The following is a 53,408-nucleotide window of genomic DNA, read 5'->3' as shown; positions in this document are numbered from 1 at the left end:
ATCCCAATCTGCTCAAACCAGGCCCGTCGCAAGTTGTCGCTACCGGTCCGGAACAGGTTTGGGTGGCCGATATCACTTATCTGTCCACCAAGCGTGACGATCCGGTCTATTTGAGTCTGGTGACGGACGCCTTCTCGAGAAAAATAGTCGGCTATCACGTGCATGGCAGCTTACATGCCGACTCGGTGGCTCAAGCTTTACGCATGGCTTTGAAGACGCGTCGAACATGCCAGAAACTGGTTCATCACTCAGATCGAGGTGTGCAGTACTGCTCGGCGCTTTACCAAAAGCTCCATGCCAAGCATGGCATCACGTGCTCAATGACTGATGGCTATGACTGCTACCAAAACGCCTTGGCAGAGCGGGTCAACGGCATCTTGAAGACAGAGCTCTTGCTCCACCGGCCGACAGACTTGGCGCAAGCGGAGCAAATGGTGCGGGAGGCGATCTTGATCTACAACCGGGAGCGCCCGCACCTGTCCTTGAAATACAAAACGCCCGATGCAGTGCATCGGGCGTTAGGGTGAAACAGGTGTAAACCTATTTCAGGACTAGACACGCGAGTTTACAAGCGGAAGCGACTGACCAGAGTGTTGAACGACGCCGCCAGGTTGGACAGTTCCTGGGTCGAGGCGCTGGTCTGATGCGCGCCTGCCGCCGTCTGGGTGGAGAGATCCTGGATGTTGACCAGATTTCGGTCCACTTCCCGAGCTACGTGTGCCTGTTCTTCCGAGGCTGTGGCGATGACGAGGTTGCGATCATTGATCTGCGAGATGCCGTCGGCAATCAGCTCCAATGCCTGGCCGGTCGCTTGCGCCAGTGACTGGGTTTCGCTGACCAGCGCCTGGCTTTTCCCCATGGCGCCGACGGCTTCGTCTGCACTGTTGCGAACGTCGTTGATCATGCCTTCGATTTCCCCCGTCGAAGCCTGGGTTCTTGCCGCCAGGGCTCGTACCTCGTCGGCGACCACGGCAAAACCTCGACCTTGCTCACCCGCGCGCGCAGCCTCGATGGCGGCGTTAAGCGCCAGCAGATTGGTTTGCTCGGCAATCCCCCGGATCACATCCAGAACCTTGCCGATGTCTCGAACTTTCTCCGCCAGGTCCTTGACCATGGTGGTGGAGGTGGCGATTTCCGTGGTTGCATGGTTGATCGCGGCAACGGCGTTTCGCGCTTGATCGCGTCCATTGCTGGCTTCCCGGCTGGTGGTCTGGGAGGCCTCGGAGGTGGATACCGCATTGCGCGCAACTTCTTCCACGGCGGAGGTCATTTCCGTGACAGCCGTCGCTGCCTGCTGGATCTCGTCGTTCTGACGAATCAGTCCGCGGCTTCCATTGTCTGTGACGGCGGTGAGTTCTTCGGCGGCGGAAGCCAGTTGATCCGCCGCGCTGGCGATCTGCTGAATAGTGCTTTTCAGACTGCCCTGCATCTCGGCCAGGGCTGTGAGCAGCTGGCCGGCCTCGTCGCGACCGGTGCTGACGATGTTTTGAGTCAAGTCGCCCCCAGCGATGCTTCGGGCGCTTTCAACGGCTTTGGAGATGGGGCGGCTGATCAGTCGGCTGATGAACAGGCCGAGCAAAATCGCCGCGATAAAGGCCAGCACGATGCCGATGTACAGCGAGGTCTTGGCGGAGGACTCCGTCAGAACCGATCGCTTTGCGGCTTCGCTGACCTGCATGTCGTTGGAGTTGGTCATGATGGTCAATTCGTCCATGACGACGCGATAGTTTTTCTGCAGGTCGCCGAGCAGCAGTTCGCGGCCATTTTCCAGGTCGCCGGCCTTCATCAGGCCCAGATACCTTTGCACGATCGCTTGGTAAACGGGCCAGGCCTTCTCCATCCGGTCACCGGCTGCACGTTCGTCGTCGGCAAGCTCGGTTTTCCGGTATTCGGCAAAGGCTTTTTCACTCGCCAACTGGTTGGCGCTCATCGAGGCGAGAAATTCGTCTTTGGTGCTCTGGGGCAGGTTGGCGGCAGTGGCGACGTAAAGCCGATACATGTCACGGGTCTGTCCGACAGCCTTGATTTTGGTCTGCGCGATGTTGGCGACGGCGACGAGGTTGTTGCCGAACACCGATCTGAGGCTTGTCGAGAGTTCGGTCACTCCCCGGCTTCCCAGCAGGCCCACCCCCAGGGTGATGAAGGCGCACGCCGCGAAGGCCGTGATCAATTTCGTGGAAAGTCTTGCGTCATTCAACCAACTCATAAGGGGCATCCTGCTGACATGTGGGGGCGGAGCAATATCGAGCGCAGCTCGTACGAAAATGGTTCGTCGTCGTACATCTTTCGGCTGCGGAGTCCACAACTGTAGGGTTACCAGTTGTTTCTTATCTAAATATATTCCGCATTAAACCCCCTTGTAACCAGCGTTTTAGAGCATTCAGCACATACATACAAAAGATGGCACTTGGCCTTTTCTATTTGTTGCCAAGTGTTACATTGTGTGGAATATTCCAATAAATACGTACGACATCGTACCTCTTCGTCCTTTTCGCTCAAGATGACGAGGACGCTGTGTTCGTGATTTCCAGAACCGTGAAAAAAAAGAACGAAGCAGCCTAGGGTAGGACTCATGTCGCGTCGCATTGATAAAGGGAAACGCAGGGGGTACGCCTCTGCCGGATTGGTTACGCTGCTGATCGCCATAGCTGGCACTGCGTACGGCGAGACGCTCGACAGCACGGCCTCGGAGGGCAAGCGTCTGGCGGTAGCGGCTGACTGTGTGGCTTGCCATACGGCGCCAGGCGGCAAGGCTTTTGCGGGCGGCTATCCGCTCGGCTCACCGATGGGCACGATCTACTCGACCAACATCACGCCTTCGAAAACGGCGGGTATCGGCAATTACACGTCTGAGCAATTCGCCCGTGCGGTGCGTGACGGGGTGGCGGCCGATGGCACTCGGCTTTACCCGGCGATGCCCTACACCTCCTATTCGAAGATGACCGACAGCGACATTGCTGCGCTCTACGACTACTTCATGCATGAAGTGGCGCCGGTCGATACGCCGAACCAGAAAACCGCTCTGGATTTCCCGTTCAATATCCGCGCATCGATGATTGGCTGGAACGCGCTGTTCCACAGCACGGCGCGCTTTACGCCGGATCCGGCCAAGTCCGCCGAGGTCAACCGTGGCGACTATCTGGTCAACGGCCTGGCTCACTGCGATACCTGCCACACACCGCGCAATATCCTGATGGCGGCCGACAGCGCAAAACCGTTGGCCGGCGGATCACTGGGCAGTTGGTATGCCCCCAATATCACTTCCGACAAAGTCAGCGGCATCGGTGCCTGGTCGAGCGACGAGATCGTGGCCTATCTGCGTACCGGTCACGTCGAGGGCAAGGCCCAGGCGGCGGGGCCGATGGCCGAGGCGGTGGAGAATAGTCTGCAGCATTTGAGCGATGTGGATCTCAAAGCCATTGCGGCCTATCTGCTGCAGACGGCGCCGATCAACAGTGGGGAAACCAAAGCCCGCCACGAGTACGGTCAGGCCTCGGTCGATGAATTGACGCTGCGCGGAGGCAAACCGGGGGATAACCCGGGTTGGCACATATTCAGTGGCACTTGCGCCAACTGCCATCAGCCGAACGGTCAAGGCACGCGGGAATACCCATCGCTGTTTCACAACACCGCCACCAGTCGCAGCGACAACCTGATCGCGGCCATCGTGTACGGCGTGCATCGTGAAGTCGACGGTGTGGCCATCGACATGCCGGGTTTCGGCCCGGACGCGTTGTTCACCGATCGCCTGAACGACCAGCAGATTGCCGACGTCAGCAACTACGTGCTGTCGCGCTACGGCAATGCCGACACGGTTGTCACCGCCGCCGATGTGGCACAGGTACGCAACGGTGGGCCCCAGGCGCCACTGGCAGTGATGGCGAAGTTTACGACCCCGGTCATCATTCTCGTGTGCGTGTTGATCGGCCTGGGCGCATGGGCCTTGATTGCACGTCGGCGCAAGGAGGCTTGAGCAATGGACACTTCAATGACGCACAAACACGAAAAAACGCAAATCGAAAGCTCGACTGGGCTCACTCGCCGCAATCTGTTGCGCGGTTCCGTGACGCTGGGGCTGGCCGCGATGATCGGCAGTGCGCTGCCCTGGCAGTCGGTGCTGGCAGCCCAGGTATCGAGCGACGATTTCATTGCGCTGTCGCAGTTTCTGGTCAGCCGTGCGGTCAATCCGGTTCTGGCCGGTCGTTATTACGCTGCGCTGGACAAGCGCGCGCCGAATTTTTCGACCAACGTGATTGCCTTGAAGCAATTGATCGGCGCACAGGGTTACAAGCATGTCGATGAATACCTGGCGCAGCCGAATCCGGATCCGTCGCTGCGGGCCACGGCCACCAGCATCATTTCCGCCTGGTATCTGGGCATCGTCGGTGAGCCGGCGGATGCCGAGTTGATCAGCTATTCCCTCGCCATGATGTATCAGCCCACTCACGGCATTCTCATCATTCCAACCTACGGTGGCGGCCCGGATTCATGGGGTCCCAAGCCAGCAGTCAATCAGGACTCGACAGTATGAGCAGCGATCAATTCGATGCCGATGTAGTGATCATCGGTTCCGGTGTCATGGGCGGTCTGATCGCCACGGGCCTGGCCAAAGCGAACAAGTCGGTGATCGTGCTCGAGGCCGGTCCCCGGGTGAATCGCCGTGATGTGGTGGAAACATTCCGCAATGCCCCGGTGAAACTCTCGCTGGCCAACGCCAAGTTGCAGGGCGCCGGGTCGCCTTATCCGAGCCTGCCCCACGCGCCCTCTACCTATGGCGACTATCTGCAGCAGGTAGGGCCGGTGAAATACAACACCTCTTATCTGCGTGTGGTGGGTGGCACCACCTGGCATTTCGGTTCCTCGCTGTGGCGCATGCTGCCCAATGATTTTCGTCTCAAGTCGCTGTATGGCCGTGGTCGTGACTGGCCGATCAGTTATGACGAACTCGAACCGTATTACGCTCGGGCTGAAATCGAACTGGGCGTTTCCGGTGTCGACGGCCAGGACGAAAGCGGGCAGGGCGGAGACGCCTATCCGCCGCGCTCGATTCCCTATCCGATGGAGGGCCTGAAGCCGAGCTACATGTTCAAACGCCTTTCCGAATTGCTCAGCAAGGGCGGGTATAACCCGATCCTCGAGCCGAATGGCCGGGCGACCCGTCCCTATGGCAAACGGCCTCCCTGTGCCGGCAACAACAACTGCAACCCGGTGTGCCCGATTGCCGCCAAGTACGATGGTTCGATGCACATCGATGAAGCCGAGCGCCATGGCGCCAAGGTGCTGGACAACTCTGTCGTCTACAAGATCGAGGCGGGCGACGACGGCAAGATCACCGCGATCTGGTACATGCGCCCCGACAAGTCCAAACACAAACTGACCGCCCGGGCCTTTGTACTGGCGGCATACGGTATCGAGTCGCCGAAGCTGCTGTTGATGTCGACCTCGGAAAAGTACCCGAACGGGATTGCCAACTCCTCGGATCAGGTCGGGCGCAACCTGATGGACCACACCGGCATCAGCATGAACGTCATGACCAAGGAAGACATGTGGCCGGGCGAAGGGCCGACGCAATTGCTGGTCTATCTGAACAGTCGCGATGGCGCGTTTCGCAACGATTACCCGAGCTACAAGATCAAGGTGCGCAACACCGTGCCGACGTCGCAAATCACTTCGAACCTGATTGCCAAAGGCGTGCTGGGCTCGAAGCTCGATGAGCAGATCCGCCTGCAATCGGCGCGCTCCCTGAACTGGGCCGTCGACTTCGAAACCTTGCCGCTGCCGGAAAACCGGGTCACCCCGAGCAAGACCAAGTTCGACGCCATCGGCCTGCCGGTTCCCGAGATCTACTACAGCGTTCCCGACTACTGGCACGCCGGTAAAGAGAAGGCGCTGGAAGACTTCAAGCAGTTTGCAAAACTGCTCGACGCCGACATCCTCAGCACCGACACGGGCTTCCAGAACCGTCAGCACATCATGGGCACCACCATCATGGGCGATGACCCGAAAGACTCGGTGGTGGACCGCGATTGCCGCAGTCACGACCATTCCAACCTGTTCATCGCAGGCACGAGCGTCATGCCATCGTCCTCCTGCGTGAACCCGACGCTGACAGGTGCGGCGTTGAGTATTCGGATTGCCGATGTGTTGGTGGCGGAGGTCTGAGAAGCGCCCTGAAGTACAAAGCCCCACGCAGAGGTGTCTGGTGGGGCTTTTTTGTGTCTTTCAATCTTGCAGGAGGAAGGGCTAGAAAGTTTCAGCTCCACCCTCTGCTTTTCCAATCGAGGTTGTGACGTTCGTGAAATGTCGGCGGCCGTTGACTGAGAAGCCCCGTTCGGGATCTTGAGACCCGGGCTTGCGCAAAGTCAGCAAGGCGGGCAATCCGTCTTTCTCGCTGTAACTACCAAACCAATTGTTCAGCCTTGCGATGAAGCACTCGTCGTCGATGAAGACTGGCAAGTCCATGACGGTTTCTACTGCGTAGTAACCTGCGCCGTAACTGTAATAGTCATCGTCTCCCGAGCCCGATGCAGGAATGGGGCAGAGGGGGCCTTTGTGTTGGCTGGGTTGTTGAGGTTTACCTGCACCCGATTGGGTCAGGGCTTTCATTAGAGTCTTTCGCAAGACTGGGTCCAGTACGTAGCTGGTACTGCTTTGCTCGGAGTATTGATTACTCGGCACGATCAACTTGTAGTCATACCGAACCGTTACTGTTGGTATTTGGCTGTTGATCTTCAGGGGATTGAGCAGGTAGACCTGATCGACACCGTATGACCCGTTGCGATAGGCGAGATACATCCTTCCATGAGATTTGATCCAGGCTGCCGATTGGTTGGCGCCTCGATCACTGGTGGAGAACAACGAGCTCCCGGCGCTGGCGTCCGGATCATAGGGAGCCAGCCTTCTGGTGAACCGTTCTCCATCGCGATGGAAGGTTTCATAGAAGCTGAAGAGGCCTGTACCACCGGTGTAGGTTGAAACGATCAGATCCCGTTGACCGTCGCCGTCCAGGTCTATCAATGAGTAATTCGCCTGGCCCTGCTCGGCATCAGCGTCAAGGCCGGAAGCATTAAGCGCCTTCCATTCATTATGGGTTACACCCTTGGGAATGCTTTTGGGAAACAAGGTCTGATCGTAAGTGTTGTCGTCACTGGGATCGCCGGAGAATGAAGTTTCGCCGTTGTCGGTCGAGAGAGAATCCAGCGCCCGCTCCAGCGCAAACTCCGGACTCTCCTTGCTCATCTCCCGAACCCGCTGCTGCAGATCCTCCATGACCTGTTTATCGATCTCGTCCGGTTTGTAGGCCACCGCGTCGATCCACTGCGCGTGCAAGACCTGCAAACGATCCTGATAACGCTGGTTCAGACAACCGAACTCCTCGCCACATCGATCACGCTCTTTCAGCCACTGACGCTGAGCCTTTTTCACTTCGGCCTGCTCCGGGGCAGCTTTCATCAACTTCCGGTAAGCCGCCCCCATCTGCACATCCAACTCATATAGCGGCTTGTCCGTGCAAATCGCCTTCTCCACAACACTCGCAGCCTTTGTGCAGTCCATTCCGCTCGCCAGTACCTGCTGAAAAAACAGCAGCGCACAGGCCGATACGATGTAGCGTCCCTTGATGTACACGATGAATCCTTTGCCATTGGAAGGTGAGAACCGCCGCGCAGGGTAATCCTTGCGCAACGAATCTTGAACCCCCGCTTCAAGAGAACCACTGATCCGGCCGATAACCCGTTCGGTGACTACAGAGTCGCGCGAAATCGCTTGATAGCATTTGGCCGGCAGCTATCATCTGCGCGCCTGGAAATGGTCCCATCTTCTTCAATTGCCTGGAAATCCTCGATGCTGTCGTATCACCAAAAGAGTTTTCTGATCGTCGATGATTTCTCGGATTTCCGCAGTTCCGTGCGTTCGATGTTGCGCGAGTTGGGCGTCAAGGACGTGGACACCGCCGACACCGGTGAGCAGGCGCTGAAAATGTGTGCGCAGAAGTCCTACGATTTCATCCTCCAGGACTTCCACCTCGGTGACGGCAAAAAGAACGGTCAGCAGGTGCTGGAAGACCTGATGATGGAGAAGCTGATCAGCCACGAAGCGGTGTTCGTGATGGTCACGGCCGAGACCAGTCAGGCGATGGTACTCAGTGCCCTGGAGCACGAGCCGGACGCGTACCTGACCAAGCCGTTCAACCGTTCCGGCCTGGCTCAGCGCCTGGAGCGTCTGGAGCAGCGCAAGACCCTGCTCAAGCCGATTCTGCAAGCCCTCGACCGTGGCAAACCGATGGAAGTGCTCAACGCCTGCATCGCCCTGTGCAAACAGGACATCCGCTATTCGCCGCTGTGCCTGCGCTATCGCGCCGATGCGTTGCGCGACATGAACCAGAACGAAGCGCTCGAGCGCCTTTACGACGGCATCATCGCTGACCGTCCGTTGCCGTGGGCGTTTGCCGGGTTAGGCAAGTTGCTGTTCAAGCGTGGGCAGGTCAGTCAGGCCAAGGGCGTTTATGAAAAAGCCCTGAAGGTCTTCCCGATGATGCCGGCGCTGTATGACGGCATGGCTGACGTGCTGGTCGCCGAAGGCGATACCAAAGGCGCGCAGCAAGTGCTGGAGGAGGCGATTCGCCTGTCGCCGCTGGCGGTGCGCCGTCAGGCGTTGCTGGGCAAGCTGGCGATGGCCAACGAAGATTTCGACACCGCTTCCCGGGCTTATCGCCAGGCGGTGAATCAGGGCGCGCAATCGCGGTTCAAGGATCCGGAAAGCAATCTGGGCCTGGCCCATGCTTTGATCAGCAAGGGCAGCGAGCGCGGGCTCGACACCCGTACGCGTCTGGAGATCAACACCACCCTCAGCGCCGTGGCCAAGGAAAACCCGACCGATCCGGGCCTGCAGATTCGTGCGCGGCTGATGAAGGCCACGAGCCTGTTGCTCAACGATGCCGAGACCGCCGAAAAACTCACCGAACAAGCGCTGATGCGCCTCGACGGCATGGAGCAGTTCATGAGCCCCGAGGCCGCGTTGCTGGTGGCCAAGCAATTGCAGATGCTCGGCCAGACCGAGGCGGGCACCTCGATGCTCAAGAGCTGCGCGGAAATCTACGGCGATGACCCGACGGTGATGAAAGACATCGCCAAGCTCACTGACGATCCGACTATTCTCAGCTCCAGCAACGCGGCCGCCGACCTCAACCGGCAGGGCGTGCGCGTGTACAAGACCGGCAACCTGGTGGAGGCCCGCGAGGTGTTCCGCAAGGCGCTGAAGATGCAACCGAAGAACATCAGTATTGCGCTGAACATGGCCCAGTCGCTGCTGCACGGCACCGACACCAATGTGCCGTCGGCGGAGCTGGAAGAATGTCGGGCCTGCCTGAAACTGGTGGGCATGATGCCCGATACCGACGCGCGTTATCCGCGTTATCAGAAGCTGAAAAGCAAGGCGTTTGGCGAATGAACCAAGACGAGCAGGCACTGGATTTTTCCACGGTGATCGCCTCCACCGTGCACGACATGAAAAACTCTCTGGCGATGCTGATGCAGGCCCACAGCCAATGGCTGGCACGCTTGCCTGAAGCGCAGCGCCAGGGGCCGGAGCAGGGCGTGATCGACTTCGAGTTCGCCCACCTCAACGGCATGCTGGTGCAGTTGCTCGGGCTGTACAAGCTCGGGGTCAATCAGATGCCGTTGCAGCCGGCTTATCACGAGCTGGACGACTTCATCGAGGCGCAACTGGCGGCGCATCAGGAAGTGTTCGCCAGTCGTGGAATCCTCGCCACTTACGAAGTCGATCCGCTCAGTCCCCTGGGCTTCTTCGATCGTGAGCTGATCGCCTCGGTGCTGGGCAACTGCATCAACAATGCGATCCGTTACGCCCGCGAATCGCTGCTGATCACCGTCAGCGACGAAGCCGGGCAACTGGTGCTGAGCATCAACGATGACGGCGACGGTTACCCGGCCGAAATGCTTGAGCGTCAGGCCGATTATGTGCAGGGCATCAACCACAGCAGTGGCAGTACCGGCCTGGGTCTGTACTTCGCCGGACGCATCGCCGCGCTGCATCAGCGCAACGGTGTTGGCGGCCGGACCGAGATCCGCAATGGCGGCCCGTTGGGCGGCGGCGTGTTCAGTATTTACCTGCCCTGAATCACCGATTCATCGACCGGAATTCTTTTTGTTGGCTGCTGCTTGATATTCCGAACAGCCGAAGCCTATTTTGTCCGGGTCGCCGTTCGCGGCTCGCACAATAACAAGGATTGCGTCATGACAACCGATGGCCAGCGTTCTCTCGCGCAGCGATTGACGGGCATTGATGAGATTGAATGTGTCACGCCGGATTTGAACGGTGTGCCACGGGGCAAGGTAATGACCGCCGAGGGCTTCCTCGAAGGGCGGCGTTTGCAGTTGGCCCGAGGGGTGCTGCTGCAATGCATCATGGGCGGCTATCCCGCCGCCAAATTCTATGGCAGCGATGACGGCGATCTGGCGCTGGTGGCCGATCCTGCGCAGATTCACCCATTGCCATGGAGCCAGGAACCGCGCGCGCTGGCCATCTGTGATGCCGACGAACTGACCGGCGAAAGCTCCAACCTGTCGACCCGTGGTCAGCTCAAGAAGGTCATTGCCCGCTACGCAGCCCTCGGTCTGGCGCCAGTGGTGGCGACCGAACTCGAATTTTTTGTGTTCGCCCCGAACACCGACCCGACCCAACCGTTCCAGCCGCCAGTCGGTCTCGACGGTCGTCGCGAGGACGGTCATTCGGCGTTCAGCGTCAGCTCCAACAACGGTCTGCGACCGTTCTTCAGTGAAGTCTATAAATGCATGGCCGCTCTGGGCCTGCCACGCGACACCTTCATGCACGAAATGGGCGTCAGCCAGTTCGAGATCAACCTGCTGCACGGCGATCCGCTGCTGCTGGCCGACCAGACCTTTCTGTTCAAGCATCTGCTCAAGGAAGTCGCGCTCAAGCACGGCCTGACCGTGGTGTGCATGGCCAAGCCGCTGGCGCACACGCCGGGCAGTTCGATGCACATTCACCAGAGCATCGTCGAAATCGGCAGCGGCAAGAACGTGTTCAGTGACGCGGACGGTCAGCCGACTGCAATGTTCCGCCACTTCATTGGCGGGCAGCAGGCGGGCATGGCTGATTTCACCGCGCTGTTTGCGCCGAACGTCAATTCGTATCAACGGCTGTGCCATCCGTTTGCCTCGCCGAACAACGCCTGCTGGTCCCACGACAACCGCGCTGCCGGCCTGCGCATTCCGGCCAGTTCGCCGGTCGCGCGTCGGGTCGAGAACCGTTTGCCGGGGGCCGATGCCAACCCGTACCTGGCGATTGCCGCGAGCCTGGCCGCCGGCTTGTACGGCATCGAGCATGAACTCGAACCAAGCGAAGCGATTCAGGGCGAGTTCGACGTGCCGGACAATCTTTCGCTGCCGTGTACCTTGCATGCGGCGCTCGAACGTCTGAAACGCAGCCAGCTTGCAACGGAACTGTTCGGCACGGAGTTCATCGAAGGCTACATCGCTTCGAAGACCATGGAGTTGACCAGTTTCTTTGATGAAATCACTCCCTGGGAACGCCGTGTTCTAGCAGCCCAGGCCTGACGAAATGTCGCCGTCGGGCTATCGTTTGATAGCCCGATACTTACTGCAAGGAGCCGCTCGGAACGCCGATGCGCCAAATCTGGAAATCCTTTCGAGCGCTGTATTTCGCCTCGCTGATGATGTTGATCGGCTCGGGCCTTCTATCTACTTATCTGGCTTTGCGTCTGGCTGCCGACCATGTCGACGGGTTGTGGGTCGGTGCGTTGATGGCGGCCAACTATTTCGGTCTGGTGCTGGGCGGCAAGATCGGTCACCGCCTGATTGCCCGGGTCGGGCATATCCGCGCCTACTCGGCGTGTGCCGGGATTGTTGGCGCGGCGGTGCTCGGTCATGGGCTGGTGGACTGGCTGCCGGCCTGGCTGGTGCTACGGACCATCGTCGGCCTCGGCATGATGTGCCAATACATGGTCATCGAGAGCTGGCTGAACGAGCAGGCCGACGCCAACCAGCGCGGTCTGGTGTTCAGCGGCTACATGATCGCGTCGTACCTGGGGCTGGTGCTCGGTCAGCTGATTCTGGTCATGCACCCGGGCCTTGGCCTGGAACTGCTGATGCTGGTCGCGCTGTGCTTCGCCCTGTGTCTGGTGCCGGTGGCGCTGACTCGACGGATTCACCCGGCGCCGTTGCACCCGGCGCCGATGGAGCCGCGCTTCTTTATCAAGCGCGTGCCGCAGTCGCTGAGCACGGTGCTCGGGGCCGGGCTGATCATCGGTTCGTTCTACGGTCTGGCGCCGCTGTATGCCTCGCAGCAGGGGCTGTCCACCGAACAGGTCGGTCTGTTCATGGGTAGCTGCATTTTTGCCGGGCTGGTGGTGCAGTGGCCGCTGGGCTGGTTGTCCGACCGCTATGACCGGGCGCTGTTGATCCGCTGTTTCGCGCTGTTCCTCGCGGTTGCTTCGTTGCCACTGGCGATCCTGCCGCAGGTGCCGCTGGAGGTGCTGTTCGTGGTCGGCTTCCTCTGTTCGCTGGTGCAGTTCTGCCTGTACCCGTTGGCGGTGGCGTTCTCCAACGACCACGTCGAAGGCGAGCGTCGGGTATCGCTGACGGCGATGCTGCTGGTGACCTACGGCGTGGGCGCCAGTATCGGGCCGCTGGCGGCCGGGGTGCTGATGAAGCTGTTCGGGCCGCAGAGCCTGTACGCGTTCTTCACCTTTTTCGCGCTGGTGCTGGTGTGGCGGATCCGGCCGAAAGCCGTGACCAATCTGCACCAGGTCGACGATGCACCGCTGCATCACGTGGCGATGCCGGACAGCATGTCCAGTTCGCCGTTGGTGGCAGCGCTGGACCCGCGGGTTGACGAGCAGGTGGTGCAGGAGCAGATGCAGAATACGGTCGCTCCGGAGCCTGAACTTGAACCCGAGCCAGAACCTGTCGCGCCAACCGACTCGACAATCGAAGGCGAAGGGCCGGACATCAGCCCCGCCAGGCCGTGATTCAGGCATAAAAAAACGGGCAGTCACCGCAGTGACTGCCCGTTTTTTCATGCCTGCCGATCAGAGGTCGTCTTTATCGAACCGACGCGCTTCGCGTTGCAGTTGATAAACGAAGCGCTCGACGTTGCGCGCCGCCGGGCCGCTGATGTTGTGAAAGCGCAGGCCGGCGAAGGTGATGTTGAGTTTTTCTTCGAAGTGCAGGTAACGCAGCTCGACCGAAGTCGGCTGGTTGCCGAACAGCGGCGCGGCGATCAGGCGATCATAAACCTGGCCCAGTTGCAGGCGGTCGGTGATGTCGCCTTCGAAGCGCAGTTTGCAGCCGGTGGCGGAGATATCCAGCAGTTTGCCGCCGATAGGCGACTTGAGCTTTTCGCCACCCAGTTCGACGCTGACCAGGTCGGTCAGCTTCAAAGCGGCGCGGAACGCATTGCGGCGCTGGTGATAGACCACTTCGGTGGGCAGGTCGCCAGTGTAGAAACGATCGCCACTGGATTCTTCGATGTTCAGCGTGCCGTTGCATTCCCAGGCAATGCGCACGCCGTCATGAAAACCTTCGACCTTGAACGGCTCACCGGCGAGCAGGAAGCGTTCGCCATCGCGCGGGATCATTTCGTCCAGGGCAATCGTGGCGGTTTCCCGGTCAACCTTGATCAGGTAGCTCTGGAAGCGCTGGCTGCGCTCGTGGAAGGTGATGATCAGAGGATCATGGCTTTCTTGCAGCTGGCGCAGGTTGCTGGAGATTTCCAGAGGTGTAGTGAGCACCTTTGGGGGCTGCGGAGCATCATCCGCGCTGAGGACGTTGGACACGTTGAATCAATCTCCAGACAAAATTTGACTACGGCTGGCCAGTATTTTGCCAGCATGTTTCGCACGTTGATAGGGCGCAAGCATAGAAGAAAGCATCACGCCTGGCTGAGCGCGCGCGGTTTCTGCAGTTTGGAGAAGGTGCCACTGGCATCGTAGAGCGCGGGTGGCTCGCCGCCGGTGAGGATTTTCAGCTGATTGGCCGTGGCGGCCTGTTGCATGATGATCGACTGGCCATTCCTGGCATTGGCTGCCTGGCACTGGGCGATCAGATCGGTCAGGACATCGCTCTGGCTGAGCAACTGTTCGCCGATGCTCGACTGGCTGGCCAGTTGTTCCAGGCCGGCGCGGTCGAGCGACAGATTGAGACTGGCGAGGATTTCGCTGCGCTTGCGGCCATGCTGTTCGAGCAGAATGATCAATGCCTGCTTGTTCGCCAGAATTTCTTCCAGCAGAGGCATGTCGCGACCGTGCAAGGCGAGGGACTCGGTTTGCAGTAACTCCAGCAATTGTTGAGCTGGAGCAAAGTCGTCGATGATCAGTTGCAATAAATTAGTGTCGTGCATGGCTGGCCTTGGGTTTTAAGCGTCCAAAAGCCTGGCGCTGACCGAGGCCTAGCGCTGGGCTTCGAAATTGAGCAGTTTGCTGGCTACACGGTTGCTGTCGACCTTGTAGCTGCCATCGGCAATCGCTGCTTTCAACTCGGCCACGCGGGCCTTGTCGACGGCAGGCTGATCACGCAGCTTGTCAGTGACCTTCTGCAACTGTTGAGCCTCATTGCTGAGGTGTACCGATTCCCCGCTTTTTGCGGTACTGGCCTGTTCGGCCGGGGTATTCAGCGGCGCGGAGGTGCCGGTTTCGGCGGTTTCCTTGGCGTTGCTGGTACGTGTACTGCCCGTAAGTGACGAGGAGCTGTTCAAACGGCTGAAATCGATGACCATGTTAAAAACCTCTGGGAATTTGGACGCTTGCCATGTTCTCGGCCATCCCCTGGAAAACTTTAGGCCCATTTAGCAATGAGCTTGCATGCGCCGTTGCAGATCCTGCTGCGGCACAGTTTAGGGAACAGCTCTGGTCAGCGCCAGTTTTCTGCCAAACGCTCAGGGGCTTTTCAAATATCCACTCATCCTGCCGCTCACTCGCCGCTTACATCGCTACTTCCACCTGGCCGGGCGCCACAACCTGCGCCTTGATGACCCGCTGGGAGTTGAGGTTCTTCACTCGAATCTGTTCCTTCAGGCCGCCGTTGGCCAGCGCTTCGCCCGGCATCCGCACGGCGAGGGTGCCGCTGCGGGCGGTGATCACCACTTGATCGCCCTTGCGAACGACTTCCGCCTGTTCCAGATGCACCAGGGTAATGACTTGATCGGCTACCGTTGGTCGGGTCAATTTCTGGCCGATGGCTTCATCCACCGACGTCAGGAAACCCTGATTGATCGTGCTGACGTCGCGCTCGCGCAAGGTCACGTCCTGCGGCTCGATGATGCCAGCGCGCTTGAGTGGCCGCGTAGTGGTGACAATCTCGCGAAACAGGCGGACTTGAGCGGGCACGAACACCGTCCAGGGGGAGGCGCCTTCGCAGCGGACCTTGACCGTGACACGGCCCAGAGGACGTGCCGGACTCTCCAGTGTCGCTGTCAATTCCTTGTCGCACATAGGCATGCGCATGCGTGGATCGAGCTGGTTGACCTCGATTTCATATCGGCCTTCCGTTTGACTGGTGGCCAGATAGTCTTCTACGGTGAATTCAAGAAAGCCCTGAGTGACGCCGATAAGCATGTCAGGCATGGTAACCGCATCAGCAACGGCAGGGCTGCCAGCGAAAGACAGGCAAACGGCGGACATCGCGCAAAGCCCTCTGCGGAGGGGAGATGTCAGGCGTCGGAAAAATGTCGTTTGAGCGTTCATACGAGTTAAAAAGCAAGCGCCGTGCCGTTTAGCAATGAATGTGCGTCGCAACAACACTTGGCGTTGGTGTAGGAGTCTGGGCATGGCTGGTGTAATGGATTCGGTGAACCAGCGCACGCAACTGGTGGGGCAGAATCGCCTGGAGCTGTTGTTGTTCCGTCTCGACGGTCAGCAGCTCTACGGGATCAACGTGTTCAAGGTTCGGGAAGTGCTGCAGTGCCCGCAACTGACGCTGATGCCCAAGTCCAGTCCTGTCGTGTGCGGGGTGGCGAATATCCGGGGGGCGACCATTCCGATCCTTGATCTGGCGATGGCGACCGGCTCCGGTGCGTTGAAAGACAAGAACAGTCCGTTTGTGATCATCACGGAATACAACACCAAGACCCAGGGTTTCCTGGTGCGCTCGGTGGAACGTATCGTGAACATGAACTGGGAAGAGATTCATCCACCGCCCAAGGGCACCGGACGCGATCACTACCTGACCGCTGTGACTCGGGTCGACAATCAGTTAGTCGAAATCATCGACGTCGAGAAGGTGCTGGCGGAAGTTGCGCCGACCCCGGAAGCGATTTCGGTCGGTGTGGTGGATGTCGAGACCCAGAGCAAGGCGTTGTCGCTGCGGGTGCTGACGGTCGATGACTCGTCGGTGGCGCGCAAGCAGGTGACGCGTTGCCTGCAGACAGTCGGTGTCGAAGTGGTGGCATTGAACGACGGCAGGCAGGCGCTGGATTACCTGCGCAAGCTGGTCGACGAGGGCAAGAAGCCGGAAGAAGAGTTCCTAATGATGATCTCCGACATCGAAATGCCGGAGATGGACGGGTACACCCTGACGGCCGAGATCCGCAGCGACCCTCGCATGCAAAAGCTTCATATCATCCTGCATACTTCGTTGTCGGGTGTGTTCAATCAGGCGATGGTCAAGAAAGTCGGTGCCGATGACTTCCTGGCCAAATTCCGCCCTGATGACCTGGCATCCCGGGTAGTCGACCGGATCAAAGCAGCAGATATCAGCTAAGGGCCTTTTGCCCCTGGCGTTCAACACGATTTAAGAGGCGGCATCATTTGTCTACGGGTAATTTGGATTTCGAACAGTTCCGGGTCTTCCTGGAAAAAGCCTGTGGCATTTTGCTCGGTGAAAACAAGCAGTACCTGGTGTCGAGCCGTCTCAACAAACTGATGGAGCAGCAAGGCATCAAGTCCCTGGGTGAGCTGGTTCAGCGCATCCAGACCCAGCCGCGCAGCGGTTTGCGCGAGCAGGTGGTCGATGCCATGACGACCAACGAAACCCTGTGGTTTCGCGACACCTATCCGTTTGAAGTCTTGAAGAACAAGGTGCTGCCCGAGGCGATCAAGGCCGCTCCCAACCAGCGTCTGCGGATCTGGTCGGCGGCCTGCTCGTCGGGTCAGGAACCCTATTCGCTGTCGATGTCGATCGACGAGTTCGAGCGGACGAACATCGGTCAGTTGAAGATGGGCGTGCAGATCGTTGCCACGGATCTGTCCGGCAGCATGCTGACCAACTGCAAGACCGGCGAGTACGACAGCCTGGCGATTGGCCGCGGCTTGTCCGCCGATCGTCTGCAGCGTTACTTCGACCCGAAAGGGCCGGGGCGCTGGGTGATCAAGGCGCCGATCAAGAACCGGGTGGAATTCCGCTCGTTCAACCTGCTCGACAGCTACGCAAGTCTTGGCAAGTTCGACATCGTGTTCTGCCGCAACGTGCTGATCTACTTCTCCGCCGAGGTGAAGAAGGACATCCTGTTGCGCATCCACAGCACGCTGAAGCCGGGCGGTTATCTGTTCCTTGGCGCTTCCGAAGCGCTGAACGGTCTGCCGGATCATTACCAGATGGTTCAGTGCAGCCCGGGGATCATCTACCAGGCGAAGTGAAACACTGGCGACACAAAAAACGGGAGTCCTCAGGGGCTCCCGTTTTTTTATGCCTGAAGGTTTTGCCGGTGGCAGGCGGCAGAAAAGCGGCATCCGGCGGAAACCGGTTGCCGCTTTTCTGGCATTGCCGTGTTGCCGATTGCATGCAAAGCCCCGTAATCCGGGGCTTTCTCAAACTGGCACGCCGCTTGCTATAACCCAGTTACGAAAAATCCGGTCACCTGAAGGTTCCCGACATGAGCATCAGCTTCGATAAAGCGCTCGGCATTCACGAAAAGGCTCTGGGCTTCCGCGCCCAGCGTGCCGAAGTGCTGGCCAACAACATCGCCAACGCCGACACCCCGAACTACAAGGCGCGGGATCTGGAGTTCTCCAAAGTGCTTGAAGCACAGAGCCAGAAGAACGCCAACGGCACCATCGCCCTGAACATGACCAACAGCCGTCACATCGAAGCTGAAGGCCTGGGCAATGGCGACGAGTCGCTGATGTATCGCACGCCGATGCAGCCGTCGATCGACCAGAACACCGTGGACGCCCAACTGGAACAGTCGAACTACGCGGAAAACGCCGTCGGCTTCCAGGCCAGCTTCACCCTGCTCAACAGCAAATTCAAAGGGCTGGTCTCAGCCCTGCGCGGAGAGTAATCCATGTCCCTGTCCAGCGTTTTCAACATTGCCGGCAGCGGCATGAGCGCCCAGACCACCCGTCTCAATACCGTGGCTTCGAACATCGCCAACGCCGAGACCGTCTCGTCGAGCATCGACCAGACTTATCGCGCCCGTCACCCAGTGTTCGCCACCATGTTCCAGGGCGGCCAGAGCGGCGGCAGCAATTCGCTGTTCCAGAACCAGGATGCTGCGGGCCAGGGCGTGCAGGTCATGGGCGTGGTCGAAGACCAGAGCAACCTCGAAGCGCGCTATGAGCCGAACCATCCGGCGGCCGACGCCAAAGGCTACGTCTACTACCCGAACGTCAACGTGGTGGAAGAAATGGCTGACATGATTTCCGCGAGCCGGTCGTTCCAGACCAACGCCGAAATGATGAACACCGCCAAAACCATGATGCAGAAGGTACTGACCCTCGGTCAGTAATAAGGGGCGACTGCCATGAGTGTTACCGATACCACCAGCAGCCTGACGATGAACGACATACTGGCCAACTCTTCGAAGAAGACCAGTAGCACCACCACCGGCGGCATCGCTTCGGCCACCAACAGCTCGACCGGCGGCCAGGCCCTGGGCAAGGACGCGTTCCTGCAACTGCTGGTGACTCAGCTGAAGAACCAGAACCCGCTCGACCCGCAGGACAACAGCGCATTCGTTGCCCAGCTGGCGCAGTTCAGCAGCCTCGAGGGGATCACCACCCTCAACAGCACCGTCAGTTCGCTGGCCGGCAACTACAACTCGTCGCAAGCCCTGCAGGCGTCGTCGCTGGTGGGTCGCAATGTGATTGTGCAGACCAACACGGTTCAGTTGGACGATCCGAGCAAAGGCATGACCGGTTCGGTCACCGTTCCGTCGTCGATTGCCGGCGGTACCGTCACCATCACCGACAGCAGCGGCGCCACCGTTCGCACCATCGATCTGGGCAGTCGCGCCGCAGGCGATGCAAGCTTCACCTGGGACGGCAAGGACAAGGACGGCAACCTGGTGAAAACCGGTACCTACACCGTCAAGGCCAACGCCTCGATCAACGGCACCGCGACCGACCTGGCGACCTATCTGCCAGCCACGGTCACCAGCGTGACGATCAGCCAGACCGGCGGCGAGCTGATGCTCAACCTGTCCGGCAAAGGCACCGTCGCCCTGTCCAAAGTACAAACCATTGGTATATAGAGCCGACTAACCGGCACAAAGGAGTGGAATATGTCTTTCAATATCGGCCTTAGCGGTCTCTATGCAGCCAACAAGCAACTGGACGTGACCGGCAACAACATCGCCAACGTCGCGACCGCCGGTTTCAAATCGTCCCGCGCAGAATTCGAAGACGTCTACTCGGCGACTCGCCTGGGCAGCGGCAGCAAGGTCATTGGTAACGGCGTGCGTCTGGCCAACGTTTCCCAGCAGTTCACCCAAGGCGACATCAACAACACCGGCAACGTGCTGGATATGGGGATCAATGGTTCGGGCTTCTTCACCCTGAGCAACAACGGTTCGATCTCCTACACCCGTGCCGGTACGTTCAAGGTCGACAAGGACGGCTTCATCACCAACACCGACTACACCTCGCGTCTGCAAGGTTACGGTGTGGACTCCAACGGCAAGATCATCAACGGCGTGTTGACCGATCTGAAGATCGACACCTCGAACCTGGCGCCGAAGTCCACCTCGCTGGTGACCTCGACCATCAACCTGAACTCGACGGCTCCGGTGATCGACGACACAGTAGCGGCCGGCAAGTTCGACCCGACCAACCTCGCGACCTACACCAAGTCGTTCAGCACTCCGATCTATGACAGCCAGGGCAACTCCCATGTCATGGATCAGTACATGGTGAAGACCGGCGCCAACACCTGGAAGGTCTACACCCTGGTGGACGGTCGCAACCCGGATGCTACCGGCAGCGACCCGAAAGTCACTGCGCCTGTCGCATCGACCATGACCTTTGACTCCACTGGCAAGCTGACTCAGGTCAGTACTCCGCCTGCCGTGATCAGCAGCGACCTGAAACTCACTGGCTGGGTACCGGGCACTGTCACCAACGGTGTGTGGACGGCCAACGGTGCTTCGGCTAACCCGGCCGGCATTACCATTTCGATGGCCAAGACCACTCAATACAACGCTGACACCGCGCGTTCGATCCCGACTCAGGATGGTTACGCCACTGGCCAGATCACCAACCTGACCATCGACGGTACCGGTACGCTGTTCGCCAACTTCAGCAACAACCAGAGCAAGGCCATCGGCCAGGTTGCGCTGGCGAGCTTCACCAACGAGCAGGGCCTGCAGCCGATCGGTGGTACCAGCTGGAAAGAGACTTTCGCTTCGGGTATTCCGGGCTACGATGCGCCGGAGACCGGTACGCTGGGTTCGGTGGTTTCGAACTCGCTGGAAGAGTCGAACGTTAACCTGACCAATGAGCTGGTTGATCTGATCAAGGGTCAGAGTAACTATCAGGCGAATGCCAAGACCATTTCGACTCAGAGCACTATCATGCAGACCATTATTCAGATGACCTGATTTCTGGGTTTTGGCTGGTTAAGGAGCCCCTCTTTTTGAGGGGCTTTTTTTTGGCTGGGGGTTGGGGTGTTTATCCGTTGCTTCGGGTGCTGCCGCTGGCGGTTTCGCCCTTACGGCGAGTCACTTTTGCAGACGCCCAAAAGTAACCAAAACGCTGGGCCCCGGCGTTCGGCACCTCGCTTTGGCTCGGTGTTCCTTCGTTACGGGATTCATCCGGGGGCATCGCCTACGGTTTGCTTCGCTGCACCTCCTCTCGATGCATGCGGCTGCGCCGCACGGTCGCTGCGCTCCCACCCCCGGATAAATCCCTCCACTCAGCCTTCCGATGGGGCCGGCACGTCAAGAGCGGTACTCGAGCTAACGCTCATCGTGTTGAGTGGTGGAGAGCGGAAGCAGAAGCAGCAGCGGAAGTGGAAGCAGGAGCAGGAGCAGGAGCAGGAGCAGAGAAAGCAGGAGCAGAGAAAGCAGGAGCAGAGAAAGCAGGAACAGAGAAAGCAGGAACAGAGAAAGCAGGGGTTGAGTTGTATGCGTTTCAAAACCCAAGTTCACCTCGGTATTTCACGTCGGCGTATCTCTATAAAACACCTCGGTCAGTCCCCTCTCCCTCCGGGAGAGGGTTAGGGTGAGGGGGGCTTTTGCTTTTGCTTTTTGCGCGGGCAAAAGAAAACCCCCGACAAACCAGAAGTCTGTCGGGGGTTTCTCGGATCAGGCGTTTCGCAACGCCCGATTCAGCTCAGCTTATTGGCAAGCTTCGCAATCCGGCTCGTCGATGGCGCAAGCCTTCGGTACTGGAGCCGGGCCGGCAGGGGCTGCCAGGACCGAGTCGTCGCCGTGGTTGCCGCCGCTGGAAACAGCGTTCAGCTTGCCGGTGTTGATGGTCGACTTCTCGGTGCTGGTCGCGGCCAGGGCACGGAGGTAGTAGGTGGTTTTCAGACCACGGTACCAGGCCATGCGGTAGGTCACGTCCAGCTTCTTGCCCGATGCGCCGGCGATGTACAGGTTCAGCGACTGGGCCTGATCGATCCACTTCTGACGACGGCTGGCGGCGTCAACGATCCACTTGGTGTCCACTTCGAACGCGGTCGCGTAGAGCTCTTTGAGTTCTTGCGGGATGCGCTCGATCTGCTGAACCGAACCGTCGTAGTACTTCAGGTCGTTAATCATGACCGAGTCCCACAGGCCGCGAGCCTTCAGGTCGCGAACCAGGTACGGGTTGATCACGGTGAATTCGCCCGAGAGGTTCGATTTCACATACAGGTTCTGGTAGGTCGGTTCGATCGACTGCGAGACGCCGGTGATGTTGGCGATGGTTGCGGTCGGTGCGATGGCCATGATGTTCGAGTTACGGATGCCTTTCTGCACACGGGCGCGAACCGGTGCCCAGTCCAGGGACTCGGTCAGGTCGACGTCGATGTACTTCTGGCCACGTGCTTCGATCAGGATCTGTTGCGAATCCAGCGGCAGTACGCCTTTGGACCACAGCGAACCCTGGAACGTCTCGTACGAGCCGCGCTCGTCGGCCAGATCGCACGAAGCCTGGATCGCGTAGTAGCTGACCGCTTCCATCGACTTGTCGGCGAACTCGACGGCAGCGTCGGAACCGTAAGGGATGTGCTGCAGGTACAGCGCGTCCTGGAAGCCCATGATGCCCAGGCCGACCGGACGGTGGCGGAAGTTGGAGTTCTTCGCCTGCGGTACCGAGTAGTAGTTGATGTCGATCACGTTGTCGAGCATGCGCACGGCGACGTCGATGGTGCGCTTGAGCTTGGCGGTGTCCAGCTTGCCGTCGACGATGTGGTTCGGCAGGTTGATCGAGCCCAGGTTGCAGACCGCGATCTCGTCCTTGTTGGTGTTCAGGGTGATCTCGGTGCACAGGTTCGAGCTGTGAACCACGCCGACGTGCTGCTGCGGGCTGCGCAGGTTGCACGGGTCCTTGAAAGTCAGCCATGGGTGGCCGGTTTCGAACAGCATCGACAGCATCTTGCGCCACAGGTCTTTGGCCTGGATGGTCTTGAACAGCTTGATCTTGCCCGGGTATTCGGTCAGGGCTTCGTAGTACTCGTAGCGCTCTTCGAAGGCCTTGCCGGTCAGGTCGTGCAGGTCCGGTACTTCGGACGGCGAGAACAGGGTCCACTTGCCGTCATCGAAGACGCGCTTCATGAACAGGTCAGGGATCCAGTTGGCGGTGTTCATGTCGTGGGTACGACGACGGTCATCACCGGTGTTCTTGCGCAGCTCGATGAACTCTTCGATGTCCATGTGCCAGGTTTCCAGGTAGGCACAGACAGCGCCTTTGCGCTTGCCACCCTGGTTAACGGCGACGGCGGTGTCGTTCACCACTTTCAGGAACGGAACCACGCCCTGCGACTTGCCGTTGGTGCCCTTGATGTACGAGCCCAGCGCACGAACCGGGGTCCAGTCGTTGCCCAGGCCGCCGGCGAATTTCGACAGCATGGCGTTGTCGTGGATCGCGTGGTAGATGCCCGACAGGTCATCCGGCACGGTGGTCAGGTAGCAGCTCGACAGCTGTGGACGCAGGGTACCGGCGTTGAACAGGGTCGGGGTCGAAGCCATGTAGTCGAACGAGGACAGCAGGTTGTAGAACTCGATCGCACGGTCTTCTTTCTGCTTCTCTTCGATCGCCAGGCCCATGGCCACGCGCATGAAGAAGATCTGCGGCAGTTCGAAACGCACGCCATCCTTGTGGATGAAGTAACGGTCGTACAGGGTCTGCAGGCCCAGGTAGGTGAATTGCTGGTCGCGCTCGTGGTTGATCGCCTTGCCCAGTTTTTCCAGGTCGAAGGAGGCCAGCACAGGGTTCAGCAGTTCGAACTCGATACCTTTGGCAACGTAGGCCGGCAGTGCCTTGGCGTACAGGTCGGCCATTTCGTGGTGAGTGGCGCTCTCGGCCACGCCCAGGAAGCCCAGACCTTCGGCACGCAGGGTGTCCATCAGCAGGCGGGCGGTCACGAACGAGTAGTTCGGCTCGCGCTCGACCAGGGTACGCGCGGTCATCACCAGCGCGGTGTTGACGTCGTTCAGGGCCACGCCGTCGTACAGGTTCTTCAGGGTTTCGCGCTGGATCAGGTCGCCGTCGACTTCGGCCAGGCCTTCGCAGGCTTCGGTGACGATGGTGTTCAGGCGGCCCATGTCCAGCGGCGCGAGGCTGCCGTCGGCGCGGGTGATGCGGATCGACGGGTGCGCCTGTACCGGTGCTTCGGCGGTGGTGCGGGTGGCGCGTTCCTTGGAACGGGCGTCACGGTAGATCACGTAGTCGCGAGCCACTTTCTGCTCGCCGGCACGCATCAGGGCCAGTTCGACCTGGTCCTGGATTTCTTCGATGTGGATGGTGCCGCCCGACGGCATGCGACGCTTGAAGGTCGCGGTGACCTGTTCGGTCAGGCGGGCAACGGTGTCGTGGATTCGCGACGAAGCGGCAGCGGTGCCGCCCTCAACTGCGAGGAACGCTTTGGTGATAGCGACGGTGATCTTGTCATCGGTGTAAGGAACGACAGTGCCATTACGCTTGATCACGCGCAGTTGACCAGGCGCGGTGGCAGCCAGATCCGAATTCGAATCGGCGGCCTGCGGCAAGGTGCCCTGCGGGTTCTCGCGAGTTGTGTCGGTTTGCATGGGGGGTGATCTCCACATTCTCTATGTTTGTTTGGGCACCATCATGGTGCTCACCGTTCTGGTCCGAAGCACTACAACCGACGGGCGTCGGGCATAACAACTTCGGACCAGTAGGAAAAAGGCTAATGACGCCGCATCCTTGCCGAAGTTTTCGGCCACGAGCCAAGGCTCGAGCCGGATTACTTCCAGGGTGACAGTAATGACTGCAACACCCGTACCGTTCCGGTCGTTGCCAACCTGAAAAACGGTGCCATCCGCAAGTGCGGTTTGGGCTTTGAAAAACTTGCTTGGTTCAACCGGAAACTGGCAATAAAGCACTTGAGTTTCAGGTCCGAAATGTGGTTGGGCTCTGGAATGAAAAAACCCTATATGTAGGGTCTGTCCTCGCGCCGTGCTACAAGATAATGCGTTTCGAGGGGGCTTGCAACGTACGAGCTGTGGATAAACCTGTGCGTAAATTGTGTAAGAAACCAGGAATTCCCGTGTAGGCCGCGAACCTGCTGAGCTAGACCGTCTGTCACTGTTTTTCACCGCAAAAAAATGCCGCGGCGGAATTTTGAGGGCGCGAACCCTATCACAAAAATCCGCCTTGTCCGAACGCATTTACCGACTTGTGTTCTGGTTGTTCGCCGTTTATACAATCGGCCCATGCGCACGCATTCTTATCCTCCTTAAAGATGACAAAAAGACGGGAGGATCCTTCCTTTATAAGCAGCATCGGCAAGCAGAGGTCACTCGTGGAGCAAGAAGCCTGGCAGGTATTGATCGTCGAGGATGACCAGCGTCTGGCCGAACTGACCCGTGAATACCTGCAAGCCAACGGATTGCGCGTGGAGATCGAAGGCAACGGCGCACTGGCGGCGGCGCGGATCATCAAGGAGCAACCGGATCTGGTAATCCTCGACCTGATGCTCCCCGGCGAAGACGGCCTGAGCATCTGCCGCAAGGTCCGTGACCGCTACGACGGGCCGATCCTGATGCTCACCGCGCGCACCGATGACGCCGACCAGATCCTAGGCCTCGACCTCGGCGCCGACGACTACGTCTGCAAACCGGCGCGCCCGCGGCTGTTGCTGGCACGCATCCAGGCATTGTTGCGACGCAGTGACACACCGGAGCCGGCGGCAGGCAATCCGCGTCGGTTGCAATTCGGTCCGCTGGTGGTGGACAACGCGTTGCGCGAAGCCTGGCTCAGCGACAGTGGCATCGAACTGACCAGCGCCGAATTCGATCTGCTCTGGCTGCTGGTGTCCAACGCCGGACGCATCCTGTCCCGAGAAGAAATTTTCACCGCGTTGCGCGGTATCGGCTACGACGGCCAGGACCGTTCGATCGATGTGCGCATTTCGCGCATCCGCCCGAAGATCGGCGACGACCCCGACCATCCGCGCCTGATCAAGACCATCCGCAGCAAAGGCTATCTGTTCGTGCCGGAAGCCTGCGCAGACCTGCCGCTGTGAATTCGATCTTCCTGCGCATCTATGGCGGCATGTGCGCGGCACTGATTCTGGTGGCGGTGCTTGGCGTGCTGGCGCTGCACCTGCTCAATCAGGTGCGCAGCGAGCAGTATCGCGAGCGTCTGGCCCACGGTACGTTTTCGCTGATGGCCGACAACCTGCAACCGATGAACGAAACCGAGCGCCATCGCGCCTTGCTGGTGTGGGAGCGGCTGCTCGGGATTCCGCTGGCGCTGAAAACCTTTGCCCAGACCGACCTCGACCTGACTCAGCGCACCCGGGTGCAGCGCGGCCAGGCGCTGGTCGAACAGACCGGCCCGCACGCGGCCAAGGTCTATCGGCTGGTCAGCGACAAGGATCAACTGGTGCTGGTGGGCGAGGTGCAGCAGATCAGCGAGCAACTGGCCCGGGCGACCATTTACCTGTTGGCCGATGAGCTGGTGCGGGTGCCGGTGGGCGAGCAACCCAAACGACTGGCGCAATTGAAGGAAGAAAAAGGCTTTGGCTTTGATTTGCGGCTGGTCACGGTCAGCGACGCGGACATGGACGAAGACCAGAGCCGTCGGGTGTCCGAAGGCGATACGGTGATGGCGCTGGGCAAGGGTGGCGATTCGATCCGGGTGTTCGCCGGTATGGTCGGCACGCCGTGGGTGCTGGAAATCGGGCCGCTGTATCAGATGAACCCGTACCCGCCGGAATGGCTGGTTTTGATCGCCGCCCTTGGCCTGACTCTGATCGGCCTGATCGTCTATTTATTGGTGCGTCAGCTTGAACGGCGTTTGCGCGGGCTCGAGGCTGCCGCCACGCGCATCGCCAAGGGCAGTCTGGAAACCCGGGTGCCGGCCCGGGGTGCCGACTCGGTGGGCAAACTGGCGGCGGCGTTCAACGGCATGGCCGAGCACTTGCAGCAGTTGCTCGCCATTCAGCGTGAACTGGTGCGCGCGGTGTCTCACGAATTGCGCACGCCGGTGGCGCGCCTGCGTTTCGGTCTGGAGATGATCGGCTCGGCCACCACCCCGCAGGCGCTGGAAAAATACCGCGAGGGCATGGACCACGACATCGAGGACCTCGACAAGCTGGTCGACGAAATGCTCACGTACGCCCGGCTGGAGCAGGGCTCGCCGGCGCTGACCTTCCAGCGCATTGACCTGGATGCGCTGGTCAATCAGGTGATCGAAGAGCTGGCGCCTCTGCGCGCCGAGGTCACGGTGCAGCGCGGTCTGTGCCTGTCAGCAGCGGATTGCGATGACGCCTGGGTCGAGGCCGAGCCGCGTTACCTGCACCGCGCCTTACAGAACCTGGTGAGCAACGCCATGCGCCATGCACGCTCGAAGGTCACGGTCAGTTATCAGGTCGGGCAAATGCGCTGCCGGGTGGATGTCGAGGACGACGGCCCCGGTGTGCCGGAAACCGCCTGGGAGAAAATCTTCACGCCGTTCCTGCGCCTGGACGACAGCCGCACCCGGGCGTCCGGCGGACACGGGCTGGGCCTGTCGATCGTGCGGCGGATCATCCACTGGCACGACGGGCGGGCGTTGATTGGCAAGAGCAAGAGCCTGGGCGGGGCTTGTTTCAGTCTGAGCTGGCCGAGGAATCAGGAGCGGCGCTGAAGCCGCCTACGCCTGGATGCTGACCAGACTCAGCAACTGGCCGTCCTGCACGCCGAATTGCGCATCAAGCTCCGTGCCGCTGCGCCATTCGCCGGACAGGTCCGTCAGCAGCCGCAGCCGCACCTGACCCTGTTCATTCCACTCCAGCACTTCGGCGTGTTCGAAGTAGAAGCGCTGCTGCACGATCGGGTACAGCGCCTTGAACAGGCTTTCTTTCACCGAGAAGGTCAGGGTCACCCATAACGCAATCTGATCTCGGGAGCCGGCGGCCATGCGCTGCATTTCCGGCGGGGTCAGGATCTCTCCGGCCAGTCGTTCGGCGCGTTCGGCGTTGAGCAGGTTTTCCAGGTCCATGCCCAGCCCGCGCCAGTGCTGTTTGTTGGCGACAATCGCCGCCGCACGGCCGGTGCTGTGGGTGATCGAGCCGCAGATGTGCGCCGGCCACACCGGTGCACGGTCCTCGCCGATCGGCGGAACAGTGCTTGAGCCTTCCAATTGCTGCAACGCGGCCCGGGCGCAAATCCGCCCGGCGAGGAATTCCGCCTGCCGCTTGGCCACCGAACGCTGAATGCTCGGCGGCGGCTCGATGGCGCTACGACGAAAGTCATCGCCGAGCAGTTGCGACGGGTCGAAATGGGTGGTCAACAGCACGGTGTCAGGCAATACCTTCGGCAGCGGCCAATGGGCATCGAGCGGAGTGCAGCAGGCGGGGAGGAAAGGGCTGGCATTCATGGCGGGCATTTTGCCGGTAAGCGTCAGGGCTGGGTAGTGGCAAGGTTTAAATCGGCGGCGCGATCATCGCCAGCAGGCTGGCTCCCACAAACGTTCGCCACGCATATGTGGGAGCCAGCCTGCTGGCGATGGCCGCGCCGCGATGTCTCTGCCTAACCAAAGATCTTCTTGAAAAACGCCTGCATGTCCGCCCAGGATTTTTCATCTGCAGCCTTGTTGTAGCCGATATCCGGGCCACCGTGATCGCCGTGGCTCAGGCGATCCGCGTCGGGATTGCTGAAACCGTGCTTGGCGCCGTCGAGGCTGACGAATTGATAGTCGGCGCCGGCCTTGTCCATTTCCGACTTGAACGCCGTGACGTTGTCCGGGGTGACCATACTGTCCAGCGCGCCATGTTCGACGAGGATTTTCGCCTTCACAGTGCCATGCGCAGCCGGGGTCTTGGTGGCCAACGCGCCGTGGAAACTCACCACGCCGGCCAGCGGCACACCCTGACGCGCCGCATTCAGCACCACGCCACCGCCGAAGCAGTAACCGATGGCGGCGATTTTATCCTTGTCGGTCTGCGGCTGTTTCTTCAACAGATCCAGCCCGGCCTGAAAGCGCTTGCTGGCCGCATCGGCGTTTTGCGTGGCGGCTTGCATGAACGCCATCGCGTCTTTCGGGTGCTCGGTGTTCTTGCCTTCACCGTACATGTCGATGGCCAGCGCGCTGTAGCCAAGCCCGGAGAGGTCCCGGGCGCGGCGCTTGGCGTAGTCGTTCAGGCCCCACCATTCATGCACCACCACCACGCCGGGGCGCGGGCCCTTGATCGCGTCGTCGTAGGCGTAGTAACCGATCAGCTTCGTGCCGTCGGCGCTCTGATAGGGGATTTCCTCGGTCTTGATCGCAGCCTGGCTGAGGCTGCTTAAGGCGAGAAGGGCGAGGGTCAATAGCAGGCGCATGATCGGGTCTCCGGACAATAAGGGGTCAAAACAGCCTAGTTCATTTCATTCAGGCGAGGTTCAGAGAGTGTTCAGGGGCGGTACAGGGGAGGCTCAGTAACCTTGCGCCATACCCAAACAGCACTGTGAAAGAGGAAACTCCATGACTCGTTTAAATAAACTGCTGCTGGCTTTTACCGTAATGAGCGCCAGTATCGCGGCCCACGCCGACACCACCAGCAACTTCGCCGGCCTGACCTTTGGCCAGACCAGCGACAAGATCAAGAAATCCAACGCCCTGAACGACAACCTCGGCCACCCGGACGCCACCGCGGCCATCGACGGCAACAACACCTACGGCCTGCGTCTGGGTCAGCAAAACAGCCAGGGTCGCTACTACGCCACCTACGACAACGTGTCGGGCTCGCACAATGGCATTAAACTGCGCCAGGAAAACCTGCTGGGCAGCTACGATCTGTTCTACCCGGTGGGCGGCAGCACCAAGCTGTTCGGCGGTGCCACGGCGGGTCTGACCAAGCTGACCCAGGATTCGCCAGGCTACAGCCGTGACAGCGACATCGGTTACGCCGTCGGCGGTCAGTTCGGTGTGCTGCAGCAAGTCTCGCAGAACACCTCGGTCGAACTCGGTTACCGTTACCTGCGCAGCAACGCCAGCACCGAGATGAAAGAGAGCGGCGGCAGCAAGCAAGGCTCGCTGGACTTGACCAGCAGCGCCCAGACTTACCTGTCGGCCAACTACGCTTTCTAAAGCGCGGCTTGCCCTGGCCCCTGTGGGAGCTAGCCTGCTAGCGATAGCGTCCTGACAGTCGACATCATGGTCGGCTGTCAAATCGCAATCGCTAGCAGGCTAGCTCCCACAATTGGTTGTCTGGAGATTTCGTTTTACCCGGGAGAAGGTTATGAAACTGTTGGTCGTCGAAGATGAAGCGCTGTTGCGCCATCACCTGCAAACCCGCCTGACGGAGAGCGGTCACGTGGTCGAGTCCGTGGCCAACGCCGAAGAGGCGTTGTACCAGACTGGGCAATTCAACTTTGACCTGGCAGTGATCGACCTCGGCCTGCCGGGCATGGGTGGGCTCGACCTGATCCGCCAGTTGCGCTCGGGCGGCAAGACCTTTCCGATCCTGATCCTCACCGCGCGCGGCAACTGGCAGGACAAGGTCGAAGGCCTGGCCGCCGGCGCTGACGATTACGTGGTCAAGCCGTTCCAGTTCGAAGAGCTTGAAGCGCGGCTCAATGCGTTGCTGCGCCGCTCCAGCGGTTTCACCCAGTCGACCATCGTCGCCGGCCCGCTGTTGCTGGATCTGAATCGCAAGCAGGCGAGTCTCGACGAGCAACCGCTGGCGCTGACCGCCTACGAATACCGGATCCTCGAATACCTCATGCGCCATCATCAGCAAGTGGTGCCCAAGGATCGGCTGATGGAGCAGTTGTACCCGGATGACGACGAGCGCGATCCGAACGTGATCGAAGTGCTGGTCGGCCGTCTGCGTCGCAAGCTCGAAGGCCCGGCCGGGTTCAAGCCGATCGACACCGTGCGTGGCCTCGGCTACCTGTTCAATGAGCGCTGCACTTGATCCGTTCCCTTCGCGTCCGGCTGATGCTCGCCGCCACCACCCTGGCGGTGCTGTTCATGCTCGCGTTGCTCCCGGCGATGCAGGGCGCGTTCAGCCTGGCGCTGCAGGACTCGATCGAGCAGCGACTGGCGTCCGACGTCACCACGCTGATCTCCGCCGCGCGGGTTGAAAACAACCACCTGATGATGCCGGCACAGTTGCCCGACGAGCGCTTCAACCTCACGGACAATCGCCTGCTCGGCTACATCTATGACCGCGAAGGGCATCTGGTCTGGCGCTCGAAGGGCACCCAGGAAGAGAAGATCAACTACACGCCGCGCTACGATGGCCTCGGCAACGAGTTCGCACGGATCCGCGAGGCCAACGGTCAGGAATTCTTCGTCTACGACGTCGAAGTCAAACTGCTCGGCGGCAAAAGCGCGGCCTTCAGTATCGTGGCCCTGCAACCGGTGCGCGAATACGAAACCACCCTCGAAGGCCTGCGGGAAAATCTCTACCTCGGTTTTGGCGCGGCATTACTGGTGCTGCTGGCGCTGCTGTGGATCGGCCTGACCTGGGGTCTGAAAGCCTTGCGCCGGCTCAGTCAGGAACTTGACGAAATCGAAGGCGGAACCCTCGAAAGCCTCAGTGAACAACACCCGCGCGAACTGCTGCGCCTGACCGGCTCCCTCAACCGCCTGTTGCACAGCGAACGCCAGCAGCGCAGCCGTTACCGCGACTCCCTCGACGACCTGGCCCACAGCCTGAAAACCCCGCTGGCGGTATTGCAAGGCGTCAGCGAAGACATGGCCCAGCGTCCCGAAGACCGCGATCAGGCGTGGGTGCTGCAAACCCAGATCGAACGCATGAGCCAGCAGATCGGCTACCAGTTGCAACGCGCCAGCCTGCGCAAAAGCGGTCTGGTACGCCATCAGGTGCGCCTGCGCCCGGTGCTGCAAAGCCTGTGCGACACGCTGGACAAGGTCTACCGCGACAAACACGTGCGCGTCGCCTTCGATCTGCCGGAGCACTGTTACGTGCCGATCGAGCAGGGCGCCTTGCTGGAGATGATGGGCAACCTGCTGGAAAACGCCTATCGCCTGTGTTTGAGCGAAGTGCGCATCAGCGTGCGCGAAAGCCATTCCGGAATCGAACTGTGCATCGAAGACGACGGCCCCGGCGTACCACCGGATCAGCGCGCACGGATTCTCGAACGCGGCGAACGCCTCGACCGTCAGCATCCGGGGCAGGGGATCGGGCTGGCAGTGGTCAAGGACATCATCGAGAGCTACAGCGCGAAACTGACCCTGGGTGATTCGCCGATGGGCGGGGCGGCGTTCAGGATTCATTTTCCGGCGGTGTGACCGTTGGTCGCGACTGTCAGATCTGACAGTCGTTGTATTTCTTGTTCCTGACTATCTTGGGGTATCCATGAGATTAGCGAGCCGACCTTTTGGCTTGCCTGCATTACGAACGGATACCACTCACAGGAACAAGGAGTTGGAAATGCTTAAATTTCTTACGGCAAATGAAAGGCAGCAGATTGCTGATATGACCCTGGATGCGCAAATGGATTTGCCGTCCGCGTCCTTTGATGGAGTAGTGGGAGAGCGCATCAGTTTTGATCAGTTGGGCGAGGGATTAACCATTCGTATTCCTCGCTTTGAAGGACAGCGGGTCGGGGCAGATCTGATTGTGACCGTTGAAGGCGATTTTCGCGGAACTTGGTGGACAAAACGCCTGAACTTTGAAAGTGATGACACAGACACGCTTGTCCTGATGCCCGCCGGTGAAACCATTAGATTCAGGGGGCAAAACTTGATACTCGACTACCTTTACGACCTTCAGCACTACGCGCCCGATGCTGAGTATTTTGCGGAAGACGAGATTTACAATCCGGTAGTGGACGAGGCAGTGCAAGGTGTCATCCCTCTGCTCGCGGTCAATGGCGGCATCAATCTTCGCCTGAAAGCTTCAGCCTCTCTTTCGAGCGGGGCGCTGGTATCGGTATATATGCACGGAAGTGACTGTGACGCTTGTCTGGTCAGACATTTTCAGCTTGAGGGGTATGACGACAGCAAGGATGTGGTGTTGAGGATCGAACCGCGCTATTTGCAGCCGAATAAATATGGCACTGTCAGATTCATTTATACGGTGGAGAGAGCAGGTCGCAGATGGATCACGCCTGTTATCGAGCTGAAAGTCGAAGGTGACCTCAAGAGTCCTGAACCTGTTTACATGACTGAAGGGCGAGTCTATCCGGATTATATTAACCATATAGACGAGGACGGACGTATTCCCTTTATCCAAAGCACTGACGGGATGGTTGAGGGTGACACGCTGACTTTTATCTTTGCTGGCAACGTACTCGGTACCTCATTTATCTTGCGCCAAACATTGGCGCCTCATCAGGTCGGTCGGGACCTGAAAATCAATGTGCCATTTATGCATTCGCAATTGGGGTATGGAGGTAAGGTGATGACTATTGTCGAGCGTATAACCGGGGAAACTTTAGGGTCGACATTGCGCAATTTCGAAACTTGGTTCACGCCTTAAGTGCTAGTGTTCTTGCGCTCGATAAGCACCCGGCGTCAGTCCCGTCCATTTCTTGAACGCCCGGTGAAACGCCGACGGCTCGGAAAACCCGAGCTGTTCGGCGATCTGTTGCAACGACAGATCCGCCCGCCCCAGGTGATAAATCGCGATGTCCCGCCGCAACTGATCCTTCAATTCCTGAAAACTGGTGCCTTCCTCCCGCAGATGCCGGCGCAGGGTTTGCGGGCTGATGTGCAGGTGCGCGGCCACGGCTTCCAGATCCGGCCAGCGCGTGCTGTCGTGGCTGAGCAAGCGGCGCAGCCGGCTGCTCAGGCTGTTGCCGTCGTCCGGGCGGGACAGCAGGTCGGCGGGGGAGCGTTCGAGAAAATGCTTGAGGGTGCGTTCGTCCTGCAACAGCGGCATGTGCAGATAGCGGCTGTGAAATACCAGGCTGCTTTGCGTTGCCGAAAATTCCAGCGGGCAGGAAAACAGCAAATCGTATTCCGCCCCGTGCGCCGGTTTCGGGTAGCTGAAGCTCGCCTGTTCGAGGCGAATCCGCTGGCCGATCAGCCAGCTGCCGAGGCGATGCCAGATCACCAGCAGGCTCTCGCTGAGAAAGTGATCCGGGTCCCACAATTGCGCATCGTCGAGACTCAGGCGCACCCATTCGTCTTCATGGGTCAGGGTCAGGCGCGGGGCTTCGGGGAATAGGCTATAAAACAATAAGCCGCGTTGCAGAGCCTTTTCCAGGCTGCGGCAATGAATAATCGCGTGGCACATCATGGCGAAGCTGCCGGGTTTGCTCGGTGCGTTGCCGAAGCCCAGGTATTCGTCGTCCAGGGCCAGCCACAGGTTCTGGATCAGCTGGGTGAATTGCTCCGGGGCGATCCGCGCGCGCGGCTCGTCGAGCAGTTCGGGGCTGATGCCCAGTTGCTGCAGCAGGTCCGAATAGTCGTAACCCGAGCGCCGCGCGCCACCGAGGGCGGCGCGGGCAAAGTGACTGGCGATGGTGCGTTCGCGCATGAGCGGCAGGTCCTTCCTCTGGCGACCGATGGTAGCGGCTGCCTTTGATCGGTAACAAGGCGGATTTCCGCCAAATTGTAGGACGAGGTCGGGCGAGTTGGCGGAAATCCGCCACACTTGAGTCACCGAACGGTGACACAGAAAAACCCGTATCCCCTGATATCAAAAGGCTTGCAGCGATTTGCACCAAAGTGGCACGACGTTTGCGATAAGAGCCACAGAAGCGTGCGCCGAGCCGGTCCGGAAAAGCGCCGTTCGACACAACAAATCCCTCCAGTGCAGGAGGGTTCGCAATTCAGGTTTCGCGTTCAACAGATGGATGTTGCCACGCGGGACTCTTGAGGAACTTTGCAATGACGACTCGTCAGCCACTGTACAAATCCCTGTATTTCCAGGTGATCGTTGCCATCGCCATCGGCATCCTGCTCGGTCACTTCTACCCACAGACCGGTGTGGCGCTCAAGCCACTGGGTGACGGGTTCATCAAACTGATCAAAATGGTCATTGCGCCGATCATCTTCTGTACCGTTGTCAGCGGCATCGCCGGCATGCAGAACATGAAATCCGTGGGCAAGACCGGCGGCTACGCGCTGCTGTACTTCGAAATCGTTTCCACCATTGCCCTGCTGATCGGTCTGGTCGTGGTCAACGTTGTGCAACCGGGCGCCGGCATGCACATCGACGTCACCACCCTGGACGCCTCGAAAATCGCCACTTATGTGACGGCCAGTAAAGACCAGAGCATCGTTGGCTTCCTCCTCAACGTGATCCCGAACACCATCGTCGGCGCATTCGCCACCGGTGACATCCTGCAAGTGTTGATGTTCTCGGTGATCTTTGGCTATGCGCTGCATCGCCTGGGTTCATACGGTCGTCCGCTGCTGGACATGATCGATCGCTTCGCCCACGTGATGTTCAACATCATCAACATGATCATGAAACTGGCGCCACTCGGTGCGCTGGGCGCCATGGCGTTCACCATCGGTGCCTACGGTGTCGGCTCGCTGGTGCAGCTGGGTCAGCTGATGATCTGCTTCTACATCACCTGCGTACTGTTCGTCGTGCTGGTGCTGGGTGCGATCTGCCGGGCTCACGGTTTCAGCGTGTTCAAACTGGTGCGCTACATCCGTGAAGAGCTGTTGATCGTACTGGGTACGTCCTCGTCGGAATCGGCGCTGCCACGCATGCTGATCAAGATGGAACGTCTGGGCGCGAAGAAATCGGTGGTGGGTCTGGTCATCCCGACCGGCTACTCGTTCAACCTCGACGGTACCTCGATCTACCTGACCATGGCGGCCGTGTTCATCGCTCAGGCGACCGACACCCACATGGACATCACCCACCAGATCACCCTGCTGCTGGTACTGCTGCTGTCCTCCAAAGGTGCGGCGGGTGTGACCGGTTCGGGCTTCATCGTGCTGGCCGCAACCCTGTCGGCCGTAGGTCACCTGCCGGTGGCCGGTCTGGCGCTGATCCTCGGTATCGACCGCTTCATGTCCGAAGCCCGCGCCCTGACCAATCTGGTCGGCAACGCCGTAGCCACCATCGTCGTGGCCAAGTGGGTCAAGGAGCTGGACACCGACGTGCTGCAATCCGAGCTGGCCTCGGGCGGTCGCGGTATCTCTGATGAGCGTCAAGAAGACGACCTGGGCGTGGCCGAAGGCCCGACCCCGAGCAATGTGAAGTAAGCATCGCTCGAATGGAAAAACCCGCTTCGGCGGGTTTTTTCTTGTCTGCTGTTTGAGCGCAACGGTCAGCGCAACTGATGCATCCGGTAATTGCCCCATCGCCGATGGCTGCCTAGGCTGCATGCATCGTTGATGGAGAATGCCCATGTCTGCACCGCTGGCCTCACTGAAGATTCTGGATTTCTCGACCCTGTTGCCGGGGCCGTTCGCCTCGCTGCTGCTGGCGGACATGGGCGCCGAGGTGCTTCGCATCGAATCGCCGACCCGCCTCGACCTGGTGCGGGTGTTGCCGCCCCACGATCACGGTGTCTCGGCCAGTCACGCTTATCTCAATCGCAACAAGCGCAGCCTGGCCCTGGACCTCAAGCAGCCCGAGGCGCTGGAGCTGGTGAAGCAGCTGCTGGTGGATTACGACATCGTGCTGGAGCAATTCCGACCCGGAGTGATGGAGCGGCTGGGGCTGGGTTACGAGGCGCTGAAGGCGATCAATCCGAAGCTGATTTATGTGTCGATCACTGGTTACGGCCAGACCGGGCCATACAAGGATCGTGCCGGCCACGACATCAACTATCTGGCGCTGGCGGGGCTCTCCAGTTACACCGGGCGCGCCGACAGCGGGCCCTTGCCGCTGGGCATGCAGGTGGCGGATGTGGCGGGCGGCTCGCTGCACGGGGTGATCGGTCTGCTGGCAGCGGTGATTTCCCGTCAGCAGACCGGGCAGGGCACCCATCTGGACGTGAGCATGACCGACTGCGCGTTCAGCCTGAACGCCATGGCCGGTGCCGGGTATCTGGCCTGCGGCGAAGAGCCGGGCTGGGAGGATCAGATGCTCAATGGCGGCAGTTTCTACGATTACTACCGCTCTCGCGACGGGCGCTGGATGTCGGTGGGCAGTCTGGAACCGGCCTTCATGCAGCAACTGTGTGCGGCGCTGGGCCGGCCGGAACTGGCGGCGCAGGGCTTGTCACCCAAACCCGAACAGCAGCGGGCGCTCAAGGACGCCTTGAAGGTCGAGTTCGAGAAGCACGACTTTGCCGAACTGTGCGAGCTGTTCGCCGGAATCGATGCCTGTGTCGAACCGGTGCTGAATCTGGGCGAGGCGGTGCGGCATCCGCAATTGCAGGCGCGGGAACTGGTGACGCAGGTGCCCCGTGGCGATGGCTCGGCGCAGGCGCAGATCGCTTGCCCGCTGAAGTTCTCCGAGGCATTGCCGGCGCCGCGACATGTCGGGGCGGCGCTGGGGCAGCATACGGATCAGGTGTTGGCGGAGTTGGGGTTGAGCCCGGAGCGGATTGCCGAGCTGCGGCGGGCAAAGGTAGTTCTCTAGTGCCTGTTGCGGCCTCTTCGTCGGATCGCCGCCCGGACCAAGCCCGCTCCCACAGGTTACGTGTCGTACACAGAGGCTGTGAACACACCGGACACTGTGGGAGCGGGCTTGGTCCGGGCGGCGATCCGACGAAGAGGCCCGACCAGACAACACAAAATCCAGGTTATTCGACCCGCATCTCGCCACTGAACACCAGCGTGTTGCGACAGCGCCGGCACAAATAGCGCCGACCTTGCCGGACCAGGCTATGGCGCTGCGCCGAAAACGGAAAATCGCTGTCCGCACACGGGCATTTATAGATGTAGCGGGTCACGCTGCGGCGTTTGACTTCATAGGTATGGCAGCGGTCCGGCGGCAATTCGTAGACGCCGCGCATGATCAGTTGCCACTCCTCGCCGTGGGGCTGGATGCGGTCGCCGAACAGCTGGTGGGCGATCAGGTGTGCGACTTCGTGGGCCACGGTCTGCTTAAGGAAGTGCTCGGTGTTTTCCCGGTACAGCTGCGGATTGAAGCGCAGCAGGTTCTCGTGCAGATGCGCGACCCCGGCTTTTTGCCCGCGCAGCTTGAGGCTCACCACGGGGCGTTTGAAGGGACGTTTGAAAAAGGATTCAGCGAGTTGGAAACAGTCTTCGACGCGGGTATTGAGTTGCTCGGGCATGCTTGATGGATCTCCAGAGGCGTCGAGTATGCCGCAACCCCGGGGCGTTGCGAATCGTCGAACTGCCGAATGGTCGTCGCTCCTTTTCAACCGGCACGAGAAGGCCGCCTTGCGGCGGCCTGTGTTGGCGGATCTTGTTTTTCTCGGGATGAACCGATTGCTAATTGGTGTAGACGGGCCCCACGCCCAGTCCCCAGACAATCACGGTGAACGCCATGATGGCCACCAGCACCACCAGACCCACCGCCAGTACCGAGCTGGAAAACAGGAAACCCTCGTCGGACGGAATATTCATGAAGGTCGGCAGCCCCACATACAACAGATACACCGTGTAGCAGATGGCCGCCGTGCCGACGATCATCCCCAGCCACATGTGCGGGTAGAGCGCCGCCAGTCCGCCGACGAACAGTGGTGTCGCGGTGTAGGTGGCAAATGCCACGCAACGGGCCAGGCTCGGGTTGGCGTCATAGGTGCGGGCCATCCAGTGCACGAAGGCACCCATGACCGCGACCCCGCCGAGCATTGCCAGATAAGACATGATCGTCATCCACAACGCGCTTTCGACGGTGAGCATCACCGGTGCGCGGTTGCCGATCACCCAGCCGACCTGGGTGGTGCCGATAAATGCCGAAACAGCGGGGATCGCCGCCAGAATCAGCGTGTGCGTCAGGTACATGTGGCTGATGCTTTCTTCCTGGTCGCCACGGATTTCCTTCCATTCCTGATCGGGGTGGGTAAAAAGTCCCACTACGTGATGGATCATGCCAGTCACTCCTCTCGTTATTGCCATCGCCCCCCAGCGGAGCGCCTACGGGCCAATGCGGCCGAGCAAATACAGGTCTTCAGATTGTGTGCGACCTTATGTCGCAGTATAGAAAGGTCTTAACCGCACAGGTGATAGGGGCTTAGAGCAAATCGCGCTGTAAAACCTCGGGGTAATCGCGTCGAGGTCTGTGTAGAAGGGCGCTGCGAGCGGCGACAACCTGTGGCCACAAGCCCAGTGTTTTTGCGTAAAATGCCCGCCTTTCGTCACACCTCACGGATTTCGCGTCATGGGCACTCTTACGGTCAACCAGAACAAACTGCAAAAGCGCCTGCGCCGCCTGGCGGGCGAAGCCGTCACCGACTTCAACATGATCGAAGACGGCGACAAGGTCATGGTCTGCCTGTCCGGGGGCAAGGACAGCTACACCATGCTCGACGTGCTGATGCACCTGCAGAAGGTTGCACCGATCAAGTTCGAGATTGTCGCCGTGAACATGGACCAGAAGCAGCCGGGTTTCCCCGAACACGTGCTGCCGGCCTACCTGAAAGAGCTGGGCATCGAGTACCACATCGTCGAGAAGGACACGTACTCGGTGGTCAAGGAACTGATCCCGGAAGGCAAGACCACTTGCTCGCTGTGCTCGCGCCTGCGTCGCGGCACGCTGTACACCTTTGCCGATGAAATCGGCGCGACCAAAATGGCCCTTGGTCATCACCGCGACGACATCGTCGAGACGTTCTTCCTCAACATGTTCTTCAACGGCAGCCTCAAGGCCATGCCGCCGAAGCTGCGCGCCGACGATGGTCGCAATGTGGTGATCCGTCCGCTGGCCTACTGCAACGAGAAAGACATCCAGGCCTACTCGGACTTCAAGCAATTCCCGATCATCCCGTGCAATCTCTGCGGTTCCCAGGAAAACCTGCAGCGTCAGGTGGTCAAGGAAATGCTGGTGGACTGGGAACGCAAGACCCCGGGCCGTACCGAGAGCATTTTCCGCAGCTTGCAGAACGTGATCCCGTCGCAACTGGCCGACCGTAACCTGTTTGACTTCACCAGCCTGAAGATCGACGAGACCGCCGCTTCGCGTTTCGTCAACGTCGTAAACCTGTAAGCCGTACCCATTGTGGGAGCCAGCCTGCTGGCGATTGCGGTGTGCCAGCCCTACATGGGTGACTGACACTGCGCTATCGCCAGCAGGCTGGCTCCCACATTGGTTTTTCGTTTCATTCAAAAGGAGAGGGCATGCGCGACTACAAGTGGCTGCACGAATACTGTCTGAACCGCTTCGGTTCGGCGGCTGAACTGGAAGCCCATCTGCCCGTTCCCAAGACCCCGGCGCAACTGCGCAAGATCAGCGACGACCGTTATCTCTCGACCATGGCCCTGCGGGTATTTCGCGCCGGGCTCAAGCACAGTCTGGTGGACGCCAAGTGGCCAGCCTTCGAAGAAGTGTTCTTCAAGTTCGACCCGGAAAAGGTCGTGCTGATGAGTGCCGAACACCTTGAGCGGCTGATGCAGGATGCGCGGATCATCCGTCACCTGGGCAAGCTGAAAAGCGTGCCGCGCAATGCGCAGTTCATTCTGGACGTCGAGAAAGAGAAGGGCAGTTTCGGTGCGTTACTGGCCGACTGGCCGGTGACCGACATCGTCGGTTTGTGGACCTACCTGAAAAAGCACGGCCATCAATTGGGCGGGCTGTCGGCGCCTCGGTTTTTGCGGATGGTCGGCAAGGATACGTTTGTGCCGAGCTACGACGTGGTCGCGGCGTTGAATGCACAGAAGATCGTCGACAAGGCACCCACCAGCCTGCGGGATCTGGCGACAGTGCAGAACGCGTTCAACCAGTGGCATGAAGAGAGTGGTGGACGGCCGATGAGCCAGATCTCGATGATGCTGGCTTACACCGTCAACCATTGAGCTCAGAGTGATCGTTCCCACGCGGAGCGTGGGAACGATCCCGAAACCGGTGGGAGCTGGCTTGCCAGCGATAGCGATCTGTCAGGCGACGGAGACTTCGCCTTCGCCCGCCAGTTTGCGGTTCAGCTGATACCGCCAGCGCACATACAGCAACGCCGAGCAGAACACCGCCAGACTGGCGATCATCTCCAGCACGCCAAACAGCTGCCGGCTCGGGTCGTATGCGGCCAGCGCGCCCTTGATGAAATACAGGTTCACCACAAAGCACATCCACGAATGCCCGCGCGCGCTGCCCATGATCATGCCCGGTGCGAGCACGATCCACGGGATCAGCTCGATCAGCAGAATCACCCACGGCCGCGCGCCGTGCAGGTCGGCGAACACCAGGTAATACGCGGCGAGCAGTCCGGCCAGGCCGAAAAAGCACAGCAGACTGATCACCCGCATCGCCCGCACCCGTGGCTCCAGCCACTCGACGGCGGGCAGGACTTTCGGCTTTCTGGCCATCTCAGTTCCCCAGTTTCTGGGCGGTCTTGGCCAGACGTGCACCGAGGGCGCGGCACAGCGCCACTTCGTGCTGATCGAGACCACTTTTACCGTCGGCCCCAGCGTGATGGCTGGCGCCGTAAGGCGTGCCGCCGCCCTGGGTTTCCAGCAGCGCCGATTCGCTGTAAGGCAGGCCGGTGATCAGCATGCCGTGGTGCAGCAGCGGCAGCATCATCGACAGCAGGGTGGTTTCCTGACCACCGTGCAGGCTGGCGGTGGAGGTGAACACTCCGGCCGGCTTGCCGACCAGCGCGCCGGTCAGCCACAAATTGCTCGTGCCATCGAGGAAATACTTGAGCGGCGCGGCCATGTTGCCGAAACGGGTCGGGCTGCCGAGGGCCAGGCCGGCGCAGTTCTTCAGGTCATCCAGCGTGGCGTACAGCGCGCCTTGATCCGGAATGTCCGGTGCCACGGCTTCACACTCGGTGGAGATCGCCGGCACGGTGCGCAGGCGTGCTTCGAGGCCCGCCTGCTCGACGCCACGGGCGATCTGCCGGGCCATCTCGTTGGTCGAGCCGCTGCGGCTGTAATACAGAACCAGAATGTACGGCGCACTCACGGCAGCAGCTCCAGGATCTGCTCCGGTGGACGGCCGATAATGGCTTTGTCGCCGGCTTCGAGAATCGGTCGCTCCATCAGCTTCGGATGTGCCGCGATGGCTTCGATCAATTGTTTTTCGGTGAGACTGGCGTCGGCCAGGTTCAGGGTCTTGTACTCGTCTTCGCCGGTGCGCAGCAGTTGCCGTGCGCTGATTCCGAGCTTGCCGAGCAAAGCCTTGATCTGCGCGGCGTCCAGCGGCGTTTCGAGGTAGCGCACCACGTTTGGCGTCAGGCCACGGGCTTCGAGGAGTTCGAGCGCACCGCGGGATTTCGAGCAGCGCGGGTTGTGATAAAGCGTCAGATCGGTCATGGGCGGGTCGCTTCTTGCGTAGAGTGGCGGCTATTCTAACTGTGCAGCGCGCAATCCAGAACCTTGGGAGGCGATGGGTCGCAGGCGCATTCAATTTTTCACAAGGAACACGACATGACACGGGCACTGGCAGCGGCATTGACGATCATCGGGGCGTTGATGCTGGGGGGCTGCGGTAACGACTATGGCATCGACCAGAACGGGCAGAAAGTGGCGTCCGAGCGCCTCGACAAACAATGGGTCGTGCTCAACTACTGGGCCGAATGGTGCGGCCCGTGCCGCACGGAAATCCCGGAACTCAATCATTTGGCCGAAGAGCTCAAGGGCAAGAAGATCGGCGTGTTCGGGGTCAACTTCGACAATGTGCAGGGTGAAGAGCTGAAGAGCGCCAGCGAAAAACTGGGCATCAAATTCACGGTGCTGGCGCAGGATCCGTCGGAACTGTTCGAGCTGCCGCGCAGTGAGGCCTTGCCGGTGACCTACATCATCGACAACAAGGGCAAGGTGCGGGAACAGTTGCTGGGCGAGCAGACAGCGGCGGGGGTGATGGCGAAGCTTGAGGCGTTGCAGGCTACAAATTGAGTTGCCGCTAAAAAGCATCCCTCACCCCAGCCCTCTCCCGAAACGTCGGACCGCCCGGAGGGAGAGGGGGCCGACCGAGGTGTCTGGCGATTTGCATCGACCTGGAGGATCAGGTCGACTGAAGATTCGTCAGAGCGGAATCCGGTTGGTTATGGATTCGGTGAAGGTCTTTCAGGTCGGCGTATCTCTCCAATATCCCCCAATCAGTCCCCTCTCCCTTTGGGCGGTCCGACGTTTCGGGAGGGTTAGGGTGAGGGGCTTGGCGATCTAAAGGATCAACCCTCTTCCAGCCACCAGCGCAGCGGCTTGCCTTCGGCGGGCCAGAAGCGCATCTGCTCGATCGGCGAGATGTCCCAGCGCTCAACATGCTCCAGGGCCTGGAGGAAGCGTTGCTCCTGCTCCATCAGCGCCGGTGCGCAGAGTTTGCGGGTCTTGCCGATCTTGCCGAAGCTCAGCTTGTCGCCTTCCAGGGTGTACGGCGCGAACCAGTGGTTGCAGCCGCCATTGCCATACGCCCGGCCATCATCGCCAAGGGTCACGGTCAGGTGGCTGTAGTCCATCAGCGGACGCTCGCCGATCCATTCCAGAATGTAGCTGCGGTTCTGTTGCAGTTGCACAGGCTCCGCGGCGCACCCCATCAGGCCGGCGCCGACAACAGCGGTCAGGGCCAGGTGTTTCATCACGCCGTCTCCTGGCATTTCGGGCACAGGTGCTTGTCGCCAACGGCTTTCCAGCCGAGCTCGGCGATGCGTGCGGTGGCGGCCGGTTTTTCCGCAGGCTTGCCCAACTTGGCGTCCACGGCGAATTCGAAGCTCAGCTCCCTGGCGCAGCTGTCGCAATTGACCTGCCAGGTGTGGATCGCCAGCTCACCAAACACCGGGCCGGTGGTCATGGCAGTCCATTGACCCGGCGGGTTGATCAGGTGGCGGACGGTGTCGACGGTCAGACGCATGGACAAGTCCTTGCTGCCTTTGAGGGTTACGACCAGCACGTCGCCGATGCGGATCGAGCCACCGTTGCCGGTGACCTGATAACGGCCCGGAACCAGGGCGCGGCATTCGGTGAGGGTGTGTTGCGGGTTCATCAGGGTGTAGCGGAAATCGTGTTCGACCATGGGTCCTCCAAATATGCGCGACATGCTAGCACGGGCTTGATTGCAGAATGATGCGCGCGTGCGACCTTCGATCCGGTTCAAATCGACACCGCAGTCGTGGCAAACTGCCGCCTTCATTTTCAAGGAACGGAACATGGCGCTGATCGAATGTTATGAATGCAAGCGGAGCATCAGCTCCGAAGCCACGGCGTGCATTCATTGCGGGGCCCCGCTGGCAGAGGCGCCTGCTTCGCACGCCCAGACGGGCACGTCGACAATTTCCTTTGGCAGCCTGCCGCGCAACAAGGCCGTGCCCGAGGCTTATGTTCCGCCGCCGGCACCCGAGCGGCCGAAGATCATGCCGGCCGCTGCGGGGCGACGCCGTCGTTCGCAGCCGGTCGAGCCGGTGCTGAACCCGGACGGCTCGCGCCCGGTGGAAGGCTGGCTGAAGATCATGGCGTTTCTGATGCCGCTGGTGTTTGTCTGGTTCCTGCTGCGCAGCGGGCACTCCCTTAAGCAGCGTTTACTGGGGTTCGGCTGGCTGGCGCTGTTGATCCTGTGCGTGGCGATTACCCCGACGCCGCCTCCGGTCTGAGCCCGATCGTTCAGCCCTCGACCTGGTTCTGCGGCGTACCCGCCGCCCAGGTCGCGATGTTGTGCAGGGTGGTCGCGGCAATCGCGCCCAGCGCCTCATGGGTCAGAAACGCCTGATGGGCGGTGACGATCACATTGGGGAACGTCAGCAGCCGCGCCAGCACGTCGTCCTGTAGCGGCAGGTCGGAACGGTCCTCGAAAAACAGCTGCGCTTCCTCTTCATACACATCCAGTCCCAGATAACCGAGCTGGCCGTCCTTCAAGGCGTCGATCAGCGCTGGCGTGTCCACCAGACCGCCGCGCCCGGTGTTGATCAGCATCGCCCCCGGTTGCATGTGTGCCAGCGAATTGCGGTTGATCAGGTGTCTGCTCTGTTCGTTGAGCGGGCAGTGCAGGCTGATGATCCGCGACTGTGCCAGCAGATCCGGCAGGCTCAGGTAGCGCGCGCCTAACGCTTCGACGGCAGGGTTCGGATAAGGGTCGTAGGCCAGCAGTTCGCAGCCAAAGCCGTGCATGATTTTGGCGAAGGTCGCGCCGATCTGTCCGGTGCCGACGATGCCGACCGTCTTGCCCACCAGATCGAAACCGGTAAGACCGTGCAGGCTGAAATCGCCTTCGCGGGTGCGGTTGTAGGCGCGATGCAGGCGCCGGTTGAGGGCGAGGATCAACGCCACCGCATGCTCGGCCACCGCGTGGGGCGAGTAGGCTGGTACACGCACGACGGCCAGCCCCAGACGTTTGGCGACGGTCAGATCCACGTGGTTGTAGCCGGCCGAACGCAAGGCGATAAGGCGAGTGCCGCCGGCGGCCAGACGTTCCAGCACCGGAGCGCTGAGGTCATCGTTGATGAAGGCGCAGACTACCTCGTGATGTTCGGCCAGCGCCGCCGTGTCGAGACTGAGCCGGGCCGGCTGGAAGTGCAGTTCGATCCCGTCCGGGCAGTCGGCGGCGAGGAAACTGTCGCGGTCGTAGGTCTGGCTGCTGAAAACGATCGTGCGCATGAAATCCTCCTGGAGCATCGACGCGGGCGCAATTCACCCGCGACAACTGTAGCCGCGTCGGCGTTGACCGGCATTGCCGTGGATCAGGCGCTGATCTTCGCCTGGGCCGCCAGACGATTGATCGCCCGTTCCAGCTCGTCCAGCGCGGTCGAGGCCTTGGGGTCCTGCTGCTTGAGCAGGGTTTCGCTGCGCTGGCAGGCGGCGCGCAATTGCGGCACACCGCAGTAGCGAGTGGCGCCATGCAGGCGGTGCACCCGTTCGAGCAGACCGTTTTGATCCTGATGGTCGCGGGCGGTGCGGATGGCTTCGCGATCGGCCTCGAGCGAGGCCAGCAGCATCGCCAGCATGTCTGCCGCCAGATCCGCCTTGCCGGCGGCCAGGCGCAAACCTTCTTCGTGATCGAGAATCGGCAGTTCCTGATTGCCCAGCAGGCTTTCACCGCCCCGGTCCGGCGCCTGATTGCGAAGCGCCAGGCCGGTCCACTTCAGCACCACCTGCGCCAGTTGCCGCTCGCTGATCGGCTTGGTCAGGTAGTCGTCCATGCCGCTTTGCAGCAGCGCGCGTTTTTCATTGGCCATGGCGTGGGCGGTGAGGGCGACGATCGGCAGCGGCGTGCAGTGCCGCTCGCTTTCCCACTGGCGAATCGTTTCGGTGCTCTGGCGTCCGTCCATGCCGGGCATCTGCACGTCCATCAGCACCAGATCGAAGGTTTCGTTCTGCACCGCCTTGACTGCGGCATAACCGCTTTCCACGGCCAGCACCTTGGCGCCCATGTCTTCGAGCAGCGTCTGCACCAGCAACAGGTTGGCCGGGTTGTCGTCGACGCACAGCACTTTCGGCGCGCGGCTCGACAACGGTTCGCCCGGTTCGCTGCGCTGCTGGCGCGGGTTGACCATGTCCGACAAGGCCCGGCGCAGTTTGCGGGTGCAGGCCGGTTTCGATTGCAACTGACTGTGAGGGTTGGGCACCGAAAGGTGATAGAGCGTCAGCTCGGTGGTCGGGCACAACACCAGCACCCGGCAACCGAGGTGCTCAAGGTCCCAGATGTGCTGGTTGAGGCGCTCCGGCGGCATGTCGTTGCTGGTGATGCCGAGCACCGCCAGATCGATGGCCTGATCGGTCTGATGGGCGCCGGTAACGCCATTGGTCAGGCTTTCCAACGTGTTGAACGGCGTGACGTCGAGGCCGCAGTCTTCCAGTTGATGCTGCAGGGCCTGACGCGCCAGTTCGTGATTTTCCAGCACCGCCACCCGGCGCCCGAGCAACGGCGCGGCGGGCAGGTCTTCGGCATCGTCGCGGGTCTTGGGCAGGTTCAGGCTGATCCAGAATTCCGAACCTTCACCCGGGGTGCTGTCGACGCCGATTTCGCCGCCCATCTGTTCGATCAGGCGCTTGGAAATCACCAGCCCCAGGCCGGTGCCACCGGGTTGGCGCGACAGCGAATTGTCGGCCTGGCTGAAAGCCTGGAACAACGCGCGCACATCCTGGTTCGACAGGCCGATGCCAGTGTCCTGAATGCTGATGCGCAACTGCACGCTGTCGTCGTTTTCTTCTTCGAGCATGGCGCGGGCGACGATGGTGCCTTCGCGGGTGAACTTGATCGCGTTGCTCACCAGATTGGTCAGGATCTGCTTGAGGCGCAGCGGGTCGCCGACCAGCGACAAAGGCGTGTCGCGGTACACCAGACTCACCAGTTCCAGCTGCTTGGCGTGCGCGGCGGGGGCGAGGATGGTCAGGGTGTCCTGTAACAGGTCGCGCAGGTTGAACGGAATATGGTCGAGCACCAGTTTGCCGGCCTCGATCTTCGAGAAATCGAGGATCTCGTTGATGATCCCCAGCAGGCTGTCGGCGGATTTTTCGATGGTGCCCAGGTAGTCGAGCTGGCGCGGGGTCAGTTCACTTTTCTGCAACAGGTGGGTGAACCCCAGAATGCCGTTGAGCGGCGTGCGGATCTCGTGGCTCATGTTGGCGAGGAATTCGGATTTGATCCGGCTCGCTTCCAGCGCTTCTTTACGGGCCAGGTCCAGCTCGATGTTCTGGATCTCGATGGTTTCCAGGTTCTGGCGCACGTCTTCAGTGGCCTGATCGACGCTGTGCTGCAATTCTTCCCGGGCGTTCTGCAGGGTGCCGGCCATGCGGTTGATGCCGGACGCCAGTTCATCCAGTTCCTGACTGCCCAGCGGTGGCAGGCGGGTTTCCAGATGACCGTCCTTGAGCTGGGCGACGGCCTGTTTGATCTGGCTCAGCGGGCGGTTGATCGTGCGGCCCATGCGCAAGGCCAGCAGCGCGGCGCCGGCCAGCCCCGCACCAATCAGCAACAGACTGGCGAACAGGCTTCGGTAGCCGCGCAACAACATGCCGTTGTGCGACAGCTCCAGTTCAACCCAGCCGAGCAGGCGGTCGGATTCTTGCGGGATCAGCTCGCCGGCGAGGTTGCGGTGTTTGCCGAAGACCGGCAGCAGATAGCGGGTGGCATCGTTGCCGCTGCGTCGCAGCAGGTGCGCGCTGTCACCGCTCGGCGCCTGATTGAGCATGGTCGGGCCGGCGTGAGCGAGGGGAGAGCGGTCGGGCGCGAGGAAGGTCACGGCGCGCACGTCTGGTTGTTCGAGGGACTGGGTGGCGATGCGCTCGAGCAGTTCGGCATCGCCGTGGCCCATGGCCGGTGCCACCAGCGGAGCCAGTTGCTCGGCGATCATTTCGCCGCGCTGCATCAGTTGAGCTTGCAGGTCGGATTGCTGCGTCCAGGTGAAGTACCCGCCCAGCACCAGTGCCATCAGGCTGGTCGGCAACAGGGTCAGCAACAATACGCGACCTTTGATTCCCAGTTTCTTGAGCACGCCTTTCTCCTGCATCCCGCTGATCGTTGACTCACACGTGCGTCCGGCACGCGGTATCGGCGCAGTGTAGCGATTTGCTTGCGGGCAATCTTGGGAAAAATGATGTCGTGGTTGTTCACTCTCAGGCCGGTCATCTGTCCGACAGGTCAAGCTTGGGTTGCCGGGCGCCGGGCAATCTTGAATAATCGCCCAACTGAGAATTATTTGCAGATAGTCATGACTCCTGTCTCTATTGGCCAACCCCGCATTCTTTCCATCGAAGACGATCCCGTCCTCGGTGCCTATGTCCATGAACAACTGGGCCGCAGTGGCTTCCAGGTGACCTGGTGCCAGAACGGCAGCGAAGGCCTGAGCATTGCCCGGCGCCAGCCGTTCGATGTGGTGTTGATGGACATTCTGTTGCCGGGGCTGGATGGATTGAATGTCCTCACCCAACTGCGCGAGAGCCATTCCACCCCGGTGCTGCTGATGTCGGCGCTGGGTGCCGAGGCCGACCGTATCAGCGGTTTCCGCCTCGGCGCCGATGACTACCTGCCCAAACCTTTCAGCATGGCCGAGTTGCATGTACGGATCGAAGCGATCCTGCGCCGGGTCGCCCTCGACCGTCGTCCGGCGGCCATCGCCCCGGTGATGCCGGCCAGCGGGCTGCGTTTCGACGACGAGCAGTGCGATGTGTTCTACCGTAATCAACCGGCCGGCCTGACCCGCAGCGAATACCGTCTGCTGGAAACCCTCAATCGCAACGACGAGGAAGTGCTGAGCAAGGCCTTCCTTTACCAGCACGTTCTGCAACGCGGCTATGCGGCCCACGACCGCAGCCTCGACATGCACATCAGCCAGATCCGCCGCAAACTCAAGTCGGTCGGTTACACCGAGCGGGAAGTACGCACGGTGTGGGGCAAGGGTTACGTCCTGAGTGCCGTCGATGAAAGTGTCTGACCTGCCGGGCCGGCACTCGCTGTTCTGGAAACTCGCCTGCCTGTTGGTGGCGTTCTGTCTGTTGATGATCTGGCTGAGCTGGTCCTGGGGCCGGTACATGGAGCAGCGCAACCAGTTCCTCTCCGACGACGCCCGTCGCACGCTGAGCCGTTATGCCGCCGAGGCCGAGCGCGCCTGGCAGCAGGGCGGGCGCGATGGCATCGATAGCTGGTTACAGAGCATGGAGTTGCGCGAAGCCGGCTGGGTCGGCGTGATCGGCGGCAACCTGCAGTCGCTGGGCAGCCAGCCGTTGAACGCTCAAGAGCTTCAGCGCCTGACCTTCCTGCGCGGCCTTGACTGGCCGATTCACAAAAAGGGCCGGCCGTGGCTGCGGGTTCCATTTCCCACTGACCCGACCGCCGGCAGTCTGGTGATCGAGTTACCCGAGCGATTTCTGCCGGGCAAATACCGGGTGTTCTGGCGCGTCATCACCAACGGCGTGATTCCAGGTCTGTTCACCTTGCTGCTGTGCGTCGGCCTGTATCGCCTGCTGGTGGTGCCGCTGAACAATCTGCGCGAGCAAGCTAACGCCTGGCGCGCCGATCAATTGAATGTGCGGTTGTCGAGCGGCATCACCCAGCGCCCCGATGAACTCGGCGAACTGGCCCGCGCCTTCGACTCGATGTCCGAACGCCTGCAATCCACCGTGGCCCTGCAACAGCAGCTGCTGCGCGATTTGTCCCACGAACTGCGCACGCCCCTGAGCCGGTTGCGGGTCGCCAGCGAAAGCGAGCAGCAGCTGCAACCGCTGCGCGAACGTATCGGTCGCGAAGTCGACGTGATGCAGCGATTGGTGGAGGACACCCTGCAATTGGCCTGGCTCGACACCGAACGCGCGCCGTTGCCGGACGAAGCGATCCAGATTCAGGCACTGTGGGAAATGCTCACGGAAAACGCCTGCTACGAAAGCTGCTGTCCGATGGGGCAGTTGCAGTGCGGGGTGGAGGCCTCATGCTGGGTGCGCGGCAATCTCAACACCCTGGCCCAGGCACTGGAAAACATTCTGCGTAATGCGATTCGACATTCGCCACCGGGCGGCATCGTGCGGCTCGATGGTCGACGGGATGGCGATTACTGGCACCTGTGGCTGGAGGACGAGGGTGGCGGCGTGGCCGAGGCGGATCTGGAGCGGATCTTCTCGCCCTTCATCCGACTCGACGGCTCGCGGCCGGGGGACGGTGGATTTGGTCTGGGCCTGAGCATCGCGAGGAACGCGGTGCAACGCCAGGGCGGAACCCTGTGGGCCGAGAACGGCCCGTCGGGATTGCGCTTGAATCTGCGGTTGGTGGCGGATGACAGTGCTGTCAGTCCCGACGTCTTCGCTGGCAAGCCAGCTGCCACAGTGGACATGAGCCGCCCGCAGATCGTTTGAGCTGCACAAGAAAGTGTCAGCGCTGCTGACGCTATTTAAAAGTCGCACCACTGGCGCGACTTTTATTGCTTATTCCAAGAAACCATAAGCACCACACTTTGCGTGATATGGCCTGCGCAGGTTTGCCGGTATGATAGGCGCCCCCGCAGTCCGGATTGCGAAAAAACGCCATGACCTTGCAGTACTCAACCATCGCCGATTGCGTCGGCAACACGCCGCTGGTGCGTTTGCAGCGCCTGCCCGGTGTCACCAGCAACACCCTTTTGCTCAAGCTCGAAGGGAACAACCCGGCGGGTTCGGTCAAGGATCGTCCGGCGTTGTCGATGATCACCCGTGCCGAGTTGCGCGGGCAGATCCACGAAGGCGATACGCTGATCGAAGCGACTTCGGGCAACACCGGGATCGCCCTGGCGATGGCCGCCGCGATCAAGGGTTACAAGATGATCCTGATCATGCCGGACAACTCCAGTGCCGAGCGTAAGGCGGCGATGACCGCTTACGGCGCGCAGCTGATTCTGGTCAGCCAGGAAGAGGGCATGGAAGGCGCTCGCGATCTCGCCCAGCGGATGGAAGCCGAAGGCCGTGGCAAGGTGCTGGATCAGTTCGCCAACGGCGACAACCCTGAAGCGCACTACACCACCACCGGCCCGGAAATCTGGCGTCAGACCGAGGGCTCCATCACCCATTTCGTCAGCTCCATGGGTACCACCGGCACCATCATGGGCGTGTCGCGCTACCTCAAGGAGCAGAACGACAAGGTGCAGATCGTCGGCCTGCAACCGATGGAAGGCTCGGCCATTCCCGGCATCCGCCGCTGGCCGCAGGAATACCTGCCGAAGATCTACCAGGCCGACCGCGTTGACCGCATCGTCGACATGGCGCAAAGCGAAGCCGAGGACGTCACCCGGCGTCTGGCCCGCGAAGAAGGCATCTTCTGTGGCGTGTCCTCGGGCGGTGCGGTGGCAGCGATGCTGCGCCTGTCCAAAGAAGTTGAAAACGCGGTGATCGTCGCGATCATCTGCGACCGTGGCGACCGTTACCTGTCGACCGGCATTTTCGACGCGCCCAACTGATGGCCAAGCATGAGAGAGGCCTGCGCTTCCAGCCCACCGGCGGCAGTAAGGCCGCGCAAATCCCGACCGGCAAAAAGCAGCGTCTGAGCATCGAGCGCTTGGCCAATGACGGTCGCGGCATCGCGTTTTTTGAAGGCAAGACCTGGTTCGTCCTCGGCGCCCTCGCCGGTGAAGAAGTCGAAGCCCGAGTGCTCGGCGCCCACGGCAAAGTGGTCGAGGCGCGTACCGAGCGCGTGTTCAGCGCCAGTCAATTGCGTCGTCCCGCACCTTGCCAGCATGCCGGACGTTGCGGCGGTTGCAGCGTCCAGCATTTGCCCCACAACGAACAGCTTGCCCTGAAACAGCGCATGCTCGCCGAGCAGTTGTCGCGAGTCGCCGGTGCCGAGCCCGAGGAGTGGGCGGCGCCGTTGACCGGTCCCGAATTCGGCTACCGTCGCCGCGCCCGGATCGCCGTGCGCTGGGACAGCAAGGCCAAACAGCTTGAAGTCGGTTTCCGTGCCGCCGGCAGTCAGGACATCGTCGCGATCAGCGAATGCCCGGTGCTGGTACAGCCCTTGCAGCCGATCATGACCCGTTTGCCGGAGATGCTTCGCCGCCTGAGCAAACCTCAGGCGCTGGGGCATGTCGAATTGTTCAGCGGCTCGTCACTCGCCGTCCTGCTGCGTCACATGGCGCCGCTGTCCGAGGCCGACCTGACGATCCTCAAGGATTTCTGCGCGTTCCATGAAGCGCAGCTCTGGCTGCATGGCGAAGGCGAACCGCAGCCGGTGGATGATGCACAGTCGCTCGGTTATCGCCTGGAACAATGGGACCTGCAACTGGCCTATCGGCCGGGAGATTTCATCCAGGTCAACGCCGGGGTCAACGAGGCCATGGTCGCCCAGGCGCTGGACTGGTTGAAACCGACGAGCGATGAGCGCGTGCTCGACCTGTTTTGCGGTCTGGGCAACTTTGCCTTGCCGCTGGCAAAAGCCGCGCGTGAAGTGGTGGCGGTCGAAGGCGTGCAGACCATGGTCGATCGCGCGGCGGCCAATGCCGCTAGCAACAATTTGCATAACACAAAGTTTTTTCAGGCCGATTTATCCCAGCCTTTGACCGATGCCGAGTGGATCGGAAACGGCTTTTCTGCGGTACTCTTGGACCCACCGCGCGACGGTGCTTTCGAGGTGGTGCGCAAGCTGGCGGCCTTGGGCGCCAAACGGTTGGTGTACGTGTCGTGCAACCCTGCAACTCTGGCGCGCGATACGGTCGAATTGATCAAGCAGGGCTACCGGTTAAAACGTGCCGGGATTCTCGATATGTTTCCTCAGACGGCACATGTCGAGGCCATGGCGTTATTTGAAGCGAGCCAGGATGGCTCGTCTGATCCGACTGGTCGTCCGTAGCGCTCGCCTTGGCCCCGCGAGCGCGAACGGGCATTGACGGTCAGTGATTTGACGCATTGAATCTGCGTCGTAGGGAAGGTAAAGCAAGATGGTACAGGTGAGAGCACACCAGCCGATCAACACTGACGGCAGTATCAATCTCGAGGCTTGGCTCGATCATGCGGTCAGTGTCGATCTGGCACTGGATCGCGAAGCCTTGAAAGAGGCCTGCGAGTACGCTCGCCAGGCCGAGCAACAGTCCAATGCGGCGAAGAATCTCTGGTCCGAAGGCAGCGGCAGTTTCAGTACCGGTCTCGAGATCGCCGAGATCCTCGCCGACCTCAAGCTCGATCAGGATTCGCTGGTTGCCGCGGTTCTGTATCGCGGCGTACGCGAAGGTCA

At 60.5% G+C, this 53,408-nt stretch carries 49 protein-coding genes and 2 pseudogenes (1 of these 51 running past the window's edge); 31 read left to right on the top strand and 20 right to left on the bottom strand.

Annotated elements, in window-relative coordinates; genetic code table 11:
* Positions 1 to 555 (top strand): annotated as a pseudogene (locus L6D74_RS18670) (IS3 family transposase); the annotation flags it as partial.
* A 10-nt stretch (positions 556 to 565) separates the two neighbouring features.
* Here L6D74_RS18670 and L6D74_RS30340 read toward each other — a convergent pair.
* Both L6D74_RS30340 and L6D74_RS30335 read right to left on the bottom strand, forming a co-directional pair.
* On the bottom strand, positions 566 to 1,429 hold the full coding sequence (locus tag L6D74_RS30340; protein ID WP_404943279.1) for a methyl-accepting chemotaxis protein: 864 nt from the start codon (positions 1,427 to 1,429) through the stop codon (positions 566 to 568).
* Positions 1,424 to 2,206: pseudogene (locus tag L6D74_RS30335) on the bottom strand (MCP four helix bundle domain-containing protein); the annotation flags it as partial. The pseudogene L6D74_RS30335 and the gene L6D74_RS30340, both read right to left, overlap by 6 nt.
* A gap of 366 nt (positions 2,207 to 2,572) precedes the next feature.
* On the opposite strand from L6D74_RS30335, the gene L6D74_RS18660 reads away from it, so the two are divergent.
* The 3 genes from L6D74_RS18660 to L6D74_RS18650 are packed head-to-tail and all read left to right on the top strand — an operon-like array spanning position 2,573 to position 6,162.
* The gene (locus tag L6D74_RS18660; RefSeq protein ID WP_236190002.1) at positions 2,573 to 3,973 is read left to right on the top strand and encodes a c-type cytochrome; all 1,401 of its coding nucleotides are present in this window, start codon (positions 2,573 to 2,575) and stop codon (positions 3,971 to 3,973) included.
* Positions 3,974 to 3,976: 3 nt separating this feature from the next.
* Positions 3,977 to 4,531: a sugar dehydrogenase complex small subunit gene (locus tag L6D74_RS18655; RefSeq protein ID WP_236190001.1), complete on the top strand. Its 555-nt coding sequence runs from the start codon at positions 3,977 to 3,979 to the stop codon at positions 4,529 to 4,531.
* Positions 4,528 to 6,162 carry a GMC family oxidoreductase gene (locus tag L6D74_RS18650; protein ID WP_039772094.1) on the top strand — a complete coding sequence of 545 codons (1,635 nt, stop codon included), beginning with the start codon at positions 4,528 to 4,530 and terminating at the stop codon, positions 6,160 to 6,162. The genes L6D74_RS18655 and L6D74_RS18650 overlap by 4 nt, the downstream gene beginning before the upstream one ends.
* Before the next feature lie 81 nt (positions 6,163 to 6,243).
* Here L6D74_RS18650 and L6D74_RS18645 read toward each other — a convergent pair whose 3' ends face one another.
* Positions 6,244 to 7,626 (bottom strand): lysozyme inhibitor LprI family protein, encoded by a 1,383-nt coding sequence (locus L6D74_RS18645; RefSeq protein ID WP_236190000.1) that lies wholly within the window; start codon positions 7,624 to 7,626, stop codon positions 6,244 to 6,246.
* Positions 7,627 to 7,842: 216 nt separating this feature from the next.
* Between L6D74_RS18645 and L6D74_RS18640 the strand changes: the two genes are divergently transcribed.
* From L6D74_RS18640 to L6D74_RS18625, 4 genes are all read left to right on the top strand, one after another.
* Positions 7,843 to 9,447 (top strand): tetratricopeptide repeat-containing response regulator, encoded by a 1,605-nt coding sequence (locus L6D74_RS18640; protein WP_236189999.1) that lies wholly within the window; start codon positions 7,843 to 7,845, stop codon positions 9,445 to 9,447.
* Positions 9,444 to 10,136 carry a sensor histidine kinase gene (locus L6D74_RS18635; protein ID WP_039772101.1) on the top strand — a complete coding sequence of 231 codons (693 nt, stop codon included), beginning with the start codon at positions 9,444 to 9,446 and terminating at the stop codon, positions 10,134 to 10,136. The genes L6D74_RS18640 and L6D74_RS18635 overlap by 4 nt, the downstream gene beginning before the upstream one ends.
* 219 nt (positions 10,137 to 10,355) lie before the next feature.
* On the top strand, positions 10,356 to 11,597 hold the full coding sequence (locus tag L6D74_RS18630) for a glutamine synthetase family protein (protein WP_236190008.1): 1,242 nt from the start codon (positions 10,356 to 10,358) through the stop codon (positions 11,595 to 11,597).
* A 68-nt stretch (positions 11,598 to 11,665) separates the two neighbouring features.
* Entirely contained in the window at positions 11,666 to 13,030 is a 1,365-nt protein-coding gene (locus L6D74_RS18625) for an MFS transporter (RefSeq protein ID WP_236189998.1), read from the top strand.
* 60 nt (positions 13,031 to 13,090) lie between these two features.
* Here the strand turns inward: L6D74_RS18625 and L6D74_RS18620 are convergent, their stop codons facing one another.
* The 4 genes from L6D74_RS18620 to flgA all read right to left on the bottom strand — a co-directional run bounded on the left by L6D74_RS18620 (position 13,091) and on the right by flgA (position 15,742).
* A complete protein-coding gene (locus tag L6D74_RS18620) occupies positions 13,091 to 13,837 on the bottom strand; it encodes a flagellar brake protein (RefSeq protein WP_039772106.1) in 747 nt (248 codons plus the stop codon).
* 95 nt (positions 13,838 to 13,932) lie between these two features.
* Entirely contained in the window at positions 13,933 to 14,400 is a 468-nt protein-coding gene (locus L6D74_RS18615; RefSeq protein WP_236189997.1) for a flagella synthesis protein FlgN, read from the bottom strand.
* A 48-nt stretch (positions 14,401 to 14,448) separates the two neighbouring features.
* Positions 14,449 to 14,775, bottom strand: a complete 327-nt coding sequence (gene flgM / locus L6D74_RS18610) for a flagellar biosynthesis anti-sigma factor FlgM (protein WP_007960324.1) — start codon at positions 14,773 to 14,775, stop codon at positions 14,449 to 14,451.
* 205 nt (positions 14,776 to 14,980) lie between these two features.
* Complete coding sequence (flgA, locus tag L6D74_RS18605; RefSeq protein WP_064598681.1) at positions 14,981 to 15,742, bottom strand: flagellar basal body P-ring formation chaperone FlgA; 762 nt, start codon at positions 15,740 to 15,742, stop codon at positions 14,981 to 14,983.
* Positions 15,743 to 15,824: 82 nt separating this feature from the next.
* Between flgA and L6D74_RS18600 the strand changes: the two genes are divergently transcribed.
* The 6 genes from L6D74_RS18600 (at position 15,825) to flgE (ending at position 20,811) form a co-directional block, all read left to right on the top strand.
* A complete protein-coding gene (locus L6D74_RS18600; RefSeq protein ID WP_011335509.1) occupies positions 15,825 to 16,757 on the top strand; it encodes a chemotaxis protein CheV in 933 nt (310 codons plus the stop codon).
* A 47-nt stretch (positions 16,758 to 16,804) separates the two neighbouring features.
* Positions 16,805 to 17,632, top strand: coding sequence for a protein-glutamate O-methyltransferase CheR (gene cheR, locus L6D74_RS18595; protein WP_007960327.1), 828 nt, complete (start codon positions 16,805 to 16,807; stop codon positions 17,630 to 17,632).
* A gap of 236 nt (positions 17,633 to 17,868) precedes the next feature.
* Entirely contained in the window at positions 17,869 to 18,276 is a 408-nt protein-coding gene (gene flgB / locus L6D74_RS18590) for a flagellar basal body rod protein FlgB (RefSeq protein WP_007960328.1), read from the top strand.
* Between the two features lie 3 nt (positions 18,277 to 18,279).
* Positions 18,280 to 18,723, top strand: coding sequence for a flagellar basal body rod protein FlgC (flgC, locus tag L6D74_RS18585; protein ID WP_007960329.1), 444 nt, complete (start codon positions 18,280 to 18,282; stop codon positions 18,721 to 18,723).
* Positions 18,724 to 18,738: 15 nt separating this feature from the next.
* Entirely contained in the window at positions 18,739 to 19,467 is a 729-nt protein-coding gene (gene flgD / locus L6D74_RS18580) for a flagellar hook assembly protein FlgD (protein WP_039772111.1), read from the top strand.
* A gap of 30 nt (positions 19,468 to 19,497) precedes the next feature.
* Positions 19,498 to 20,811: a flagellar hook protein FlgE gene (gene flgE, locus L6D74_RS18575; protein WP_039772113.1), complete on the top strand. Its 1,314-nt coding sequence runs from the start codon at positions 19,498 to 19,500 to the stop codon at positions 20,809 to 20,811.
* A 738-nt stretch (positions 20,812 to 21,549) separates the two neighbouring features.
* On the opposite strand, the gene L6D74_RS18570 is transcribed toward flgE, so the two are convergent.
* A complete protein-coding gene (locus tag L6D74_RS18570) occupies positions 21,550 to 24,444 on the bottom strand; it encodes a ribonucleoside-diphosphate reductase subunit alpha (RefSeq protein WP_011335505.1) in 2,895 nt (964 codons plus the stop codon).
* Between the two features lie 737 nt (positions 24,445 to 25,181).
* Here L6D74_RS18570 and L6D74_RS18565 point away from each other — a divergent pair.
* Both L6D74_RS18565 and L6D74_RS18560 read left to right on the top strand, forming a co-directional pair.
* The gene (locus L6D74_RS18565) at positions 25,182 to 25,904 is read left to right on the top strand and encodes a response regulator (protein ID WP_236189996.1); all 723 of its coding nucleotides are present in this window, start codon (positions 25,182 to 25,184) and stop codon (positions 25,902 to 25,904) included.
* A complete protein-coding gene (locus L6D74_RS18560) occupies positions 25,901 to 27,511 on the top strand; it encodes an ATP-binding protein (RefSeq protein ID WP_236189994.1) in 1,611 nt (536 codons plus the stop codon). Before L6D74_RS18565 ends, L6D74_RS18560 begins: the two co-directional genes overlap by 4 nt.
* A gap of 6 nt (positions 27,512 to 27,517) precedes the next feature.
* On the opposite strand, the gene L6D74_RS18555 is transcribed toward L6D74_RS18560, so the two are convergent.
* Both L6D74_RS18555 and L6D74_RS18550 read right to left on the bottom strand, forming a co-directional pair.
* Positions 27,518 to 28,243, bottom strand: coding sequence for a 4'-phosphopantetheinyl transferase family protein (locus L6D74_RS18555; protein ID WP_236189993.1), 726 nt, complete (start codon positions 28,241 to 28,243; stop codon positions 27,518 to 27,520).
* A 152-nt stretch (positions 28,244 to 28,395) separates the two neighbouring features.
* On the bottom strand, positions 28,396 to 29,187 hold the full coding sequence (locus L6D74_RS18550; protein WP_236189992.1) for a dienelactone hydrolase family protein: 792 nt from the start codon (positions 29,185 to 29,187) through the stop codon (positions 28,396 to 28,398).
* Between the two features lie 142 nt (positions 29,188 to 29,329).
* On the opposite strand from L6D74_RS18550, the gene L6D74_RS18545 reads away from it, so the two are divergent.
* From L6D74_RS18545 to L6D74_RS18530, 4 genes are all read left to right on the top strand, one after another.
* A complete protein-coding gene (locus tag L6D74_RS18545) occupies positions 29,330 to 29,935 on the top strand; it encodes a hypothetical protein (RefSeq protein WP_064598671.1) in 606 nt (201 codons plus the stop codon).
* 151 nt (positions 29,936 to 30,086) lie between these two features.
* Positions 30,087 to 30,764: a response regulator transcription factor gene (locus L6D74_RS18540; RefSeq protein WP_039772894.1), complete on the top strand. Its 678-nt coding sequence runs from the start codon at positions 30,087 to 30,089 to the stop codon at positions 30,762 to 30,764.
* The gene (locus L6D74_RS18535) at positions 30,761 to 32,107 is read left to right on the top strand and encodes an ATP-binding protein (protein WP_064598667.1); all 1,347 of its coding nucleotides are present in this window, start codon (positions 30,761 to 30,763) and stop codon (positions 32,105 to 32,107) included. Before L6D74_RS18540 ends, L6D74_RS18535 begins: the two co-directional genes overlap by 4 nt.
* A gap of 142 nt (positions 32,108 to 32,249) precedes the next feature.
* Positions 32,250 to 33,299 (top strand): hypothetical protein, encoded by a 1,050-nt coding sequence (locus L6D74_RS18530; RefSeq protein ID WP_236189991.1) that lies wholly within the window; start codon positions 32,250 to 32,252, stop codon positions 33,297 to 33,299.
* Between the two features lie 3 nt (positions 33,300 to 33,302).
* Here L6D74_RS18530 and L6D74_RS18525 read toward each other — a convergent pair whose 3' ends face one another.
* Positions 33,303 to 34,301 carry an AraC family transcriptional regulator gene (locus tag L6D74_RS18525; protein ID WP_236189990.1) on the bottom strand — a complete coding sequence of 333 codons (999 nt, stop codon included), beginning with the start codon at positions 34,299 to 34,301 and terminating at the stop codon, positions 33,303 to 33,305.
* Positions 34,302 to 34,654: 353 nt separating this feature from the next.
* Here L6D74_RS18525 and L6D74_RS18520 point away from each other — a divergent pair, with 353 nt between their 5' ends.
* Together L6D74_RS18520 and L6D74_RS18515 are read left to right on the top strand one after the other, a co-directional pair.
* Entirely contained in the window at positions 34,655 to 35,989 is a 1,335-nt protein-coding gene (locus tag L6D74_RS18520) for a dicarboxylate/amino acid:cation symporter (protein ID WP_039772890.1), read from the top strand.
* A 145-nt stretch (positions 35,990 to 36,134) separates the two neighbouring features.
* Positions 36,135 to 37,316 (top strand): CaiB/BaiF CoA transferase family protein, encoded by a 1,182-nt coding sequence (locus L6D74_RS18515; protein WP_236189989.1) that lies wholly within the window; start codon positions 36,135 to 36,137, stop codon positions 37,314 to 37,316.
* 163 nt (positions 37,317 to 37,479) lie between these two features.
* Here L6D74_RS18515 and L6D74_RS18510 read toward each other — a convergent pair whose 3' ends face one another.
* Together L6D74_RS18510 and L6D74_RS18505 are read right to left on the bottom strand one after the other, a co-directional pair.
* Positions 37,480 to 37,974, bottom strand: a complete 495-nt coding sequence (locus L6D74_RS18510) for a SprT family zinc-dependent metalloprotease (protein WP_007957760.1) — start codon at positions 37,972 to 37,974, stop codon at positions 37,480 to 37,482.
* Positions 37,975 to 38,134: 160 nt separating this feature from the next.
* Positions 38,135 to 38,737 (bottom strand): Yip1 family protein, encoded by a 603-nt coding sequence (locus L6D74_RS18505; protein ID WP_007957761.1) that lies wholly within the window; start codon positions 38,735 to 38,737, stop codon positions 38,135 to 38,137.
* Between the two features lie 289 nt (positions 38,738 to 39,026).
* Here L6D74_RS18505 and ttcA point away from each other — a divergent pair, with 289 nt between their 5' ends.
* Together ttcA and L6D74_RS18495 are read left to right on the top strand one after the other, a co-directional pair.
* Positions 39,027 to 39,851 carry a tRNA 2-thiocytidine(32) synthetase TtcA gene (gene ttcA, locus L6D74_RS18500; RefSeq protein ID WP_064598661.1) on the top strand — a complete coding sequence of 275 codons (825 nt, stop codon included), beginning with the start codon at positions 39,027 to 39,029 and terminating at the stop codon, positions 39,849 to 39,851.
* Between the two features lie 131 nt (positions 39,852 to 39,982).
* A complete protein-coding gene (locus tag L6D74_RS18495) occupies positions 39,983 to 40,657 on the top strand; it encodes a DNA-3-methyladenine glycosylase I (RefSeq protein ID WP_039772888.1) in 675 nt (224 codons plus the stop codon).
* An 81-nt stretch (positions 40,658 to 40,738) separates the two neighbouring features.
* Here the strand turns inward: L6D74_RS18495 and L6D74_RS18490 are convergent, their stop codons facing one another.
* From L6D74_RS18490 to arsC, 3 genes are read right to left on the bottom strand one after another with little or no spacing between them, the layout of a single operon-like run.
* Positions 40,739 to 41,164, bottom strand: coding sequence for a DUF2069 domain-containing protein (locus L6D74_RS18490; protein WP_011335491.1), 426 nt, complete (start codon positions 41,162 to 41,164; stop codon positions 40,739 to 40,741).
* Position 41,165: 1 nt separating this feature from the next.
* A complete protein-coding gene (gene wrbA, locus L6D74_RS18485) occupies positions 41,166 to 41,762 on the bottom strand; it encodes an NAD(P)H:quinone oxidoreductase (RefSeq protein ID WP_236189988.1) in 597 nt (198 codons plus the stop codon).
* Positions 41,759 to 42,112 carry an arsenate reductase (glutaredoxin) gene (gene arsC / locus L6D74_RS18480; RefSeq protein ID WP_039772884.1) on the bottom strand — a complete coding sequence of 118 codons (354 nt, stop codon included), beginning with the start codon at positions 42,110 to 42,112 and terminating at the stop codon, positions 41,759 to 41,761. The genes wrbA and arsC overlap by 4 nt, the downstream gene beginning before the upstream one ends.
* 114 nt (positions 42,113 to 42,226) lie before the next feature.
* Here arsC and L6D74_RS18475 point away from each other — a divergent pair, with 114 nt between their 5' ends.
* The gene (locus L6D74_RS18475) at positions 42,227 to 42,694 is read left to right on the top strand and encodes a TlpA disulfide reductase family protein (RefSeq protein ID WP_064598655.1); all 468 of its coding nucleotides are present in this window, start codon (positions 42,227 to 42,229) and stop codon (positions 42,692 to 42,694) included.
* Between the two features lie 275 nt (positions 42,695 to 42,969).
* Here L6D74_RS18475 and L6D74_RS18470 read toward each other — a convergent pair whose 3' ends face one another.
* Both L6D74_RS18470 and L6D74_RS18465 read right to left on the bottom strand, forming a co-directional pair.
* Positions 42,970 to 43,374 (bottom strand): META domain-containing protein, encoded by a 405-nt coding sequence (locus L6D74_RS18470; RefSeq protein ID WP_039772881.1) that lies wholly within the window; start codon positions 43,372 to 43,374, stop codon positions 42,970 to 42,972.
* Positions 43,374 to 43,808 (bottom strand): hypothetical protein, encoded by a 435-nt coding sequence (locus L6D74_RS18465; RefSeq protein WP_236189987.1) that lies wholly within the window; start codon positions 43,806 to 43,808, stop codon positions 43,374 to 43,376. Before L6D74_RS18465 ends, L6D74_RS18470 begins: the two co-directional genes overlap by 1 nt.
* A gap of 133 nt (positions 43,809 to 43,941) precedes the next feature.
* Here L6D74_RS18465 and L6D74_RS18460 point away from each other — a divergent pair, with 133 nt between their 5' ends.
* The gene (locus L6D74_RS18460; protein WP_236177911.1) at positions 43,942 to 44,382 is read left to right on the top strand and encodes a hypothetical protein; all 441 of its coding nucleotides are present in this window, start codon (positions 43,942 to 43,944) and stop codon (positions 44,380 to 44,382) included.
* Positions 44,383 to 44,392: 10 nt separating this feature from the next.
* Here the strand turns inward: L6D74_RS18460 and L6D74_RS18455 are convergent, their stop codons facing one another.
* Together L6D74_RS18455 and L6D74_RS18450 are read right to left on the bottom strand one after the other, a co-directional pair.
* The gene (locus L6D74_RS18455; RefSeq protein WP_236189985.1) at positions 44,393 to 45,382 is read right to left on the bottom strand and encodes a 2-hydroxyacid dehydrogenase; all 990 of its coding nucleotides are present in this window, start codon (positions 45,380 to 45,382) and stop codon (positions 44,393 to 44,395) included.
* 83 nt (positions 45,383 to 45,465) lie between these two features.
* Complete coding sequence (locus L6D74_RS18450; RefSeq protein WP_085610972.1) at positions 45,466 to 48,219, bottom strand: response regulator; 2,754 nt, start codon at positions 48,217 to 48,219, stop codon at positions 45,466 to 45,468.
* A 216-nt stretch (positions 48,220 to 48,435) separates the two neighbouring features.
* On the opposite strand from L6D74_RS18450, the gene L6D74_RS18445 reads away from it, so the two are divergent.
* The 5 genes from L6D74_RS18445 to relA all read left to right on the top strand — a co-directional run.
* Positions 48,436 to 49,158, top strand: coding sequence for a response regulator transcription factor (locus L6D74_RS18445; RefSeq protein WP_236189984.1), 723 nt, complete (start codon positions 48,436 to 48,438; stop codon positions 49,156 to 49,158).
* A complete protein-coding gene (locus tag L6D74_RS18440; protein ID WP_236189983.1) occupies positions 49,145 to 50,569 on the top strand; it encodes a sensor histidine kinase in 1,425 nt (474 codons plus the stop codon). The genes L6D74_RS18445 and L6D74_RS18440 overlap by 14 nt, the downstream gene beginning before the upstream one ends.
* A gap of 170 nt (positions 50,570 to 50,739) precedes the next feature.
* Positions 50,740 to 51,642, top strand: coding sequence for a cysteine synthase CysM (gene cysM, locus L6D74_RS18435; RefSeq protein WP_236189982.1), 903 nt, complete (start codon positions 50,740 to 50,742; stop codon positions 51,640 to 51,642).
* Positions 51,642 to 53,027, top strand: a complete 1,386-nt coding sequence (gene rlmD / locus L6D74_RS18430; RefSeq protein WP_236189981.1) for a 23S rRNA (uracil(1939)-C(5))-methyltransferase RlmD — start codon at positions 51,642 to 51,644, stop codon at positions 53,025 to 53,027. The genes cysM and rlmD overlap by 1 nt, the downstream gene beginning before the upstream one ends.
* 88 nt (positions 53,028 to 53,115) lie before the next feature.
* Positions 53,116 to 53,408, top strand: the 5' portion of a protein-coding gene (gene relA / locus L6D74_RS18425; protein ID WP_007957789.1) for a GTP diphosphokinase. The gene runs 1,951 nt beyond the window's last position; the window shows 293 of its 2,244 coding nt (coding positions 1-293); the start codon lies at positions 53,116 to 53,118; the stop codon falls past the right edge of the window.

It is taken from the genome of Pseudomonas pharyngis (assembly GCF_021602345.1).
Lineage (GTDB): Bacteria > Pseudomonadota > Gammaproteobacteria > Pseudomonadales > Pseudomonadaceae > Aquipseudomonas > Aquipseudomonas pharyngis.
Note: the sequence above shows the minus strand (reverse complement) of the source record. Positions and strands in the feature narration are given on the sequence as shown.

Bases quoted from the DNA above. Each gene is read 5' to 3' on its own strand.
- L6D74_RS30340 (WP_404943279.1), bottom strand. From the start codon at position 1,429: ATGCAGGGCAGTCTGAAAAGCACTATTCAGCAGATCGCCAGCGCGGCG.
- L6D74_RS18660 (WP_236190002.1), top strand. From the start codon at position 2,573: ATGTCGCGTCGCATTGATAAAGGGAAACGCAGGGGGTACGCCTCTGCC.
- L6D74_RS18655 (WP_236190001.1), top strand. From the start codon at position 3,977: ATGGACACTTCAATGACGCACAAACACGAAAAAACGCAAATCGAAAGC.
- L6D74_RS18650 (WP_039772094.1), top strand. From the start codon at position 4,528: ATGAGCAGCGATCAATTCGATGCCGATGTAGTGATCATCGGTTCCGGT.
- L6D74_RS18640 (WP_236189999.1), top strand. From the start codon at position 7,843: ATGCTGTCGTATCACCAAAAGAGTTTTCTGATCGTCGATGATTTCTCG.
- L6D74_RS18635 (WP_039772101.1), top strand. From the start codon at position 9,444: ATGAACCAAGACGAGCAGGCACTGGATTTTTCCACGGTGATCGCCTCC.
- L6D74_RS18630 (WP_236190008.1), top strand. From the start codon at position 10,356: ATGACCGCCGAGGGCTTCCTCGAAGGGCGGCGTTTGCAGTTGGCCCGA.
- L6D74_RS18625 (WP_236189998.1), top strand. From the start codon at position 11,666: ATGCGCCAAATCTGGAAATCCTTTCGAGCGCTGTATTTCGCCTCGCTG.
- L6D74_RS18615 (WP_236189997.1), bottom strand. From the start codon at position 14,400: ATGCACGACACTAATTTATTGCAACTGATCATCGACGACTTTGCTCCA.
- flgM (WP_007960324.1), bottom strand. From the start codon at position 14,775: ATGGTCATCGATTTCAGCCGTTTGAACAGCTCCTCGTCACTTACGGGC.
- flgA (WP_064598681.1), bottom strand. From the start codon at position 15,742: ATGAACGCTCAAACGACATTTTTCCGACGCCTGACATCTCCCCTCCGC.
- L6D74_RS18600 (WP_011335509.1), top strand. From the start codon at position 15,825: ATGGCTGGTGTAATGGATTCGGTGAACCAGCGCACGCAACTGGTGGGG.
- flgB (WP_007960328.1), top strand. From the start codon at position 17,869: ATGAGCATCAGCTTCGATAAAGCGCTCGGCATTCACGAAAAGGCTCTG.
- flgC (WP_007960329.1), top strand. From the start codon at position 18,280: ATGTCCCTGTCCAGCGTTTTCAACATTGCCGGCAGCGGCATGAGCGCC.
- flgD (WP_039772111.1), top strand. From the start codon at position 18,739: ATGAGTGTTACCGATACCACCAGCAGCCTGACGATGAACGACATACTG.
- flgE (WP_039772113.1), top strand. From the start codon at position 19,498: ATGTCTTTCAATATCGGCCTTAGCGGTCTCTATGCAGCCAACAAGCAA.
- L6D74_RS18570 (WP_011335505.1), bottom strand. From the start codon at position 24,444: ATGCAAACCGACACAACTCGCGAGAACCCGCAGGGCACCTTGCCGCAG.
- L6D74_RS18555 (WP_236189993.1), bottom strand. From the start codon at position 28,243: ATGAATGCCAGCCCTTTCCTCCCCGCCTGCTGCACTCCGCTCGATGCC.
- L6D74_RS18550 (WP_236189992.1), bottom strand. From the start codon at position 29,187: ATGCGCCTGCTATTGACCCTCGCCCTTCTCGCCTTAAGCAGCCTCAGC.
- L6D74_RS18545 (WP_064598671.1), top strand. From the start codon at position 29,330: ATGACTCGTTTAAATAAACTGCTGCTGGCTTTTACCGTAATGAGCGCC.
- L6D74_RS18540 (WP_039772894.1), top strand. From the start codon at position 30,087: ATGAAACTGTTGGTCGTCGAAGATGAAGCGCTGTTGCGCCATCACCTG.
- L6D74_RS18530 (WP_236189991.1), top strand. From the start codon at position 32,250: ATGCTTAAATTTCTTACGGCAAATGAAAGGCAGCAGATTGCTGATATG.
- L6D74_RS18525 (WP_236189990.1), bottom strand. From the start codon at position 34,301: ATGCGCGAACGCACCATCGCCAGTCACTTTGCCCGCGCCGCCCTCGGT.
- L6D74_RS18520 (WP_039772890.1), top strand. From the start codon at position 34,655: ATGACGACTCGTCAGCCACTGTACAAATCCCTGTATTTCCAGGTGATC.
- L6D74_RS18515 (WP_236189989.1), top strand. From the start codon at position 36,135: ATGTCTGCACCGCTGGCCTCACTGAAGATTCTGGATTTCTCGACCCTG.
- L6D74_RS18510 (WP_007957760.1), bottom strand. From the start codon at position 37,974: ATGCCCGAGCAACTCAATACCCGCGTCGAAGACTGTTTCCAACTCGCT.
- L6D74_RS18505 (WP_007957761.1), bottom strand. From the start codon at position 38,737: ATGATCCATCACGTAGTGGGACTTTTTACCCACCCCGATCAGGAATGG.
- ttcA (WP_064598661.1), top strand. From the start codon at position 39,027: ATGGGCACTCTTACGGTCAACCAGAACAAACTGCAAAAGCGCCTGCGC.
- L6D74_RS18495 (WP_039772888.1), top strand. From the start codon at position 39,983: ATGCGCGACTACAAGTGGCTGCACGAATACTGTCTGAACCGCTTCGGT.
- L6D74_RS18490 (WP_011335491.1), bottom strand. From the start codon at position 41,164: ATGGCCAGAAAGCCGAAAGTCCTGCCCGCCGTCGAGTGGCTGGAGCCA.
- arsC (WP_039772884.1), bottom strand. From the start codon at position 42,112: ATGACCGATCTGACGCTTTATCACAACCCGCGCTGCTCGAAATCCCGC.
- L6D74_RS18475 (WP_064598655.1), top strand. From the start codon at position 42,227: ATGACACGGGCACTGGCAGCGGCATTGACGATCATCGGGGCGTTGATG.
- L6D74_RS18470 (WP_039772881.1), bottom strand. From the start codon at position 43,374: ATGAAACACCTGGCCCTGACCGCTGTTGTCGGCGCCGGCCTGATGGGG.
- L6D74_RS18465 (WP_236189987.1), bottom strand. From the start codon at position 43,808: ATGGTCGAACACGATTTCCGCTACACCCTGATGAACCCGCAACACACC.
- L6D74_RS18460 (WP_236177911.1), top strand. From the start codon at position 43,942: ATGGCGCTGATCGAATGTTATGAATGCAAGCGGAGCATCAGCTCCGAA.
- L6D74_RS18455 (WP_236189985.1), bottom strand. From the start codon at position 45,382: ATGCGCACGATCGTTTTCAGCAGCCAGACCTACGACCGCGACAGTTTC.
- L6D74_RS18445 (WP_236189984.1), top strand. From the start codon at position 48,436: ATGACTCCTGTCTCTATTGGCCAACCCCGCATTCTTTCCATCGAAGAC.
- L6D74_RS18440 (WP_236189983.1), top strand. From the start codon at position 49,145: ATGAAAGTGTCTGACCTGCCGGGCCGGCACTCGCTGTTCTGGAAACTC.
- cysM (WP_236189982.1), top strand. From the start codon at position 50,740: ATGACCTTGCAGTACTCAACCATCGCCGATTGCGTCGGCAACACGCCG.
- rlmD (WP_236189981.1), top strand. From the start codon at position 51,642: ATGGCCAAGCATGAGAGAGGCCTGCGCTTCCAGCCCACCGGCGGCAGT.